Source organism: Planctomycetota bacterium (genome assembly GCA_039182125.1).
Lineage (GTDB): Bacteria > Planctomycetota > Phycisphaerae > Tepidisphaerales > Tepidisphaeraceae > JBCDCH01.
Map to the genome: position 1 here is coordinate 1 of JBCDCH010000016.1, position 57,671 is coordinate 57,671.

Below are 57,671 nucleotides of genomic sequence, written 5' to 3' on the forward strand. Positions count from 1 at the left end.
CGCTTGCGTGTGTCGGCTGTTGGCCGTTCCGAGTGGAGGACATCGACGAAGCCATCGCGGGCCGAAAGGTCGTCTCCGTCGGCGACGGGCGGGTGATGCTCAACTGCTGGGTCGGCGGGACGGGGTTTCTGATGAAGCAGGAAGCCGTCGAGGCGGCCGGGCTGCTCGATGAGGGCGAATCGTTCCCCGCGTACTGCGTGCGATTGTGCAAGCTCGGCTTCCGTCACGGTTGGCGTTGGCCGGTGATCGCGATGGGGAACTTCGACGACCCGCGCGACGAGAACGCCGGCATCCGCACCGACGCCGACTTCGCGGCACGCCCGTCCCTCTCGATGAAGTCGCACGGCGTTCACGGCGTCGCCGACCTGATCGCCTACACCAGGAAACTCGCGCTGGACGTGCAGAAAGCCGACCCGGACTGGCGTCGGCACGTCGGTTGGCGCGGGAAGTTACACAACGTCGGTCGCCGGGTTCGCCGGGCCCGAGCGAGGTTACTCAGCCATGCCTGACACGCCGCTGGTTTCCATTCTGATGTGCGCGTACAACGCCGGCGACTACCTGAGCCCGGCGCTGCAGAGCGTGCTGTCGCAGTCGTGGCCGAACTTCGAGGTGGTCGTGATCGACGACGGCAGCACCGACGGCTCGATCGGTACCGCCCCGGAACTGTCCGATAAACGCGTCCGGCTCGTCCGCCAGGAAAACACCGGCCGACCGATCGCGCTCAACCGGGGGCTCGCACTCTGTCGGGGTGAGTTGATCGCATTCCAGGACGCCGATGATCTGGCCGAGCCGACGCGGATCGCCAATCAGGCCGCGGTGATGCGTGACGAGCCGGACTTGGTCGCGGCCTTCTGCGGGCACTATCTGCTCATCGGTGACCGGCGGGTCGCGCCGCGCTATCCGGCCAAGGACCGGGTGGCCTGCGCCACCGATATCGAGGCATTCCACATGCCCGCCCACGACCCGACCGGCATGTGGCGGAAATCGCTCATTGCCGGCGAGACTTATGACCCGGACCTGCGCATCGCTCACGCGGTGGACTACATCACCCGGCTCGGCGAACGTTATCCGATGCGGGTCGTCGGCGAACCGCTCTACGGGTATCGCGTGCATGTGAGCAGCTTGACGCAGACCGATCCCAAGCGGCGGATGCACGAACTCGACACGATCTTTCGTCGTGCTTGTGCCAGACGCGGTGTCGATCCCGAAGCGCTCGGGGGTGAGGCCCGCAACGTCGGCAAGACTGGCAAACGTCGGAACAAGGACAACAACCTCGCCGGCCACTTCATCGAATCAGTCCACGAGCAACGGGATCGCGGGCTGCGCGGGTCGGCGATCTGGTCGGCTTTGCGGTGCAGCCTGCTCGCACCGGTGGATGCCCATTACCAGAAAGCCCTCGCCTACGCGTTGATGCCGGAGTTCCTCCGCCAGCGTCTGCGTGGCCGTGCCGCCCGCAACAGCCTTGTAGCCCACTAAATGGACGACGTCTTTTACCAATCGTGGTCGAACACCAACAACCTCCACCCGGTCGGGGCGGCGGTGACGTTGGTGTTGGCGACGTTGCTGGTGTTGGTGCCGAGGCGATGGATGTTCGCGCCGTTGTTCGCGGCGTGTCTGATCCCGGCGGGCCAGCGGATCGTGGTCGGCGGGTTCGACTTCGACGTGCTGCGGATCATGTTGGCCGTGGGCTGGGCGCGGGCGATGTGGACGCCGGGGATCGTGTTGCGGCTGGGCCGGCTCGATTTGGCGTTCATCGCGTGGTGCCTGGTATCGCTCATCGCCGCGGCGTACAGCGACCGGCCCGGCGGCGTGGTTCGGCAACTCGGCAGCGCCTACGACGCACTCGGCAGCTACTTCCTGTTGCGCATGATCCTGCCCGACCGCAAGGCGCTGCTCACGGCCGGGATCGCGTTGGCCGTGCTCGCGCTACCGACGGTGGTGGCCATGCTCATCGAGAACCGAAACGGCATGAACCCGTTCGCGTTTCTGGGCGGTGTCCCGCAGTACACGCCATGGCGCGACGGCCGACTGCGGGCGCAGGGACCGTTCAGTCATCCGATCCTCGCCGGCTGTTTCTGGGCGGCGGCGTTGGGCGTGATCGTGCCGGTGATCTTCCATCGGGCGCACTTGCGGAACTGGATGATCCTCGGTGCGGTTGCGTCGGTGATGATCGTCGTGTTCTGCGCGAGCAGCACGCCGGTGATGGCGGTGTTCGTCGGGTTCGTGTTCGCATGCACGTTCTACTGGCGGCACTTCGCACCGATGGCGAAGGTCGTGCTACCGGTAGGCCTGATCAGCCTGCACTTCCTGATGGACAAGCCGGTCTGGCATCTGATGGGCCGGATGAACATCGTCGGCGGTTCGACCGGTTGGCACCGCTACGTGCTGTTCGATCAGTTCGTCAAGCACGCCGACGAGTGGTTCTGGGCCGGCTCGGACTTGGGCACGCTCCACTGGGACGGCTACCTCATCGACGTGACCAACCTCTACGTCGTCCAAGGCCTGCACGGCGGGATCGTGGTGATCCTCACGTTCTGTGCGATCATTCTGTTCGCGTTCTTCGATGTCGGCGAGGGCTTGCGGCAGGAAAACCGTTCGGACCCGGCCTCTCGGCGCGAGTCGATCATCGTTTGGGGCGTCGCGGCGATGCTCGCGATGCACACGCTCAACTACATGGCCATCACGTACTTCGGCCAGACGCAGCTTATGTGGCATTTCGCCCTTGCGGCGGCGGCGGCGTGCCGAGTCGGCGACATCACACAAACGGTTGCCGAGCCGAGGCCGGCGTTGCCCGTCGGTCTGATCCGGCCGGTTTGGGAAGGGGTTCGTGCCCAGTGAAGCAGCACGTCCTGTTCAGCTTCCCGCGTCGGCTCGGCGTTCCGGGGATCGGCCACACCGCATGGTGTCAAGTATCGCAGCTCGTGCGGCAGGGCTTTGCGGTGCATCTGGTTTGCGGTTCGCTGGAGCGGCCGGTCAAGGGGCTCGCGTCCTTGCGGCAGACGATGAAGTTGCGACTGGCGGGCGGGCTCATCGGGCATGTGAAGCTGTCGTACCGATTGCTCGGGCCGCGTGCTTTGCAGCGTCATGATCAGATCGCGGCGGGAGTGTTGCGGCAGATCAGTCGTCGACATGCCGTGGTCGTTCACGCCTGGCCCGGCGGTGCGTTGCACACGATGCAGGTCGCCCGTGACCTCGGCGCGGCTTCGTTGCTCGAACGGCCCAACGCCCACACGGCGTATGCGTTCGAGGCCGTCGCGTCGGAGTACGACCGACTGGGCATGTCGTCGCCGGCCGGGCACAGCCACACCGCCGACCCGGTCCGGCTCGAACAGGAAGAGGCCGAGTTCGCCGCCGCCGATCGGATTGCCTGCCCGTCGCCGTTTGTTCGCAAGACGTTTCTCGATCGCGGGTTCACCCCCGAACGCCTCGCACTCACCAGCTACGGCTACGACCCCGAGCGTTTGCCCAAACACCGCGAACCACGGGGCGAATCGATGCGTTTCGCGTTCATCGGCAGCGCCGAGCCGCGTAAGGGTTTGCACTTCGCCCTCCGTGCTTGGCGGGCGATCGAAGACAAGCGCGGTGCGACGTTCACCATCGTCGGCGGGATGCTGCCGGGGTACGAGCAAGCCCTGGGTGACCTGCTCACCCAACCGGGCGTGAAGTACCTCGGCCATCAGAACGACGTCGCGGTGGTGCTGGGCCGCACGGACTTTCTGGTGTTGCCGAGCATCGAGGAGGGCAGCGCGATCGTGACCTACGAAGCGCGGGCGGCGGGTTGCGGGCTGGTGGTTTCCGAGGCGGCGGGGGCGCGGTGTGACCACGAAGTTCACGGCTTGGTGCATCCGGTCGGTGACGTCGACGCACTCACGGCGCACCTGCGGATGTTGATCAATCAGCCCGACACTGCTGACGCGCTCATTGCCGAGAGCACACGAACGGGGCATCGGTGGAACTGGTTCAACGCCGGCACGGAACTCGCCGCGGTCCTGCGGTCGATGTCCACCGAACTGACGGAGGTGTTCGCATGAGACAACGCAACGGCGCAAAACGTCATGACATCGTCGTCGTGAGCTGCATCGAGTCCGGCTCACTCGAGGCCAAGACCGTGCGGCTGTTCGCGGCACTGCGCAAGTGGGGCGGCGAACTCGGCGGTGCCCGTTTGCTCGCCGCGAAGTGTCGCAAGGGCAGCCCGCTCCGGCGTGAGACGATCGCCGCGCTCGGCGAGGTCGACGCGACATTCGTCGACCTGCCACGCTCGCCGGCCGACGGCGGAAACGCCTGGTACCAGTTCACCAACAAGATGGTCGCGCTCGAACATGCCGAGCAGCTTCCCGGTGTGGAGCAGATCGTGTTCCTCGACGCCGACGTGCTGCCGATGTCGTCCCCGGCGGGCATCCCGCTGCCCGACGACATCGACTTCACCGCGGCCGCCCCGGACGAGGGGATCATCGGCAGCCACGGCCCGGACCATCCCGCCGACGCACGTTGGGCAACCGCTTGTCATCTCGCAGGGATCGACTTGGCCGACCTCCCGATGATTCGACACTGGGCCGGCGACACGCCGATTCGTTTTTACATCAACACCGGCGTGTTCGCGTACAGGGCCCGGTTCGAGTTGGGCCGCAAGTGGGGCACGTTGGTCCGTGCGATGCTCGACGCGAAGCTCAGCTTCGGCCGCAGTGGTGAGCAATGGCTCGAGCAATCGTCGTTGGGTCTGCTGGTGATCCGCGACGGACTGCGTTGGCGGTTGCTGGGCGAGGGCGACAACTGCTGTGCGTTCGGCCATGCCCCCGACAGTTTCCTGCCCGAACGTCTGCGGACGGCGCGGTTGTTGCATTACCACGACCTGCTCAACGAGCCGGCGTCGTCGCCGTTGCTGCCGGTGATGCGAGAGATCGGACGCGGCGACGTGGCCGACTGGCTTTCGACTCAGACGCCCACGCCTTCCGCTGGGATGTCGAGCAGGACACGCAAAGCGGCCCGCGCGTTGCAGCGTCGTCGTTATCGCAAGTCGGCACGGCGGCAAGAGCGCCGGCACGGTGCGACGACCGGGGCGCTTGGCCGGACGGACGCGCCGACGACGGTGGTGTCGTGCGTCGAAGCGGGGCCGTTGGAACAGCAGGCGGTCCGTCTAGCGCGAAGCCTGCGTCGGCACGGCGGCGCGTTGGCCGACCTGCCGTTGGTGATGGTTCGGCCCCGGGCGGGCGCGCCGTTGTTGAAGTCGACGACCGAGCAGTTGGCTGCGGAATCGGTCACATTGATCGATCGACCGCGAATCGGCCGGTGGGATTGGTACGACACTTACAACAAACTCGTCGCACTTCAGACGGTGGAGCGTTACGCGGCGACGCCGACGGTGACACTGGTCGACACGGACATCCTGTTCTGCCGAGAGCCGAGGGAAATTCTGCTCGGCGATGGCGAGGACATCCGCATGTGCGCCCCGGACGACGGCATGATCGGCTCGGCCGGGTCGGGCCATCCGCACGATCACACTTGGCGTCGGCTCTGCGAGGTGCTTGGCGTCGAGTTCGATTCGCTCGGTTTCGTCGAACCCGAGGACGGTACCCAGGCGATCCGCACCTACTACAACTCCGGCGTCATCACCTGCCGCACGGCGTTGCGGTTCTCACAGGCGTGGCGTGAGGCGGTTGATGCGGTGCTTGCGGCTCGGGTCGGCTTTGCCGGGTGGGGCGAGTGGTTCACCGACCAGGCGGTGCTCGCGCCGCTGGCGACGAAGCTCGGTCTGCGCGTCGGCGCGTTGCCAATGTCGGCGAACTTTTGTTTCGGCACCGACTGGCCGGCCGACCGCCACGCCGCGCAGGCCGATGCGGCGTTGTTGCACTACCACAAGTGGCAGCATCGTTCGAAGTGGGATCGTTTCGCGGCGGTCATCAGCGAGCAGCACCCGGAGATCGCCGAGTGGCTGGTGCCGATGGGGCCGGTCGATGCGGGCCGGCGTATGGGCTTGATCGGGACGGCCCTGCGGTACAGCCGCGCGGTGCGGCGCCGCCGGTATCGACGGGTGTTTGCCGAACCCGTCGATCCACCCACGCCCACGCAGCCGGTCCTGCCGACCACCGCGTAACCACGAGTCAGACCAGGGAAAGCGAATGCAACACGACACCACCCTCATCGCCTGCATCGAAGCCGGCCCGCTCGAAGCGAACACGCTGCGATTGTTTCAAAGTGTGCGCCGACACGGCGGGACGCTCGCCAACGCGCCGGCCGTCGCCGTGATCCCGCGACTGGGGTTGCCATTGTCCGGGCGTACCCGTCGGATGCTCGACGAGTTGGACGTCGACGTCGTCCAGTGCGGTACGTACCGCCGGTACGGCTGGTATCACCTGCTCAACAAAGTCGTCGGCCTCGCCACGCTGGAGCGGACGCTCAAGACCGATCAACTCACGTTCCTCGACAGCGACACGCTGATGTGTCGCGAGGGCGGCGGGCTGCTCCTGCGGGAAGGGGCGGACGTGGCGGCGTGTTGTCCGGATGATGGGGTGGTCGGTTCGAGCCGGGAGGGCGACCCGTATCACCCGGCCTGGCGGCAAGCGTGTGAGGTGCTCGGCGTCGACGTCAACGAATTGCCGATGATCCCTCGGTGTGACGGCGGGCCTGACATCTGCCTCTATCTCAACACCGGCGTGTTCAGCTACCGCCGCGAGACCCAACTCGCCAACGCCTGGCTAGGGGATTGCATCAAACTTCTCGACGCCCACGTCGGCTTCGGTCGGTTCGGAGAGCATTGGCTGGAGCAGGCGTGCTTCGGACTGACCTTGCACCGCCTCGGGCTCAAGCTCACGCTCCTCGACGAGTCGGCCAACTACGCCTTGCGCGATGCCGACGGTTGCTACACGGCGTCCGGCCGTGTGCCGGCCGACGCGGTGACGATGCTTCACTATCACAAGGCGATGCACGCCGCGCATTGGCCGCGGCTGCTCGATCTGCTCGAAGCCGATTGGCCGCAACTCGCGTCGTGGCTCGCGCCGTTGGGGCCCGTGGTGGCCGACCACCGTTCGCTGCCGACGCGGATGCTCGGCGAGGGTTTGCGAGCGGTTCGTGGCGTGCCCCGCAAACGTTGGCGGACCCGCGCGGCCAAGATCGCCACGCGATCGGTCGGCTTCGATTCGGGCCTCTACCCGAGGTGGGCCACATGACTCGGTTCAGCGTCATCATCCCCGCCCACAACGAGGCGGCCGTCATCGGTCGGTGCCTGCGCGTGCTATGCCTCGACGCCGACGGCAATCGCATCGATCGGGCCGACGACATGGAGGTCATCGTCGCGTGCAACGGCTGCTCCGACGACACGGCCGCCATCGTGCGACGCTTTGCACGGGACACCGGTGCGAACGTCCGCGTGGTCGAAACGACCTCGGCCGGCAAGGTGTTGGCCTTGAACCTCGGCGATGCGGCGGCGAGCCACCTGCCACGCCTTTACGTTGACGCCGACGTCCGGTTGCCGTGGGCCGACGCGCGGGCGTTGGCCGAGGCGCTGCACGACGAAGTCGCACCGGTGATGGCCCCGTCGGTGCGTTTCGATTGCACGGGTCGGCCCTGGGCGGTGCGTGCGTTCTACCGGGTCTGGTCGGGTTTGCCGTACTGCCGAAATCTGATCGGTTCGGGCGTGTATGGGCTCAGTGCCGAGGGGCGGCGTCGGTTCGACACATTCCCGCGGATTACGGCCGACGACGCGTTCGTTCGGCTCACGTTTCCGCCGGCCGAGCGTGAGACGTTGCGGTCGGCGACGTTCGTGGTCGAGGTGCCGCGCACGTTCTGGGCGCTGATCCAGATCAAGGCACGGGCACACTTCGGCAACCGCGAAGTGGCGGCACGCTACGCGGAGACGCATGCCGGTGCGGGTCGGGAGCCGGGGCAACGGCAGGCGTTGATGCGGCTCGCGCGTTCGGCCCGTCGTTGGCCCGACATCGCCGCTTACCTGACCGTGCGCATCGCCGCGCGGTTGCTGGCGGCGCGGCGCTGGCACTTCGGCGATCACCAAGCCTGGGAGCGTGACGAGAGCACCCGCATGGAGGCCGTCACATGAACACACCCGACGTGTCCATCCTGATCGTTTCGTTCAACACGAAACAGCTCACGCTCGAGTGTCTCGACTCGGTCTACGAGCAGACGCGCGGCGTGAGTTTCGAGGTCATCGTTGTCGACAACGCGTCGGCCGACGGCTCCGCCGACGCGATCGAAGCGACATACCCGCAAGCCCGGCTGATCCGTTCGGAGACGAACGTCGGCTTCGCCGTCGCGAACAACATCGCCGCCGAGGTGGCGACCGGACGCCGGCTGTTGTTGCTCAATTCCGACACACGCCTGCTCAACGACGCGGTGTCGGCGGTCGTCGCGTTAGCGGATAAGGATCCCAACCCCGCGATCGTTGGCGGCCGAACGTTCTTCGATGACGGCCGGCTGAATCCCAACTCGTGCCACGGCGCCCCCACGCCATGGAGCATGTTCTGCCTCGGCACCGGGCTGGCCTCGCTCATGCGTCGGTCGGCGTTGTTCCACCCGGAAGGACTCGGCAAATGGGAACGTGACAGCCGCCGCGTCGTCGATGCGATCACCGGCTGCTTCCTGCTCATCGACGCCGATGTGTGGCGGACGCTCGGCGGGTTCGACGCGGACTTTTTCATGTACGGCGAGGACACCGATCTGTGCCTGCGGGCCGGAAAGCTCGACGTGGCGTCGGTGATCTGTCCCGACGCAAGGCTGGTCCACCACGGCGGGGCGAGCGACACGGTCCGTGCCGACAAACTCGTTCGGCTCTTTCGTGCCAAGGCGCAGCTCGTGCGTCGGCACTGGTCGCCGCCGACGCGGCTGTTCGGTATCGCCGCACTTGTGGCATGGGCCGGTACTCGTGCCGGGGCGCACGGGTTGCTGCGGGCAATGCGGCCGGGCAAGTCGCGGCGGTCGTTCGACGTGTGGTGGGAAGTCTGGAATCGCCGCGGGGAGTTCACGCGGGTCGCCTGAGAATTTGCGATGTCGGAAGCAATCAAGAACAACCCGCGCCCGATCCGCGTCCTGGTCGCCGCCAGCGGCGGGGGGCATTGGCAACAGCTCTGCCGGATCGTGCGGCCGATCGTCGATGATCCGTCGGCGTTCGCCCGATTTGCCGGCAATGACCAGCACCGCCCGATCGAACTCCATGCCGCCACGACGCTGGCGTCCTTGCGGGATCAGCTGCCGGCCCACCGGTTCCACCTCGTTCCCGAGGCCAACCGCACCTGCTTGTTCAAGTGCGCTTGGGCGATGGTGCGGATCGGCTGGCTCATCCTCAGGATTCGCCCGGACGTGGTCATCACCACCGGCGCCGCGCCAGGGTTGATCGCGCTGCGGATCGGTCGTTGGTTCGGCTCGCGCACGGTGTGGATCGACTCGATGGCCAACGTCGACAAGCTCTCGCTCTCGGGCAGACGCGCCGGGCCGTACGCCGATCTTTGGATCACGCAATGGGAACACTTGGCCCGTTCGGAGGGGCCGCACTACATGGGAATGCTCTTATGACACGAATGGCACCAAGACCGGTCGCCGCTGATCCGCTGAAAGTGGGCTTGCCGTTCAGCGACGCCGAGCGCGGCGCGCTGATCGAACAACTCACGCACCACGACGTCTCGCCCAGTCCGCTGATCCTCGCGACGGTCGGCACGCAGTTTCCGTTCGACCGCATGCTCCGCGCCGTTGACCGGTGGGCACTCGATCATCGGGCGGCGCGGATCGTTGCGCAGACCCACGACACCGATGCCGAGTTCGGCGCGTTGCGCTGCCGGCCTTTCCTCGACGCGCGAGCCGTCGATCGGCTCGCCCGGCGGGCCGACCTCATCGTCGCCCACGCGGGGATGGGGTCGCTGATAACCGCCCTCGAGTCGCGCACGCCGATCATCGTCATGCCGCGCTCGGCGATGTTGGGCGAACACCGCAACGAACACCAACGCGGCAGCGCCCGCGTCATTGATCAGCAGGGACTCGCCCACGTTGCCGCCGACGAAGACGCCCTATACGAAAAGCTGTCCGATCCGGCGACGTGGACGCCGCGATTCGTCGGTACCACCGAAGGACTGTCGATCGAACACCCGTTGGTGAGCGGCATTGCGTCGTTCATCGCCGACGTGCCGCCGGGCCGTCGCAAGAAGCGTCTGCCGAAGTTCTGGCGTTCACGTCCGCCCGAATCCGTTTTGCCCGTTTGCTCCCGTCCCGTTCAGAAAGTGCGTTGATTCATGACCAATTTGCCTTCCGTCCAACGTTCGCCGTCTTCGGCACCGATCCAGCGCCGGTCGATGCAGACGGCTTCCGCACACACGCCGACCACACCGGCGATGGCGCAACCGTTGCCGCCGTCGCCGATGGCACGGCTGCACGGTCTGCTTCGCGGCCGGTACCCGTTCGCGATCACGCTGGGCCTCGTGCTGGGTGTGGCCGGTGCCGCGGCGGCGTTCTTCGGCACGCCGATCGAGTACGAGTCCGTCGGTTCACTACGCATCCGTCCGGCACTCGAGCGGGTGGTGTACGAATCGGACGGCACGCAGATCATGCCGAACTTCAACTCGTACATGGACCTGCAGGTCACGCTCATCGGCGGGTCGCGCGTGTTGCGTGAAGCGGCCAAGGCCGAAGGCATCGCCCAACTGTTTCCGCAGGCGGGCGATGATCCCGACGCCGTCGCGATGGCGTTGGCCGGCGGGCTTCATGTCGATCACCCGCGTCGTTCGGAACTGCTCAACGTGCGCTACACCCACGCCGAGGCCAAGGTGCCCGCCGCGGCGGTCAACGCGATCACCGAGGCTTACGTTCGTGTGTACCACGATGAACGCGAGACCGAGCAACAGGAAACGCTCCAAAGACTCGACGAGCGCGCTGTCGAACTCAACGACGCGCTTGCCGAGGCCGAGGCCAAACTCGCGCACGCCATCACCAAGGCCGGCAGCGGCGATCTCAACTACGCCCAGCACAGCACTTCGATTCGCATCGACGAACTCGACGAGCAGATCGAAGCGATCGACCGGCTCATCGCCAACACCCGACCGGGTGATGCCGAGCCCGATTCGGAAGTGTCGCGGGATCAACTTGCGCTGCAGGACGGTCAGCTTTCACAGATGCTCTGGCGGCTCGACGAACTCAAGCAGGCGCAGGTCGACGCCGAGAGCCGGTTCGGCGTGCGGCACCCGACTTACCTCAAGGCCGAGCAGGCCGTGGTGCAACTCGAACGTTCGATCGAGAAGCGCATCGCCGCGTGGAACCAGATCAATCGCGCCACCACGGCAACCGCACTCATGGGCGGAGACCTTGAAACGCTCCAGCGACAACGCGAGGCGATGCTCAACACCCGCGCCGATCAGCAGGCCAAGCTCACCGAGTTGACCGAAGCGCTGCGGGTTGTCGAGTCCACGCGTGGTCGGGTGAAAATTCTCAAGGAACAACTCGCCCAGGTGGAAGTTCGCAAGGACCAGCTGATTACCGAGCGGCCGGACACCGAGCGGATCGAGATTCTGGAAGTGGCCGACGAGCCGTTCAGTCCGAAGGTCGACAAGCGGCGTTCGATGGCGGCCGTTGCGGGCGTCGGCGGGATGGGGCTGGGCGTCGGCGTGGTTGCGTTGCTCGGTCTTGTCCGGCCGCGGCTGCTCAGTTCGTCAACGGCGGCGGCGGGCGTGCCGGTGCTCGGGTCGGTGCCGTTGGTAAACAAGCAGGCGAACGCCGACGAGTTGGCAGCGCTGGACCGCGCACTGCATCGCGTACGGACCAAGCTCGATCTTGGCGCGAGCCAAATCGAAGGCGGTCGCGTGATCGTCGTCGTGAGCCCGCTCCCGGGTGACGGCAAGACGAGCATCGCGTCGGGGTTGGCGGGGCGGTTTGCCGCGACGGGGCGCCGGACGCTGCTCGTCGACGGCGACATCGAGTGCGGCACGCTCAGCCGTCGCTTGCACATGAACCGTCAGCCGCTGGGACAAATTCTCAAGGGCAACAATCGTCTGGATGATCTCGACATGCACGCGGCAGTCCGTGATGCGGGCCGCGCCGGCAAGCGGATCGGTGAGCACCTGATCGACACCGGACTGGTCAGCCACAGTGACGTGGACCGTGCGTTACGAATCCAGTCCACGCCCGGCGGTCTGGAGGCCGTGCTCGACGGCGGTCCGCTCGCGGCCCATGTCCGGCGGAGCCGTCAGCGTGAGTTGGAACTGTTGCCGCGAACGGACATCGAAGCCGACGGCACGTCGCGTGGCGCTTTGCCGCGCTTCACGCCATCAGCGGCGGCTCGTATTCTGGCCGAGGCGCGAGCGCAGTTCGACGTGACCATCATCGACACGGGTCCGCTGCTCGGTGCGCCCGATGCGTTACTTCTTGCGGCACAAGCGGACCAGACCGTGCTGGTCGTGATGCACGGTGGCCAGGTCACGCCGGCGAAGCTTGCCATCGAAGAGCTGTCCGACATCGGTGCGCCTTTGGCGGGCATTGTCTACAACCGCGTTGCGTCTGCTTCGGCCAACGCCAGCTACGCCGTGTCCGTGTCCCGCCGTGACGGGGTGGGCGAGAGCAACGGCGTCCGCCGGGGCCTGGGAATCAACGAATCCCTCGAGCCGGCCGACACGCACTGAACCTTTTTGGAACAACCACTCGTCGTTACGGGGTCGTCATCAACCCGAAAGAAGTACGTCATGACGGATCGAACTCGCACCCATCGTCGGCCCGGCGCCCAATCGCCCGCCGCAACACTCGCCGAACCCCTCATCAGCGCCGGTCGCTCGGTCGTTGAACAGCTCGAAGCCCGCCGGTTGCTCGCGGCGACCTATCGCGTCAACGCTGGCGGCGATGGTTTCACCGACGCGCTCGGCCAAGTCTGGCAGGCCGACACGGCCGCCGCCCCCGCGCCCGAATCCAACGCCTTTGTCGCACAAAGTCAGGCATTCACCACCGGTGCGGCGATCGATCTCTCCGACCCGAGCATCCCTGCCGGCACCGATCCGCGTATCTTCCAATCCGAACGGTGGGACCCGGGCAATGCCGCGGAGATGGAGTGGGACATCCCCGTCGATCCGGGCGACTACGTCGTGCGGCTCTACTTCGCCGAGATCAGCAACAACCAAATGTCGGTCGGCGGTCGGCTCTTCGACGTGGCGATCGAAGGACAGACCGTCGTCGACGACGTCGACGTCTTCGCTGAGGTCGGTGCCAACGCGGGGCTGGTGCGCACTTTCACCGTGCAGTCCGACGCGAACCTCGACATCGACTTCGACCACGTCTTCCAGAACCCGGCGATCAAGGGCATCGAGGTCATCCCGCTCAGCACCGCCGGACAACTCTCGGCCGACCCTGGGCAGCTCGACTTCGGCTCGGTCGAAGCAGGGCAAACCCTCACGCAGAACATCACCGTCGAAAACCTCGGCGGCCCTGGCGATCAGGACATCGAGGTCACGGCGGCCACGCTGTCGGGCGGCGGGGCGGCGGCGTACTCGGTTGATCTCACGACGCCCTTGGTGCTTGCGGCGGGTGAGTCGGCGGTGGTGCCGGTGACGTTCGCGCCGACCGATGCCGGCAGCTTCGATGCGGAGGTGACGTTCACGCACGACGGCAGCAACGTCGCGGCCGTGGCGCTGTCAGGGTTGGCGACCGATCCGCCACCGCCGGCCGAGGTGCTTTACCGCGTCAACGCCGGCTACTTCGAAGACGTGGCCGACCCGACCGGCGGCCCCGACTGGGAGGCCGACCCGCAGGAAGGCGGCTCGCCCTACACCAACGACGACGAAGCGTTCAGCAACTCGTTCATCACGTCCGCCAGCGTCGACCTGACGCACCCGTCGGTGCCGGACAACCTTGCGTCGACGTTCCAGGGTTTGAGCCAGTCGCAGCGCTGGGACAAGTTCGGCGGCGAGCCGATGCGCTGGTCATTCCCGACCGGGCCCGGCACCTACGAAGTCGTGCTGTACTTCGCGGAGATCGGCCAGCAGGAAAACGCGCCGGGCGCGCGTGTCTTCGACGTCTCGGCCGAGGGCGTGGTTCGGCTCGACGACTACGACACGTTCGTCGAGGCCGGCGGTGGGTTCAAGCTCGTCGCCGAGCGGTTCGAAGTCGTCGTCACTGACGCGTCATTGGACCTGCAATGGGACCTGGTCGCGGGCACGCCGATGGTGATGGCGTTGGAAGTGCTCGGCACGCCGGACGTGTCCGATCCGTTCGTGCTGGGTGCGAGCAATCTCGACTTCGGCGATGTGGAGGTCGGACAGTCGGCGTCGCTGCCGGTGACGCTAACCAACAATGGCGCGTCGGCGTTGCAGATCACCGGGCTGCCGACCACGGGGCCGGGTGCCGCGCTGTTCGGGCTGGACACGGCCGCACCGTTCTCGCTGCTCTCGGGCGAGACGCGCACGATCAACGTCACCTACACACCGACCACCGTCGCGGCGGCCAACGCCACGCTCACCGTCGAGCGCGGCGGCCTGTCCGACACGGTCTCGCTCAGCGGCACCGGCGTCGCCGCGCCGACGGGCACATCGACCTACCGCATCAACGCCGGCGGCTCGTTGATCGCAGCCGCGGGAGGCGACTGGCAGCCCGACACCGATGCCGACCCGTCGCCGTTCTCCAACTTCTCCACCGCGTTCAGCAGCGACTACGTCCAGGGCAACCCGATCGACCTGTCCGACCCGAGCATCCCCGCCGGGACGCCCGAGGCGCTGTTCCGCAGCGAACGCTGGGACCCGGGCAGCGGCGAGGAGATGCAGTGGAGCTTCCCGGTCGAGCCTGGCGAGTACGACGTGTTGCTCTACTTCGCGGAGATCAGCACGAACCAGTCGTCGGTCGGCGGCCGCATCTTCGACGTGTCGATCGAAGGCCAACTTGTGCTCGACAACTACGACATCTTCGCCGAGGTCGGTGCGAACGCCGGCGTGGTTAAGACGTTCAACGTCGACAGCGACGGCATCCTGAACATCGACTTCGACCACGTCTTCCAGAATCCCGCGATCAAGGCGATCGAGATCATCCGCGCCGACACGGCCGGCCAGCTTTCGGTCAGTCCGACGGCGCTCGATTTCGGCACGGTCGATGTCGGTGAGTCCGGCGTGGCATCGTTCACCGTGACCAACCTCGGCGAGGCCGGCGATCCGGACATCACCGTCAACGGGCTCTCGTTCAGCAGCACCGCGTTCGCGTCCGGCTCGATCCTGCCGGTGACGCTGCCGGCCGGGGCGTCGACGACGATCAACGTTTCGTTCAATCCGCTGGCCGACGGGCCGGTCGCGGGGACGGTCACGGTCCTGCACGACGGCGACTCGACCAACACCATCGCACTCAGCGGCGTGGGCTTCGACGCGTCGGCACCGAACGAAGCGCCGACGGTCAACCCCGGGACCGCGCCGGCCGCACTGGTCACGGTTCCGGTCGCGCTCGGCGGAAGTGTCAGCGACGACGGCCGACCCGTCGACGGTGCGCTCACGTCCACCTGGACCAAGGTCAGCGGCCCCGGCGATGTCATCTTCTCCGACCCGGCCGACCCGGGCACCGATGTCACCTTCGACCAGGTCGGCCTGTACACGCTGCGCCTCACCGCCACCGACGGCGAGCTCACCAGCTTTGCCGACCTCACCGTCAATGTCGTCGAGAACATCGTGCCCGTCGGCTTCGGCAAGAGCACCGTCGCCGGGGTCGACCTCGACGCGCCGACCTCGCTGCAGTTCGGCCCGGACGGCAACGTCTACGTCGCCCAGCAGAGCGGCAACATCAAGGCGTACTCCATCACCCGCAACGGGCCCAACGACTACTCCAGCACGCTCGTTCACGACATCAACCTCGTGAAGGACATGCCCAACCGAAACGACGACGGCGAGCTCAACCCGAGCATCAAGAACCGTCTCGTCACCGGCATCGTCGTCACCGGCACCGAGGCCAACCCGGTGATCTACGTCGTGAGCTCCGATCCGCGCATCGGCGGTGGGCCCGGCGCGTCGCTGACCGACATCGACACCAACTCCGGCGTGCTCTCACGCCTGACCTGGACCGGCACGGAGTGGGTCAAGCTCGACCTCGTCAACGGCTTGCCGCGGTCGAAGGAGAATCACACCGGCAACGGTCTCGTCTTCAGCCAGGCCGAGAACGCGCTCTACATCGGCTACGGCGGCAACACCAACGCCGGCGCGCCGTCGGCCAACTTCGAACTGCTGCCGGAGTTCGCGCTTTCGGCCGCAGTGCTGCGGATCGACCTCACCGCCATCGGTGAGACGACGTACAACCTGCCGACGCTCGACGACGAAGACCGCCCCGGCGTCAACGACGAGCACGACCCGTTCGGCGGCAACGAAGGCAAGAACCAAGCCGTCATCGTCCCCGGCGGCCCGGTGCAGGTCTACGCCCCCGGCTTCCGCAACCCGTACGACTTGGTGCTGACCCGCAACGGCAACCTGTACGTCGTCGACAACGGTGCGAACGCCGACTGGGGTGCGGCGCCGCTGGACTCCAACGGCAACATCACCACCGCCGCCACCGCCGGCGACGCGACCAACGCTCAGTCCGAACCCGGCCAGACCTGGCAGGACGGTTTGCACCTGATCACCGGCGAGGGCTACTACGGCGGCCACGCCAACCCGACCCGCGCCAACCGCGCCAACACCTTCAACGACAGCAACCCGCAGTCGCCGGTGCCGGCCGGTTTCGAGAATCCGGTCGAGGGACACTTCCTCCCGTCCGGCCAGAACGGCTCGCTCTGGGAGAACCCCGCGAGCACCAACGGCCTGACCGAGTACACCGGCAACAACTTCGGTGGCGCGCTCGACGGCGACCTGTTGGCCGTCGCGTTCGACAACACGGTCTGGCACATCCCGCTGAGTCCCGACGGCCAGCTCGATGGCACGCCAGCGCCGCTGTTCCAGAACGTCGGCATCGTGCCGTTGGACGTCACCACGCAAGGCGTGTCCGGCGAGTTCCCCGGCACCATCTGGGTCGCCGAATATCTCAACGATCAGATCGTCGTCTTCGAGCCCAACGACTTCGACGGCTCGGGTACCGGCGGCACCGGTGCGTACGACCCGAACCTCGACGAAGACAACGACGGCTACAACAACGCCGACGAAATCGACAACGGCACCAACCCGCTCAGCGCCGGCGACATCCCGCCCGACTTCGACGGCGACTTCACGTCCGACCTCAACGACATCGACGACGATAACGACACGACTCCCGATGAGGATGATCCGTTCGCGATCGACCCGGACGACGGTGCGTCAACGCCGTTGCCGGTCCGGTACGGCTGGGAGAACGAAGGCCTGGACAACCCCGGCGGTCTGCTCGAGCTCGGCTGGACCGGGCTGATGACCAACGGCCTCGACAACTACCGCGATTTGTTCTTCCCGGATCAGATGACCGCCGGCGGGGCGGCGGGGGTGATGACCTTCGACAACGTCACCGCCGGCACCGCGTGGGGGAGCAACAACGATCAGGAGCAGGCGCTGCAGTTCGGCACCGCCGTCACCAGCGCGACCGGATCTTTCTACGCCCACACGAAGATCCAGAATCCGTTCAGCGGGATCACGCCGCAAGCCGGTCAGGAAGCCGGCATGCAGATCGGCACCGGCGATCAGGACAACTACCTCTCGATCGTCACCGCCGGCAACAACGGCGGGGAGCTGCGGGCTTACCTCGAAATTGCCGGCTCGCCGCAGTTGCTCGGCAGCGTGTCGTTGCCGATGGGCGCGGGGACGAACGTGCAGGCGATCGACCTGTACATCCGCATGGACGCCGCGACCGGTGCGGCGATCCTGTCCTTCGCCGCAACGATCAGCGGCATCACCGGCGCGGTGCAAACGGTTGCGACGACCAACGTCCCGACGAGCTGGTTCGCCGGCCCGGCGGGTCTGGCGGTCGGCGTGATCTCGACGACCCGCGGCGCGGGGCAAGCCACCGCAGCGCCGGCATTCCCGGTGACATATGACTTCATCGACGTGTTGCCGGTTCAGCCGTCGGTGCTGGCGTTGGAGTCGGAGCCGGACTTCACCAACGTCGCGCCCGGCAGCTCGTCGACGCAGAACGTGATCCTGGCCAACCTCGGCGGGCCGGGCGATCCGGCGATCACCGTGTCGGCGCTTGACCTCCTTGGTGTCGGCGCTTCGGCGTACAGCCTCGGCATCGCTGCGCCGTTCGTGCTCGAAGCCGGGCAGAGTGTGGCGATTCCGGTGACGTTCACGCCTACCACCGACGAGACGCCGGCCGCCACGCTGCGTGTCACCCACGACGGCAACGGCGGTCTGCTCGACGTCGAACTGCCCGCGATCAGCACCAACTACGCTCCCGGCCTGGTCGGCTCGTATTACAACACGCGCTTCCTCACCGAACTGGTCGAGACACGCATCGATCCGACGATCGACTTCATCGGCTGGAACCTCCACCCGCCCGACACCAGCGTCTTGCCGGATAAGCAGTACTCGGTCCGCTGGGAAGGCGCGGTGCTCATCGACCAGCCCGGCGCGTGGGAGTTCGAGACGTTCTCCGACGACGGCGTGCGGCTCTGGATCGATGGCCAGCTGATCATCGATAACTGGACCAACCATCCCGGCACCTACGACGTCGCGACGATCAACCTTGACGCCGGCTGGCACGAGCTGCGGCTCGAGTACTACCAGAACTTCGGCGGCTCGGTGATGATGCTCTCGTTCGAAGGCCCGGGCCAACCGAAGACGATCATCCCCGCAACGCACCTCGGCCATGCAACCCAAGGCTCGGGCAGCGGAGAGTTGGCGGCCGACGTGTCGCTGTTGAACTTCGGCCCGACCGACATCGGCAGCTCGTCGACGCAGCAACTCACGCTGACCCACACCGGCGGTCCCGGCGCGGACCCGATCACGATCACGGACCTCTTCACCGACGCCAACGGCTACAGCACCAACTTCGACGTGCTGGCCATCGGTGGTTCGTTGACGCTCAGCGCCGGGGAGTCGGTGACTGTCGACGTGACCTTCGCGCCCGACGACATCGGTGACGCCAGCGGTTCGCTGACGGTGACGACGTCGGCGGGTTCGTTGTCGGTGTCGATCTCTGGCGTCGGTGTCGCGTTCTGGACGGTCGAGAACGACCTGCCGGCCGCGCTGGGCGAAGTCGGCAACGCGGTCATCGGCGACACCATCTACGTCGTCGGCGACGGTGATGCGACGACCTTCGCGCTCGACACCAACACCGGTGCGTGGACCTCACTGCCGGCCCGGCCACACCCGGCCAAGGACCAGATCGCCCACGCCATCGACGGCAAGCTCTACGTCATCGGCGGCGTCGTCGGGCCTTCGTCGAACAAGGAAGCGCTCGACTACGTGCAAGTCTTCGACCCGGCGACCAATACGTGGAGCCTCGACACCGCGATGCCCTACGGCAGCTTCGCGGCCAACACCGCGGTCATCGGCGGCAAGCTCTACGTCGCCGGCGGTCTGACCAACGTCGGCTTCGGCAGCGGGGTGCAGACGCACGGTCTGGTCAGCGTGTTCGATCCGGTCACGCATGTCTGGACGACGGGGCTGGCCGAGATGCCGTTGGCCGCGGACTCCGCCGCCACCGGGACCAACGGCAGCAGCCTTTTCGTCTTCGGCGGGCGCTCCGGCGGCGATGCGGTTTCCAACGGCTTCGACACCGTGCAGATCTACGACCCGGCGACCGACACCTGGATCACCAGCAGCAATCCCGGCGGCCCGGCGGCGTTGCCCCAGGCGCGCGGTGGCATCGTCTCGGCACCGTTCATCGGCGGGAAGTTCTACGTCATCGGCGGCGAGACCCAGACCGGCGGCGGGGCGACGTCCGACAACGTCTACGACCGTGTCGACATCTACGACACGCTCACCGACACGTGGACCACCGGCCCGTCGATGATCACCCCACGCCACGGCATGTCGCCGATCGTGGCCGGCGGTCGGATCTACGTCATCGGTGGCGGCGAGCAAAGCGGCCGGAGCTTCTCCGACGCCGTCGAGTACCTCACGATCACCGTTTCGGGCAACAGCCTGCGGAACATCGACGACCCCGAAAGTCTGTTCGCGGGCAGGTCCGGCGGCAGAAGTTCGATCGCGTCCCGCATCTTCGCCGGGTAGCTTTAACCCGCTGGTTTCACGAACGGCACCGCCGAGTCCGACCGGACTCGGTGGTGCTTTTTTGATGCGCTCTTTGAGTCGAAATGTGCAAATCGCTCTGAAATGTCGAAGTCCGATATACGCGACTTTGCCAAGTTTCGTCGGCCTGTTTGGGTCAGTTGTCGGCGGATTCCTCGCGGACAACCCGCCCAAATGGCCCAGAACGCAAGATTTACCAACACCAGCCAAAGCGCTCAATCTGGCTTTCACGAAAGCCGAATCAGAGGTTGGGGAGGCGGCAGTGGATCGGGCCTAGCGTGGCCCCACTCCGCCGGGTGCCACCAGAGGCACCCGCAGCCAGCAGGCACGGTCAGGCAGTTCCCGACCGCGTCCGCCCGGCACCGCCGGTGTCCGCCAGTCGATCCCAGGTCGCGTCGGGCATCACCAATCTCCGTGGGCAACACGTCGGTGTGTGAGCACGACGTGCACAACTGGACCGAGGCCGCGCGGCGTATGTCCGCGTCGACATCGACGCAATGTCGGTCGTCGCCAACCCGATCTTCGTGAGTTTGACCATGCAGCAGTTCCGTCTCCACCCCATGACGTCGGCATCTTCAAAGCCGGCGCTTCTCGATCGCACCGATCCCCGTCTCGCTTTCGCCGCTCAGCCGGTGTTGGAAAACCTCGAGCGTCGGCAGATGCTCTCGGCCAACACCGCTGATGTCGTGACGCTGACCCTCGTCAATGCCGACACCGACCAAGACGTGGTCACCGTCGCGGCGGGGCAGGACATCGACCTCGCGGCGTTCGACACCGACAACTTCAACATCCGCGCCGACGTCCCCGATGGCGTCGAGGGTGTGCTCTTCGACATCGACGGTGAGCCGACGCGATTCGAAAAAGTCGAGCCGTTCGCCCTGGCCGGTGATCGCAACGGCGACTACTACAACTGGACGCCGTCGCTCGGCACCCTCCGCATCGGCGTCACCATGTACGGCGGCGATGTCAACGGCCAACGCGTCGAGATCCCCGTCACGTTCGTCGAAACCACCACCGTCGCGCCGGTCCAAAACCTCACGGCCCAACCCAACGCCGATGGTGTCGTCTTGAACTGGAGCCTTCCGGAAGGTGATGCGTTCGAGGATCTCGAACGGATAAATGTCTTGCGTTCGACCGACAACGGCGTCACCTTCACACAGGTGGCAGCGCTGGACGCCAACACGACCCAATGGCTCGATGCGGCGGTGCAGCCGGCGTCGGCCTACGTCTATGTCGTCACCGCATCCGATGGCCAGGGCAACACCAGCACGCCGGCCACGGTGTCGGTCGTTACCGGCATGTCCGACGATGGCACCGGCCTCGATGTCGAACTGTACCTCGTCGATGCGAGAACCAACCAGGACATCTACCAGCTCGCCGACGGCTCGGTCATCGACCTGAGCACGCTCAACACCGACTCGCTCAACATCTACACGAACGTCGCCAACGCGACCGGCGTTGAACTCGTACTCGATCATCTCGATGGCGACAACGACTATCGGCGGTTCGAGCAAGTGGCGCCGTATGCGCTCTTCGGGGATCGCAACGGCGACTTTTACGGGGCGACTCTCGAGCCGGGCGACTATCAGTTGACGTTGAACGTTTATGACGGCAGTGCCGTCGTGGCGACACACAAGATGGCGTTCGCGGTTGTCGCCCAAGCCGTTCAGCCGCCGGCACCGTTGCCGCCGACCCCGCCGCCCGCAGGTCCTCCGGCTCCCGCGCCCGCTCCAGCCCCGGCGGTCGCCGGCATCTCGGCCGAAGTCATCGAACTCGACGACGGTGTCACCGTGGTCGCGACGCCGGAGAACGCCGACGACATCGAAGGCGTGGTCTTCAGCGTCAACGGCGTCGATGTTCGGATCGAACGCGCCGCGCCGTATGCATTGGGCGGAGACACCGGTGGCGACCTGCGGCCTTGGGACATGCCGGCCGGCAGTTACGAGGTCACCGCATCGCTGCTTTACGCTGATGGTTCTCGCGGTGCATCGGTGACCGTAACGGTGATGATCGAGATCGACGAGCAGGACACGCCGACCGCGATGCCGGACACCGTGCCGCCGGCCGATCCGACCACGGGTCCCGGCACCAACGACGGTGACCCGACCGACGGCGAAATCACCGCCGCCCCCGCGGTCAACGATCCGTCCCGTCCCGGTCCGAACAACACCGGCCCGACCGACGTCGATGCGCTCGTCGTTCACAACGGTCAACTCATCATCGACCGGCCCGGCGTCTACGAGAACATTCACGTCATCGGTGGCGATGCGTCGTTCGCGATCATCATCTCCGCAGACAACGACAACTTCGGTCCCGGCGACACGGTCGTGCTCCGCAACTTCAAGGTCGAGGGCGGGAAATACGGCAACATCCGCATCTACGCCGACACCAACAACGTCACCCTCGAGGACGGCGAACTCGTCGGCCGCGGCGAAGGGTCCACCGGTGTCACCGGCTCGGCCTACACCGCACGCCGGCTCAACATCTTCGCTGGCAACGACGGCTTCCGCGTCTTCGGCGAAGGCCCGTACCTCATCGAAAACAACTGGGTCCACAACCTTTCGGGCAGCCACACCGACGCCATCCAGGCGTACCCGTCAGCCTTTAATGTCCACGTCCGTGGCAACCACTTCCAGGGTGGTCAGAACACCGCGGTCATCAACGGCATCAACACCGGCTGGGTCGTCGAGGGCAACTGGATCTACGGCTCGATGTTTGCCCTGCACGTCGCCCCGGCCGAGTTCTACGGTGACGAGGCCCAGCCGATCATCCGCTTCAACCGCATCGACGACTTCGTCGGCGGGGCGCAGCGGTGGGGTGATATCGGTCAGTTCGTTTGGGAGGGTAATGTCGATGACGACGGCAACGAGGTGCTGCCCGAGTGACAACCGGCGGTGACCGGACAAGTCGATAAGCACGGCCGGCAACGCGAGTTGCCGGCCGTTTTCCGTTCATGCGTGACACATTTCCCCCAAATAACTGTTTGGCCGATCGGCGGGATGTCGTTACGATTGTGACGGACAGCACGGCGGGTCTGCCGGCTCTTTGGTCCACACCAACTGAACGTCATCTTGGGAAGCGGAGATTCCATGCGCACACATTTCAACTACCTCACCGCGTTCGCGGTCACGGCCAGCGTCACTGCGGCCGCCGTGGCCGTGCCTGCTTACGAACCTTTCGACTACGCCGTCGGCGACACAGTCGTCGGCAACGATGGCGGCTTTGGCTTCGACGGCCCCTGGTTCAACGTCCTCGGCTCACAGGGCGAGATTATCGAGGGCTCGCTCGTCGATCCGACGGGCTTGCTCCTGACCGAGGGTAACACCGGCTCCGAGATCGACGAGGGCCGGGTGTACCGACTCGTTGACGAGCCCCAGCCGAGCGCCGGTGGCGACGGTCCTTTTGAGCAAACGATCTTCCTCAGCTTCTTGATGCAGACCACCAACGACGAAGCCTACTACGGCTTCGAGTTGTTCGACGGTGGCAACAACGATTCGAACCGAACCGTGCAGATCGCCAACGAGGGCGGGGTCTTCCAGGTCCGACTCAACAACGACGACGCGCTCTCGGCACCGCTTCCGTCGCCCGGTACCGACACGCATCTGTACGTCTTGCGGCTCGACTTCTCCGACGCGCTTGACAACATCACCGTCTACGTTGATCCCGATCCGAGCCAGCCGGAGCCGGCCGTGGCCGACGCTTCGGTGCTCGGTGATATCAGCTACGACCGCGTCGCCTTCGCGATGTTCCAAGGCCCACGTGAGGAGTCGCTGCTCGTCGATGAGCTTCGCATCGGTGATTCGTTCGATGACGTGACGCCGTTCCCCGAGCCGGCCTCGCTCGGCCTCCTCGCCATGGCCGGCCTCGGGCTCATGCGTCGCCGCCGCTAAGCCCACCAATCGCCATCTTCGGCCTGGCCATCGGCCGTGCTCTCGCACGCCGGTCCAGGCCGAAGGTGGCGAACGCTTCTGTTCCGAGACCCACTTTGTTTCATCTGTCCGTGAAGATATTCGCCGTGAGTAAGACAACCTTCGTGACCGCATGGTTGGCGACTTTCGCCGCCGGCACGGCCGCCGTCGCCGATGTACTTCCGTCATTCGCCTATGAAGGGTTTGATTACACGCCCGGTACCGCCGTCGACGAAAGCAACGGCGGGGCGGGTTTTGTAGGTCCGTGGTTCAACGCCGTCGGCTCGGAGGGCGTGGTCGTCGAAGGGTCGCTCGCCGAACCGACCGGGACGCTTTTGACCAACGGCAATGCCGGAGCCGAGATCGATGAAGGTCGCCTCAACCGCCAACTCCAGTTCGCTCTGCCCGACCTCGTCGCACCCGAAGGGCCTGCACCCGCCGGCGATCTCTACATCAGCTTCCTGATGCAGACGACCAACGACCAGGCCTACTACGGCTTCGAGCTGTTCGACGGCGGCAACAACGATTCCAACCGCGTGCTCCAGGTCGCCAACGAAGGCGGGGAGTTTCAGCTCCGCCTCAAGAACGATCCACTGTCCTCGGTCGCGCTGCCCACGTCCGGCACCGAGACGCATCTCTATGTGCTGCGGTTCGAGCTCATCAACAACGACGCGGTCGTGAGCGCCTACGTCGACCCTGATCCGGCGGCACCGGAGAATGTGAGCGATGCGTTCATCGCATCGACCGACTTCCTGTCGTTCGATCGCGTGGAGTTCGCGATCTTCCAAGGCGGCACCGGCGACAGCCAACTGCTCGTCGACGAGATTCGCATCGGCAGCACTTACGCTTCGGTCTTGCCGTTGATCCCTGAACCGGGCACACTCGGTCTGCTCGGCGCTGCAGGTCTTGGCCTGTTTCGTCGCCGACATGCATGACTGACCCCCGTGACATCGTCGTTGTCTTTTGCGTCGATGCCGCGTTCGCACTGCCGCTCGCGGTCGCACTCAGCTCCGCCGCCGATCATCTTGCCGATGGTCGGCGGCTTTGCGTTCACATCCTCCACAACGACATCCCGCCCGACACGCAAGCACGCATCGAGCGTGCCGCGCCCGATGCCGTTGTGCAATGGCACACCTTGCGCCTCGCCGATCATCTGGCCGACCTGCGCGGCGGCGGGGGTGCTGACCTGCCGACCACGTCGCACCTGAACGAAACGGTGTATTGGCGCTTGCTGTTGCCGCGCCTTTTGCCCGCCGCCGACCGCGCGATCTACCTCGACTGCGACATCCTCGTCGCCGGCGATCTCGCGGAGCTGTGGGACACGGATCTGGGCGGCAAGTCCCTCGCGGCGGTGCCGGACTTCGTGTTCTCGACCGTCCGCCTCGCGTTCAACGACCTGACCAGCTGGGCCGACTACGGCGTCGACGGCGACGGCCCGTACTTCAACGGCGGCGTGCAACTGCTCGACCTTGCGGCTTGGCGCGAACGCAAGATCGCCGAGCAGACCGTCGCATTCCTCGACGAATATCCCGTGCGCTTGCTCGAGCAGGACGCGATGAACTGCGTTTGCGCCGGCGACTGGCACCGGCTCGATCTGGCGTGGAACGTGCAGCTGTTTCCGATCATGCGGCCCGAGAAGTTCAAGGACACCGACGTCGCCGCCGAAGTGCGACAGCGCCCGATGCTGGTTGACGATGCGAAGATCCTGCACTTCACCGGCCCCAAGCCGTGGTGGCCGATCCTGCGTCACCCTCTGCGCGGCCGGTACCTGCGCGAGCTGAGTGCGAGCAGTTTTCAAAGCAAGACGGAGCATGTCGCCTGGCGCGCGAAGCTCGAAGCACGCCGCGCGGGTGCGGCCGTGGGCAAGCTGGTAGGCTTCGGCCATGCCAACCGATGATCCGCTTTTCGGCCCCGCCGACTTCGACGTGCCGACCACCGCGCCCGGCCCGACCGGCAGCCTGCCGCTGACCGACGAGATGCTCCGCCAGCGCCCGAGCGGTGACCTGTTCGGCCTCTCGCAGAACGCCGGCATGGGCTGGAGCCCCGACGCGATGCTCGGGCCCGAGGTGCTTTTGCTCAGCACCCAAGGCGGCATCCGCGCGCCCGACGGCAAGCCGATCGCGCTCGGCTATCACACCGGCCACTGGGAGGTCGGCCTGCTCATGCACGAAGCCGCCGACGTCGTCCGCAGCGCCGGCGGGACGCCGTTCGCCGGCTTCGTCTCCGACCCTTGCGACGGGCGAACCCAAGGCACCGTCGGCATGTTCGACAGCCTGCCGTATCGCAACGACGCGGCGATGGTCCTGCGTCGGTTGATTCGATCACTGCCGACGCGCAAGGGCGTCGTCGGTGTCGCGACCTGCGACAAGGGTCTGCCGGCGATGATGATCGCGCTGGCTGGCTGCGGCGACCTGCCCGGCGTGATCGTCCCCGGCGGCGTGACGCTACCGCCGGCGGTCGGCGAAGACGCGGGCAAGGTACAGACCATCGGCGCACGCTACAGCGTCGGCGAGCTGTCGCTCGAAGAGGCTGCCGAGCTCGGCTGCCGAGCGTGTGCGACGCCCGGCGGTGGCTGCCAGTTTCTCGGCACTGCGGCCACCGCGCAGGTCGTCGCCGAAGCGCTGGGCATGGCCGTCCCGCACAGTGCGCTCGCCCCGAGCGGCCAACCGATCTGGCGTGACGTCGCCCGCCGCTCCGCCTCGGCCGTGCTGCGGATGACTCGCAAGGGCGTGGCGATGCGCGACGTGCTGAGCGACGCCGCCGTGCGAAACGCGATGACCGTCCACGCCGCGTTCGGCGGATCGACGAACTTGTTGCTGCACATCCCGGCCGTCGCCCACGCGGCGAAGCTGGCCCGACCGAGCGTCGACGACTGGACCAACGTGAATCGCCGCACGCCGCGCTTGGTCGATGCGTTGCCGAACGGGCCGATCGGCCATCCGACCGTCCGTGTCTTCCTCGCCGGCGGCGTGCCGGAGGTGCTTGTGTATCTGCGCGAACTGGGCTTGCTGGAACTCGACGTGCCGACCGCGACGGGTCGGACGTTGGACGAAGTCATTGACGGCTGGCAACGCAGCGAACGCCGCAAGAGGCTTCGCGATCAACTGCATCAACGTGACCGCGTCGATCCCGACGACGTGATCCTGCTGCCGGCCCGGGCGAAGCAACGCGGCCTCACGCCCACAGTCTGCTTCCCGCGCGGCAATCTCTGCCCCGACGGCGCCGTCGTGAAGTCCACTGCGATCGACCCGAGCGTCATCGACGACGACGGCGTCTACCGCCACGAGGGACCGGCGAAGGTCTTCACCACCGAGCCCGCCGCGATCGCCGCGATCAAGAACGGCGGCGTCGTCGCGGGCGATGTCATCGCGCTCATCGGCCGCGGGCCCATCGGCTGCGGCATGGAAGAGTGCTATCAAGTCACGGGCGCGCTAAAGCACGTCTCCTTCGGCAAGCACGTCGCGCTGATTACTGACGCGCGGTTCAGCGGCGTGAGCACTGGCGCGTGCATCGGCCACGTCGGCCCCGAAGCACTCGCTGGCGGGCCGGTCGGACGACTGCGCGACGGCGACCGCGTCCGCATCGAAATCGACACGAAGAACCTCACCGGCAGCGTGGACGCCGTTGACGCGTCGGTCGTGCACCGCGAGCCGCACCCGGACTTGCGCGCCGACGTGAACATCCCCGATGACACGCGGCTGTGGGCCGCACTGCAACAAGTCGGCGGCGGTACGTGGGGCGGTTGCGTCTACGACGTCGACTCGATTGTCGATAAGCTCCGGTCATGAACGCACTGCCCGAGGACGGAACGCTGGTCGGCCGCGTGTGGAACGGCGAGGGGCCGCTGATTGTCGTCCGCCGCGGTGACGATCTGATCGACGTCACCGACACGTTTCCAACGATGTCGCGTTTGATCAACGACGCCGACCCGCTGCGCGTCTACGAAGTCGATGGACCGGTCGCTGGAGAGGTGCGGGAGATTCTCAGGAACTCCGAAGCCGGGGCGCAGCCCCGGGTACCCGGGGCTGCGCCCCGGCTTCATCACCCGCACCTGCTCGCTCCCAACGACTTGCTCGCGACCAAGGCTTGCGGCGTCACGTTCATCCGCTCGCTGCTCGAACGCGTTGTCGAAGAGAAAGCCAAGGGCGACCCCGCCGTCGCCCAGCAGGTCCGCGGCATGATCACCGAAGCGCTTGGCGACGACCTATCCAAAGTCGCCCCCGGCTCGCCGGAGACGCAAGCGCTCAAGAAGAAGTTCATCGCCGCCGGCGTTTGGAGCCAGTACCTCGAAGTCGGCATCGGCCCGGACCCAGAGGTGTTCACCAAGGCCCAGCCGATGGCGTCGGTCGGCTACGGTGCGGAGGTCGGCGTGCTGCCAGACTCGTCGTGGAACAACCCGGAGCCGGAGGTCGTGCTCACGGTGAGCCGACGCGGCGAGATACGTGGGGCGACGCTTGGCAACGACGTGAACCTACGCGACTACGAAGGGCGCAGCGCACTGCTGCTGGGCGAGGCGAAGGACCAGAACGGCTCGTGTGCGATTGGGCCGATGATCCGATTGTTCGATGAGTCGTTCACGCTCGCCGATGTCGAAGCTTGTGAGGTTGAACTTCACATCACCGGCGTTGATGGCTTCGAGACGCGCGGCCGCAACCGTATGGCCGAGATCAGCCGCAAGCCCGCCGACCTCGTCGCCGCGGCGCTCGGGCCGCACCACCAGTACCCCGACGGCATGATGCTTTTCCTCGGCACGATGTTCGCCCCGACCGACGATCGCGATGGCACGGGCGGCGGCTTCACGCACAAGCTCGGCGACCGCGTCGAGATCAGCACACCAAGCCTCGGCACGCTCGTCAACACCGTCAACCACACCGACAAGATCCCGCCGTGGACGTTTGGCGCCGGCGAGCTCTTCGACTTTCTCCAACAACGTCGCAAAGGTTAACCATGCACGGACACTCGATTATCGAAGGCCAGCCGACCAGCGCCGGCGGCGACACGTTCACCGCGACGAACCCCGCGACCGGTGACGCGCTGCCGACCACGTTCGTGTATGCGACGGCGGACGATGTGGATCGCGCCTGCATGTCGGCGGCCGACGTGTTTGCGGCGTTCCAGCGGGCCGAGCGTGCGCCGTTCCTGCGTGCGATCGCGGACAAGATCGAAGCATTGGGCGACGAACTGCTCGAACGATTCACCGCCGAGACGGCATTGCCGCGCGGACGGGCCGAGGGCGAGTGCGCACGCACCTGCGGACAGCTGCGGAACTTCGCCGACCAGATCGAACGCGATGATTGGAACTCGCCGATCAAGCAGGGCAATCTTTCCCGGCGTTACGTTGGCATCGGGCCGGTGGCGGTGTTCGGGCCGGCGAACTTTCCGCTGGCCTACGGCGTCGCGGGCGGGGACACCGCCAGCGCACTCGCCGCCGGTTGCCCGGTCATCGTCAAAACGCACCCGAGTCACCCCGGCGTGTGCGAGCTTGTCGCCGGCGCAATCGTCGATGCTGCCGCCGAGACCGGCATGCCTGCGGGCGTCTTCGCGTTGCTCGTCGGTGGCGTCGAGGTGGGCGAGCGGATCGTGAAGCACGCGGACGTGCGTGGCGTCGGGTTCACTGGCAGCGAGAATGGCGGCCGCGCGATCTTCGACGCCGCGGCCGCGCGACCCACGCCGATCCCCGCGTTCGCGGAGATGAGCAGCTTGAACCCGATCGTCGTCTTGCCAGGGCATTACACGGATGAGTTTGTCGATGGCTTGGTCGGTTCGGTGACGCTGGGCGTGGGGCAGTTCTGCACGAAACCGGGGCTGATTTTCGTGCCGAGCGGGACGGATCTGAGCGGGTTAAAGGACAAGCTCGCGGCGGTCGGGTCGCAGACAATGCTCAACGCGTCGATGCGGAAGTCGTACGTCGAAGGCACCGCGAAGCTTGCCAGTGTGCCCGGCACCGAAGCACTACTCATGCCGGAGGACGACGCCGGGTCGGGCGGGGCGAACGCGACGCCGGCGTTGCTGCGCGTCGCCGCCACTCACTTCGGGCAGAGCAAAGTGCTGCACCGCGAAGTATTCGGCCCCGGCACGCTCGTGGTCGAGTACGACGATCTCGCCGATGTCCGCATCGCCTCGGCCCACCTCGGTGGCCAACTCACCGCGAGCGTCCATGGCGAACCCGACGACGACCTGTTGCACCTGCTGACCACGCTTGCGGGCCGGGTGATCTTTGGCGGCTATCCGACGGGCGTGGAAGTCACCGCCGCGATGGTCCACGGCGGCCCGTACCCAGCGACGACCGACGCCCGGTTCACCGCCGTTGGCGACCGCGCGATCGACCGCTGGCTGCGGCCGGTGTGCTTGCAGGGGGCGTGAGTCGTCAGTCGTTGAAGCGTGCGGTGGTCTGCCGCTCACGGTTGACGTGCAACTGCGTCACATCCGGTCGGCTGTAGTGGCCGACGGGGTCGAAGTTCTGGCGTTCCTCGCGCACCTTCGCGTGGTCGATGTTGACGACGAACAGGCTCTCGTTGCCGACCTGCGGCTCCAAGACGAACTCGCCGTTCGGGCCCGCGACGCATGAGCCGCCGTCGTGGAGGAGGTCAGGCATGCCGTCGACGATTGCGGCGCGGTTGGGCGTGTCGTCGGGGAAGTCGTCGGGGCGAAGCAGCGCGCTGACGGAGACGACATAGCTGCGCGACTCGCGGGCGATGAAGCGGGTGATGTCCTGGGTGTTGCGTTGCGAGCCGGGCCAGACGGCGATGTGCAGGTCTTCGCCGAGCGCGTAGAGCGCGGCGCGGGGCAGGGGCATCCAGTTCTCCCAGCAGTTCAAGCCGCCGACGGTGAACGCGCCGAGCGGATGGACGCGCAGCCCGTGCCCGTCGCCGGGGGACCAGGTGAGGCGTTCCTCGTAGGTGGGCATGAGCTTTCGGTGCACCGAGCCGATCTCGCCGGCCTTGTTGATGTAGACGAGCGAGGCGTAGAGGCTGTGGCCGCCGCGGTCGGCGGGGCGTTCGATGAGGCCGAGGTAGACGGCGGTGGCGTTGCGTTTCGCCGCGGCCCGGACGTCGTCGAGATCGCCGGCGTCGATGTCGATCGCGTTGGCCATGTAGTGCGCGTGCAGTTGTTTTTGCGGCGGTGAGTCGAAGACCGCGCCGCCGGTGCGGTCGAGCCAGACGGGATAGCCGGGCACGAGGGCTTCGCCGAAGGCGACGAGGTCGCACTTGCTGCGGCCCGCCTCGTCGAGCGACCGCACGACCTTCGCCAGCGTCGCGGTGCGGTCGAGCCAGACGGGGGCGATCTGGGCAAGGCCAATCGTGAGCGTGTCGGCGTGGGACATGGCGATAGGTTACGCTCGGACGGCGTGTCGTTTCCGGTTTACATCCCGTTGCCGATCGTCGGCGAGGTGCATCCGCACCTGTTGTCCGAAGTGCTAGCGTACTCGCTCGGGTTTCAGTTGTATCTGTTGCTCAAGCGACGCGGTGGCGGGCCGGCGTTGTCGGTGGAGCAGTCGTTGTGGCTGCTGGCGGGCGCGATCCTCGGGGCGGCGGTCGGGGCGAAGATGCTCAACTTCGCGGAGTGGCGCACGCTCGAAGGTCTGCTCGGCAAGACCGTGGTCGGCGGCATCCTCGGCGGGTGGGCCGGCGTGGAGATCATCAAAAAGTTCCAGCACATCCCCGGCAGCACCGGCGGGCTGGTGACGCTGCCGTTGTGTGTCGGTATCGCACTCGGCCGCGTCGGCTGTTTCCTCACCGGCCTCGACGATCGCACGTTTGGCGTCGCGACGACCTTGCCGTGGGGCATCGACTTTGGCGACGGCATTACACGCCATCCAACCCAGCTCTACGACATCGCCGTGGTGACAGTGATTGCGATTGTCTTGTCAGCCCTGTTGCCACGCAACCGGAGGCCGACCGACGGCGCGCTTGACTTCCGCCTCTTCATCATCGGCTACCTCGGCTGGCGCTTCGTCGCCGAGTTCATCAAACCGACCGAGCGCGTGTACGTCGGCCTGAGCGCGATCCAATGGGCGTGCGCGCTCGGCGTGGCCATTGCTTTGTGGAACATTTTGCGGCCGCGCCGCAGCCGCCTGTGAGCCGCCCCACGGGCGGCTGCGCCGCACCGCTACACTTGATGCCGGTTCACCGCCATGCCCGATCGTCCGTATCTCTTCCACGACCTCACCATCGCGCTCTGCTCGACGTGCCTCACTCGGGTCGAGGCGAAGGTGGTGGAGCAGGACGGGCGGATCTACATGCACAAGCGTTGTCCGACACACGGGTTTGAGAAGGTGTTGATCTCGTCGGATGCCGAGTACTGGAAGCGGTCGCGGCAGACGATCAAGGCGGGGCAGATGCCGTTGAAGTTCAACACGCCGATCAAGTACGGCTGTCCGTACGACTGCGGCCTGTGCCCGGATCACGAACAACACTCGTGCCTGACGCTGATCGAGGTGACCGACGGGTGCAACCTGCGTTGTCCGATTTGCTACGCCGACAGCGGGCCGGAGCGGGTCGAGTCGCATCGGAGCCTTGAGGTGATCGAGGGGATGCTGGATGCGGTGGTGCGGAACGAGGGTGAGCCGGACGTGGTGCAAATCAGCGGCGGCGAGCCGACGATCCACCCGCGGTTCTGGGACATCCTCGATGCGGCGAAGGCCAGGCCCATCAAGCACCTGATGGTCAATTCCAACGGCGTGCTCATCGCGAGCAAACCCGACTTCGCCAAGCGCCTCGCCGAATACATGCCGGGCTTCGAGATCTACCTGCAGTGGGACTCGTTCAAGCCCGACGCGTTGCGGGAGCTACGCGGGCAGGATCTGGCCGATGTACGCATGCGCGCCTTGGAAAATCTCAACGACGCCGGTGTGTCGACAACGCTTGTCTCGACACTCAAGCGTGGGCTCAACGACGACGAGATCGGCAAGACGATCGACTTCGCGCTACAACAGCCATGCGTGCGCGGCGTGAGTTTCCAACCCGTGCAGGACGCCGGGCGGACCGAGCAGTTCGACCATGCGAAAGACCGCCTCACCCTCGCGGATGTCCGCACCGGCATCCTTGAACAGACCGACGTGTTCGAGCCGAATGACGTGATCCCGGTGCCGTGCCACCCGGACTGTTTGGCGATGGCGTATGCGCTCAAAGTCGGCGGTTGCGTCACACCCCTGACCGGCCTCATCGACCCGCAAACGCTTCTGCAGGACGAAGGCTCGACCATTATCTACGAGAAGAACCCGCGTTTGCGTGACGAACTGCTCAAACTCTTCTCCACCGCCGCGAGCCCGACCGGCAGCGCGACGTCGCTCAAGCAATTGCTCTGCTGCCTGCCCCTCGCGGCCGTTCCCGGCGACATCGGCTACGAAAACGTCTTCCGCGTCATCATCATGAAGTTCATGGACGCCCACGACATGGACATCCGCAGCGTCAAGAAAACCTGCGTCCACATCGCCCAGCCCGACGGCAAGATCATCCCGTTCGATACCTTCAACCTCCTGTACCGCGACCGGGCGGCCCAGCGGTTGGCCGAGCTGCGCGGGGAGCGACGGGGTGAAAATCCACGCTCGCTGGCGGTGCTGCGATGACGGAAAAGGACAACGAGCCGACGCGGGTGGAGCCGATTGATGTCGAGCCGGACCCGAATGATATCGGGCCGATTTTGCCATTGACGCCGGACTATTCGTCGCCGCGACGGGGGTATTTAGGGATCAATCCTTGGATGGCGAACGTCATCTTTTTCGGTGGCTTGGTCGCGAGCGTGATCGGGTTTGTGGTGCTGGGCCGATGGATGGTCGGTGCGGCCAACATGGGTAGTGAGTTTGCCTTGATACTGATCGTGAGTGTCCCGGTGGCGCTCGCCGTGGTTGGGGTTTTGTGGGCGCGTTCGCGGACGGAAGGACGAACGGTTGGCGGTTCGCTGGCGGCGGGGTTGGTCTCGGGCGGGTGTGCGTTGGTGTGTTTGGCGATCGGTTTGGCGTTGCTGATCGCGGGCTTTTGCTTCGTGGCGCTAGCGCGAAACTGATGGCTGAAAATTTCTCGCCGGCAGATCGGTCGGCGTTCTTGACTCATTGCCAAGCAGGTATAACGTCACGACCCCGTCAAAGGGGCCGTAGCTCAATTGGTTAGAGCACCGGACTGTCGATCCGGAGGTTGCGGGTTCGATCCCCGTCGGCCTCGCTGCGAAAGCGACGATGAAGACCCCCGCGACAACGCGGGGGTTTTTGCGTTTAGGTCGTGGGTCGTTCGATCAACCCGCAGCGTCCGGGCGGTTGTCTATCCGGTGGCAGGGCAGCGAGCTTCTCGGCGTACTCGGTCAGGCGGTCGTCGACGAGGCCGCGTCTGACGAGCTCGCGCTCGGGGACTCGGCCCAGGTCGCCGGTATCGTCGCGCCAGCCTTCGACCGCCGCTGACAGCTCGGCGAGCTTGGCCGTGTGGGCCGGGTCGTCGGCGAGATTGCGGACCGCGTGCGGGTCGGCGTCGAGGTCGTACAACTCCTCGGCCGTCCGCAGCCTGAACCACACATCCGCCGGCGACTCGAGTGCCCCCTCGGCGAGCATGCGGCGCATGACCTGCGTCGTGGCCATGTACTCCATGTATTGGTTGCGCTGTCCACGAGCGATGTCGGGGAAGTCGTTGCGGAGGTAGAACCAACGGCCGTCGGTGCAGCCGCGCACGCAGTCGTACGCCTCGTCCATCCGGTCACGTCCGAAGAAGGCCAACGTCCGTGGCTCTCCGGCGAACACCGAGCGCCCGTCGCCCATCGGTCCGGCACCCGCGAGGTCGAGAATCGTCGCGGGGATGTCGACCATGGACACCGGCTTGTGTCGAATCGTGCCGGCTTCGATGCCGGGCCCGGCGGTGATCATCGGGACACGCAGGCCCGCCGGGTAGCACCATCGCTTTTCCCGCGCAAGACCTCGGCCGTGATCGGCGATGACCATCACGCACGTCGAGTCAGCCCGCCCGCTGGCTTCCAAAGCTTCGAGCACGCCGCCGACCTGTGCGTCGACGTACTCGAGATTGCGGTAGTGGCGAGCGATGTCGGTACGAACCTCCGGCGTGTCGGGCAGGTACGGCGGCACCGGTACGTCGCGCGGGTCGGGCACGAGCGGCCGGCCGTCTCCCGTCCAACCCGCCGGTCCCGGCCGATCGTCCGGCCCCGGCATCGACCACATCCCGCTCTCGTGCGTGCCGTTGAAGTTGATATACAGAAACGTCGGCCGGTCGTTGAGCGTGCCCGTGGCAAGACGCTGTTCCCAGCGTTGGTCGTCGTCACGCCAAGCCACACCGTCAGCGGTGGCAGGGTCGAGATTGAAGTCGGTCTTGGTCGGCCATGAGACGAAGTACCCGGCCTCACGCAAGCGCTGCGTGAACAACGGCGGGGATTTCCGCAGCGTCGAGCGCATGTGGTGCGTTCCGACGCGCTGCGGATATCGCCCGGTGATCAGCGACGACCGCGCCGGTGCGCAGACGGGGGCGGTGGAGAACAGGTTCATCCAACGACAGCCTCGTGCCGCGAGTGCGTCGAGGTTGGGCGTCCGCGCGACCGGATCGCCGCTGCATCCGAGCAGCAGGCCCGAGTCCTCGAGAACGATCAAAACGATGTGCGGCCGGTCGTGCGTCTCCATGAGCAGCCGCCGATGGTAACGCCGGGTTCTTACCGGTGCGTCGCTTGTTCGGCCAAGACGTTGTGGACGTCCTGGATGCAAACCGATCCTTCACCAACGGCGGACGCAACCCGCTTAACGGAGGCGTCGCGGATGTCTCCGACGGCGAACACGCCGGGCAGGCTTGTTTCGAGTGCGTGTGGCGGCCGGTTACCGGTGGGTGATGTGATGGCCGAGCCGGTCTTGATGAAGCCGCGGTCGTCCCGCTCGATGACGCCGTCGAGCCAGTCGCTGTTGGGCATGGCCCCGATCATCGGAAAGAGGTGTTGGATGTCGTGGGTGGTTGGTGTGTCGTCGCCGGTTTGCCAGGTGATGCGTTCGAGCCGGTCGTCGCCCTCGAGCCCGGTGACCCGCGTGTTGCAAAGCAGGTTGATTTTGTCGGATGCTTCGATGCGCTGGACGAGGTAGTCACTCATGGACGCGGCGAGTCCCTCGCGGCGGACGAGCATGTGAACGCAGCTCGCCCGTCCCGACAGGAACACGGCGGCTTGGCCGGCGGAGTTGCCGCCGCCGATCACGACGACCTTCTTGTCACGACACGCGTCGGCCTCGATGGCGGTCGCCGCGTAGTGAATGCCGTTGTTCTCGAACTTCTCGTAGTCTTGCAGATCCAGTGTCCGCCAGCGTGCCCCGCAAGCGATGACGATGGTGCGTGCCCGGACCGGTGCCCCTCGGTCGAGGTGCAACAGGTAGCCGCCGGCGTCGGATCGTTCCAAGCGCTCGGCCCGCCGCGGGACGAGCAGCGTCGCGCCGAACTTCTGGGCTTGGTGTTCCGCACGCGCGGCCAGTTCCCACCCGCTCACGCCGGTGGGAAAGCCGAGGTAGTTCTCGATCCGGCTGCTCGTTCCCGCCTGCCCGCCGGGTGCTTCACCCTCAATCACGAGCGTTCGCAAACCTTCGCTCGCGGCGTACACCGACGCGGCCAGTCCGGCCGGACCCGCGCCGACAACCGCGACGTCGTACGTCAACCCCGGCTCGGGCGATTCGGTCAGGCCGAGGCATTCGCCGACCTGCGCGATGCTCGGACGCGAGAGGGTGTGCGTCTCGGAGCAGACGAGGACCGGCAACGCCGCGTCGGTCATGTCGCGCTCGGCCAGCACCTCGTTGGCCTCGGCCTTGGTGTCCGCGTCATCGATGTGGAGGACGCGTAGCGGATAGCCGTTACGGCGAAGAAAACGCTCGAGCCGCAGCGTTTCGCCGGCACCGCGTAATCCGATGAGCAACACGCCGCCCTGTGCGTTGTCGATCAGGCCTAGCCGACGCAGGATGAACGCCCGCAGCACCACGTCGCCCACGTCGGGCTCGGCGGACATGAGCCGGGCGAACACCTGCCGTGGCACGCGTAGCACTTGGCCCGGTTGGCCGTCGTCGGTCGCGAGCCGGCCGCTCACGAGAATCTTGCGACCGCTGAACAGGTCGAGTTCGCCGGTGAAACCGTGCTCGCGATGCACGTGGATCACCGTCGGCGTGCCGTCTTCATCGCAGACGCCATCGTCGTAGATCTCGACCCGGCCGCGTAGCACGATGAAGAAGTCGACCTTCGTTTCGCCACGCTGGAAGATGACGGTGCCGCTCGGGAGCGTTTCGACCTCGCCGAACCTGGCGGCGCGGGCGACCTGATCGTCGGTCAGTCGCGGAAACGCTTTGCCATCGTCGCGGGTTGCGTGAATCGCGGGCTCGGATGCGTTGGTGTTCACGGTGCGGAGCGTATGGCCCGATCAGTCCGGCGCGAACCCGCGACGCATGGCGTTTTCGGTCGTGACGCGCGGCACGACGAACTGCTTGAGATAATCGCGGCCACCGGCCTTGGTGCCGAGCCCGCTGCTGCCGAAGCCGCCGAAAGGTTGGCGGGCGACGAGTGCGCCGGTGATGCCGCGATTGAGATAGAGATTGCCGACGGCGAAGCGCTCGGCGGCGACGGTGAGATGCTCGGGCGTTCGGCTGAACACGCCGCCGGTGAGGCGATAGGGCACGTCCAACGCGAGTCGCAAGGCGTGGTCGAAGTCGTCGACACGGATCACCGCGAGCACCGGACCGAATATCTCGTCGGTGAGGATCGGATGATCGGCGGGAAGGTCGGTGAAGATGTGTGGGCCGACGACGTTGTCACCATCGGTGTCGATGGCAAGCGCGCAGTGATCACGGCCGAGGTTGATGTAGCGCCGTGCCTTGGCGGCGGCGTCGGTGTCGATCATCGGGCCTACGTCGGTGCCGGGATCACGTGGGTCGCCGACGATGAGTGACCGGGTTGATTCGATGAGCCGTTCGAGGAATGGCTCGTACGCATCCCCCACGACGATCGCCCGGCTGCACGCGCTGCACTTTTGCCCCTGAAAGCCGAACGCCGAATCGCGGACGCCGACAACGGCTTCGTCGAGATCGGCCGAGGCGTCGACGATCAGCGCGTTCTTCCCGCCGGTCTCGCAGACGACGTGACGGGCCAGCGCACCGGCCGGCGGGTGCTCGACGGCGGCGCGGAGGATGTCGCGGCCGACCTCGGCACTGCCGGTGAACGCGACCATGTCCACCCGTGGGTGTCGGGCGAGGGCGGCACCCACGGTTTCGCCAGCGCCGGGGGCAAGGTGCAACACGTCACGCGGCACACCCGCCTCCCAAAGCAGCTCGCACATCACCGCCGCGATGCATGGTGTTTGCTCGGCGGGTTTGACGATGACCGTGTTGCCGGTGACCAGCGCGGCCACCGTCATGCCGCAGGTGATCGCGAGCGGAAAGTTCCACGGGCTGATGACGGCGACGAAGCCGCGCGGCTCGTGGGTCAGCTCGTTGATCTCCCCGGTGAAGCTCGGTAGGCGCTCTCGCTTGAACAGGGCGGTGGCTTCCGCCGCGTAGAATTCGCAGAAGTCGATCGCCTCGCAGACTTCCGCGTCGGCGTCGTGCCAACCCTTGTGATTCTCGGCGATGATCGCGGCGGCGAGTTGGTCGCGGCGCTGACGCATCGTCGCAGCTGCTTCGTGGAGGCACTTTGCCCGCTCCGCCACGGGACACTCGCGCCAATCGGCGGAGGATCGGGCGGCGGTGCCGACGATCTCGTCGACCTCGCGAACGTTCGTCGGCGGACTTGGGGAGTCTGTCCGGTTGGCGGCTTGAGCGAAAGCCTCGCGTTGTCGCTCGTCGGCGAAGTCACGGGGCGGCTCGTTGGTGAAACCGACTTGCTCGGGCGTCTTGCCGGACCGCGAGGCTTCCGGTGCGGCGAGCAGGGCGTCGATATCGGCGCCTTTCGCGTTGCTCGCGAGAAGCCAACTCTCGTTGCTCGTGTTCTCCAACAGCCGTCGAACCAGATATGCCATGCCGGGGATCAGTTCGCCGACCGGGACATACTCTCTCACCCGCAAGCCGCGCTCGACGGCGGCGGCTTTCAGGCTGTCGGCCATGCCGTGGAGCATCTGCAACTCGATCGCCTCGCTCGGCAGGTCGACTGTTTCGAGTTTGGCTAGCGCCGCCGCGATGGAGCGGACGTTGTGGCTGCCGAGCGCGAGCCTGATTCCGCCCTCACTGCCGCGCGGTGTTGCGTCGAGCAAGGCGACACTCATCCGCTCAAAGCACGCGTCGGTGTCCGGCTTCTCCGACCACACCGGGATCGGCCAACCCATCTGTTGGGCGTGGATCGTTTCGTAGTCCCAGTATGCGCCCTTGACCAGACGCACGGTGATTTGTCGGCCGATCCTCTTGGTCCAGTCGATGAGCTTCGCCGCGTCATCGTCACCGCTGCGCAGATAGGCCTGCAGCGCGATGCCGGCCTCGAAGTCGACCGCCTCGCAGCATCGTTGAAACAGGGCGATCGTCAGGTCCTTGGTCGCGTGGCTCTCCATGTCGAAGTTGACGAACACCCCACGCCGGCTCGCCGATTCGAGCACGGGAACCAGCCGCTCCATGCACCGGTCGATGCAGCCGTCGAAGTCGATCGGGTCGAGCTTTGCGACGAGGCTCGACGCCTTGACGCTGACATTGACCCGCGGGATCGTGCCGAGGTGATCGCGTTCGAGCAGCGGCTGATCGGGCCAATCGCCGACCGCGCTGGGCAAGCCTTCGATCAGGTCGAGGTAACGTTGCTGATACACGTCGGCTTCGGCATCGGAGATGCACGCCTCGCCGAGCAGGTCGACGCTGAACGCGAGCTTGCGATCCCAGAGCTTGCGGAGTTTCGGTAGCGCGTCGGCCGCGTCGGTGCCGGCGATGAACGTCGACGCCATCTGCTCGATCCGACCGGTGACCGTCTTGACGAACGTGCCCTGCGCGAGTCCGCCGGCCGCCATGCCAAGCCCGAGCCCCGGCGGCAGCTTTACGCCCGGCTGGCTCAGATAATCGGTCAGGTGCCGATGCACCGCGTCCTTGTTACGTAGGTTGGGGAAGACGTCGACGAAACGGAAGAGCTGGGTCTTGAACGCCGGGTCCTTCATCGACCAGGCCATCAGCTTGTCGTTCCAGAACTTGCCCGAAAGAAAGGATGATTCGTGAGCGCGGGCTCGTTCGAGCAACTCGCGGCCGATGGCGTGGATGCGGTCGGACGGTGCGGAGGTGTCACGACCGAACCAGTTGAGCAACGCCATGTCATGAAGTGTAACTGGGCCTCGACGTTTTGCCGACGTACGTTTACTGGAACAGACGCCGCAGGACATCGGCGGCGAACGTTGCTTCGGCCGAGCGGGGACGCGTCTTGGGCCAAGCGAGCGCGATCTCACGGCGGGGCTTGTCGCGGGCGATCTCAACGAAGCGAACACCGTCGCCCTCGGCACACATGTCCGGCACCAACGCATGACCGAAGCCGAGCCGAACCAAGCCGATAACCGTGGAGATCTGCGTGCTGCGGCAGATGACATGCGAGCCGATGTCGCGGTTGGTGCAGTAGTCGGAGATTTGCTGGCCGAGGCAATGCACGTCGTCGAGCACGACGGCCGGCTCGTTCTTGAGTTGGTGCAGCGTCACGTGCTTTCGCTTAGCCAGGCGGTGTCCGGCGGGCAGCGCGACCAGAAGCGGCTCGTTGCCGATGACCTCGATCTCCAGCCGGTCGTGCCGGACGGGTGTGCTGAGGATGGCGAAGTCGAGCGTGCCACCGGCGACGTCGGCCACGAGGTGCTGCGTGAGATTTTCGTGGAGGCGGATGGGCAGTTGCCGGAACCGACCGCGGGTGCCGCGCACGAGCTTGGGCAGCAACGGGGCCATGGTCGGGATCGCGCCGGCGGCCAGTGAGAGCGGTCGCTGGCCGACCTCGCAACGCACCGAGTCCGCGACCGTATCGACGTCGGCCAGGATGGCCCGGGCCCTGGGCAGCAGCGCTTCGCCGGCGGGCGTGAGCACGGCCCCGAGGCTTGATCGCTCGAAGAGCCGTTGGCCCAACTCATTCTCGAGCTTTTTGATCTGCTTGCTCAGGCTGGGTTGCGTGACGTGGGCCGACCGGGCGGCTTCGCGCATGCCGCCACGCTCGGCGACGGCGAGAAAGTAGCGCAGTTGGTGAATTTCCATAATGAATGGCGATGCGGTGTAAGCATCGGCTGTGTCCAAACGATATCACCAACGCATCGCGAAGGCAGGTGGGTAACGGTATGATATCTGGAGATTCGCACCAAGGAACCCCGATCATGTCTGACACCAAAGTCGCCGAGATGTCCGATGCCGTTCAGCGTTGTCCCGTGATGCACGGCGCGGCCAAGCCAATGTCCGCCGGCAGCTTCTCCAACCGTCAATGGTGGCCGAATCAGCTCAACCTGAAGATGCTGAATCAGAACTCACCCGCGGTCGATCCGATGGGCCCGGAGTTCGACTACGCGACCGAGTTCGAGAAGATCGACCTCGATGTGCTGTACGACGAGATGGTCGCGCTGATGACGACGAGTCAGGATTGGTGGCCGGCCGACTACGGACACTATGGGCCGTTCTTCATTCGCATGGCATGGCATAGCGCGGGGACCTACCGCGTGGCCGACGGCCGCGGCGGGGCGACGTCGGGCACGCAGCGGTTCGCGCCGCTCAACAGCTGGCCCGACAACGGTAACCTCGACAAGGCCCGTCGGCTGCTCTGGCCGCTCAAGCAGAAGTATGGCAAGTCGCTTTCATGGGCCGACCTGATGATCTTTGCCGGCGATGCGGCGCTTCGGTCGATGGGGCTCGAGTCGTTCGGCTTTGCCGGCGGACGCGAGGACATTTGGGAACCCGAGGAAGACATCTACTGGGGCCCGGAAACCACCTGGCTCGGCGACGAGCGCTACAAGGGCGACCGTGAACTCGACAACCCGCTCGCAGCGGTGCAAATGGGCCTGATCTACGTCAACCCCGAAGGCCCCAACGGCAACCCCGACCCGCTCGGCTCGGCCCGTGACATCCGTGAGACCTTTGCTCGCATGGCGATGAACGACGAGGAGACCGTCGCGCTCGTTGCCGGCGGCCACACGTTCGGCAAAGCTCACGGTGCCGGCGATGTCGAGAAACATGTGGGCCGTGAGCCCGAGGGCGCGCCGATCGAAGAGATGGGCCTGGGCTGGAAGAACACGCTCGGTGCCGGCCACGGTGTTCACACGATCACCTCAGGCATCGAAGGCGCCTGGACCCCGACGCCGACCACTTGGGACAACAGCTACTTCGACACGCTCTTCGGCTACGAGTGGGAGCTGACCAAAAGCCCGGCAGGGGCACACCAGTGGCAGCCCAAAGACCCCGCGTCGCAGACCGTGCCGGACGCGCACGACCCGTCCGTGACGCACCGGCCCATGATGACCACCGCCGACATGGCCCTCCGCGTCGATCCGGCGTACGAGACGATCTCGCGGCGGTTCCACGCCAACCCCGACGAGTTCGGCAAGGTGTTCGCGCGGGCGTGGTACAAGCTCACGCACCGGGACATGGGTCCCTACGAGTGCGGGCTTGGTTCGATGCGGCCGGCCGAGCCGGAGCTTTGGCAGGATCCGATCCCCGCGACCGATCATCCGCTGATCAACGACGCGCAGGTCGCCGAGTTGAAAAGGAAGCTACTCGACTCCGGCCTTTCGATCGGCACACTGGTCAAGACCGCGTGGGCGTCGGCGGCGACCTTCCGCGGCTCCGACAAGCGAGGCGGGGCCAATGGCGCACGCCTCCGGCTCGCGCCCATGAAGTTCTGGGCGGTGAACAACCCGACCGAACTGGATCAGACGCTCGACGTGCTCGAGAAAGTTCGTGCCGATTTTGATGCACCGGTGTCGTTGGCGGACGTGATTTTGCTCGGCGGCTGCGCGGCGATCGAGGAGGCGGCACGCAAGGCCGGCCACGACATCACCGTCCCATTCACCCCCGGTCGAGGCGACGCGACGGCCGATCAGACCGACGTGGAATCGGTGGCCGTGCTCGAGCCGAAGGCCGACGGCTTCCGCAACTACTACGCCCCGCACCACAACAACGGCTCGACCCGGCCGGCCGAGGAACTTCTCATCGACCGTGCCCAACTCCTCACGCTCACCGCGCCGGAGATGACCGTGCTCGTCGGCGGTATGCGTGTTCTCGGTGCCAACACCGACGGCAGCAACCACGGCGTCCTCACCGACAAGCCGGGCACGCTCACCAACGACTTCTTCCGCAATCTCGTCGACATCGACACCGTCTGGGCGTCGTCCGACAATGGCCAGACGTTCGAAGGCCGCGATCGGGCAGATGGCGGGGCCAAGTGGATAGCCACCCGCGTCGATCTGGTTTTCGGGTCCAACTCCCAGTTGCGTGCGTTGTCCGAGGTGTACGCCTGCGACGATGCGGGTGAGAAGTTCGTGCGTGACTTTGTCGCCGCGTGGAACAAGGTGATGATGCTCGACCGTTTCGACGTGGCATAGCGGGGCGTTGCGGTATGCTGGCGATCATGCCGGACATGCTCGTGAAACTGCTCGAACTCCCGCCGGTCCCGGTGATTGATGGCGTGACCATCCGTCGGCCACGAGCGTATGAGCGGTCAGCGGTGGCCCGGTTCGTCAACGCGTTCGGCGGCGGGTGGGCCGACGAATTTGATACCGGCTTCGGACACTTCCCGCCGAGCGTTTTCATCGCCACGATCGGCGGCACGCCCGGTGCGAAGACGGCCGAGATCGTCGGCTTCGCCGCATACGACTGCACCGCCCGAGGTTTCTTCGGTCCCACCGGCGTGAGCGAGTCACAACGCGGTCGGGGCGTCGGTAAAGCGCTGCTCATCGCCGCCCTGCACGCGATGCGCGAAGTGGGATACGTCTACGCGATCATCGGCGGTGTCGGGCCGGCGGACTTCTACGCCAAGACGGTCGGCGCGGTGATTATCGACGACGGCCCGGGGCTGTACTCCGATTTGCTCAAACCGTGATACCTTGCGGGGATGTCTCGTCCCTTCGCGCCCGCGACGCCGTTGATCGCACACAATCCGTACTTCTCGGTGTGGAGCTTCGCCGAGCTGCCACACGCGGAGCCGACGGTACATTGGACCGGTCGTCCACACCCGGTGTCGGTGTGCGTCCGCGTCGATGGCCAGACGTACCGCATCGTGGGTTCGATGCCCTTCAACGGTGTGCCCGTCGAGATTGGCCAGACCAGGGTCAGCGCAACGGCGACGACCTTCGTTTGCGACGCCGGTCCGTTGGCGGTGGAGCTGACGTTCTGCAGCCCGTTGATTCCGAACGACATCGATTCGCTCGGCCGGGCGGCGTCGGTGATCGAGTGCAAGGTGCGTTGCCGGGACGGCCAGCCGCGCCGAGTGGAAGTGCTGGTCGTCATCTCGCCGTTGCTGGCGGTCAACAGTGGCGAGGAGCACGTGGCCCTCGACGAAAGCCACGCGACCGATGCGCTGCCGTTCGTCACCGCCCGGCATGTCGAACAGCCGATCCTGGCCAAGGACGGCGACGACCTGCGGATCGACTGGGGTTCGCTGATCTTCGCGATGCGCGAGGCGACCGCCGTCGTCGCGGCCAACGAATGGCCCACGATCAACCACTGGCCCAAGGACGCCAAGCTGACCGGCGGCGTCGCCGGACGCGACGCGTTGGGCAGCAGCCTCGCTGCCGAGCGGCATCTCGATGTCGGTGGCGAATCGGTCTCGGTCGAGGCGATCGTGGCGTACGACGAGGAGTTCGCCGCCGAGTACATGGGCCGGCACCTGCGACCGGTGGGGCGGTCTGACGACGACACGCCGGCGACGATCCTTTCGCGTGTCACGCGTGACGGTGCGGCCGAGGTGGACGAGCGTGTCGACTCCGAGGCCCGCGCGATCGGCGGTGATGAGTTCGCGCTGTTGTGCAACCTCGCATACCGCCAGTGCCTCGCCGCCCACGGCACCGTGCGCGACACCAACGGCAATCTGCTCATGTTCAGCAAGGAGAACTACTCCAACGGGAGCATGGGTACGGTCGATGTGACCTATCCGGGCTCGCCGTTCTTCCTGCACTTCAACCCCGAGCTGCTCGAAGCCCAGATCCGTCCGGTGCTCGACTACGCCGCCAGCGATGCCTGGCCCCACGACTTCGCGCCCCACGACGTCGGGCGCTACCCGAAGGCCAACGGTCAGTTCTACGCCGGCGGACCATCGGGCATCGAAGATCAGATGCCCGTCGAGGAGTGCGCGAACCTGTTGATCCTCGCTGCGGCACTGCGGAAGAAGGGCGCCGCCGCCGAGCTTCTTGCCGGGCACGACGCGCTACTGAATCAATGGGCCGATTACCTCGAAGCCAACGGGCTCGACCCGGAACTGCAGCTTTGTACCGACGACTTCGCCGGCCATATGCCGCGCAACGTCAATCTCGCGTTCAAGGCGATCGTCGCGCTGGGTGCGTGGGGACGCAACGACGTTGCAAAGTCGATGGCCGACCGCGCCTTGGCGATGGCCGACGACGGCAATTGGCTACGCCTCGCTTACGACGCGGTGGGCAGCTGGTCGCTTAAGTACAATCTCGCGTGGCAGAAGTACTTCGGCCTCGAACTCGTTCCCGACGCGATCGTCCGACGGGAGCTGGAGCACTACGTGGACATGGCGTTGCCGTTCGGCACGCCGCTCGACAGTCGCCGACCCTACACGAAGCTCGACTGGGAGGTTTGGGTCGCCGCGATGGCGCTGCCGGACCGTGATCTCTTCGATCGGCTCATGCGGCCGATCTACCACTGGCTTCGTCATGCCCCGACGCACAACCCGATGACGGATTTCTACTGGTGCCACACCGGTCAGCAGGCCGGCTTCCAGGCTCGTAGCGTCGTGGGCGGGGTGTTCATGCCGCAGTTGCTCGGCGGGACTTAACGTTGCGTTGGCTCAATGTGTGGCGTAATATCGCATCCGAATGTCTGTTATTTACTCCTCCACCTGTGGCTACGCCATCCATGCCGTTTGCCGAATCGCCGAGTTGCAGCCCGAGGGGAAGGGCAACGTGGGCGTCAACGAGATTTGTGAGGGTTCGGAACTGTCACCCCCGTTCGTCAGCAAAATCCTCCACGGCGTCGCCAAGGCCGGCCTTGTGAAAAGCACCAAGGGCCGCGGCGGCGGATTTCGGCTCAACAGGGCACCGGAGAAGATCACGCTGCTCGACATCGTCGACGTCATCGACGGCACCGACACCTACCGCCGCTGTGCGGTCGGGAGCTTCGAGCGGTGCAACGACAAGCAACCGTGTCCGCAGCACGACTCGTTCAAGCCGCTGCGCGAGAACATCATCCGCTACCTCAAGGACACGACCATCGCCGATCTCGCCGAAGCGCTCGAGTCCAAGAAGGACAGCAAGAAGGTTACCAAGTAGCCGGTGCGGTGGGGGCGTTTAGCCGGCGAGGTTGAGGTCGACCGACCGGCTGCCCACGCCGATGCGGACCACGCCGTTCTTGAGGGCCGACACTTCCTCGGCAAGCGTGTAAAACACTTGCTTACCGTCGCGGCGGTTGTCGATCAGCCGGTTGATCCGCATCAGCCCGAGGTGGTGGCTGACGGTCGGCTGTGGCAGCGAAAGCTCTTCGCAAAGGGCCCCGACGTTGCGTTCACCTTTGGCGAGGATCAGGAGAATACCCAGCCGGGTTCGGTCGCCCAGGACTTTGAACAGGCGGACGATGGTTTCGACGTCCGCGTCAGGGATCGGGTTGTTGTCAGGGGTCGAAGATCGGTCGGAAGCGCGTTGGACCGCAGACACTGAACTGCTCGTATCGTGCATGAAGCAAGCTTATGCGTGGGGGCATGCCTTTGTGGGGCTCGCGTACAACATGACGCACGGAAACCCCTCGCCAATGTGTCTGGTACCACATAATGCGGCCTCTAGCAGGTGCGAATGACACATCTTGGTCATGCCCACGATTGCCGCCGAACGGATGAAGCGTCGTCTTGACCCGATGCTGATCCCACCTAGCATGCCTCTCCCCGCCGGGGCCATGGTCTAATGGGATGACGGTTGAATCGCATTCAACAAATCGGGGTTCGACTCCCCGTGGCTCCACTACTTTTGCCTAACCTGCACCGAAGCGCATAGCACTGCATAAAGCTGCATAAGCCCCCGCAACCGCGGGGGTTTATGTGTTTCCGGGCCGAGCCGCCAAAATGCATCGGGCTGCACGGGGCTGCATAGTTTCGCACGGGGTTGATGTCCGTTTTGATGTCCGTTTTGATGTCCAGTAGGGTCTTCGCTACTTGGGGTCGCGTTCAACGGGGACACATCGACATGCCGACAGAGCAAGCAACGATTCAGACGTACCGAATTCACCGATGCGGTTTCTACCGACGCGGGGCCAAGTCGCCAGAGTTCGGCGAACTAGACGAAGTCCTGACAGAAGCCCGATCGTGGGCGATTGATGGCAAGTTGCAACTGGGCGACACCTGCACCTTCACGGAAGACGCGAAGAAGTCGTGGCTCGGCGTCTACGCATGGGAGATGAGACGAGACGCTTCGACGGGAACCTGGGCGATTACATTGTGGAACCGGACGCCGAAAAGTGCGGGCGGGGTGATGTTTGCGGACGCGGCGGGCACGCCGTCCGCTCGCAAGGCTCGAACTTCGGCCCCTAAGAAGAACGACCTACCCGGCTATCCCACACACTTTTGGTTGGACCCTGCGTCGTCGTCGCTCGTCACCGTTCAACTCGATGAGTTCCCGAACGGGCATCAGAACCTTATTCGATGGCTAACCGGTTTCCTGCGGAATGTCTCGCCTTACCGCGTCAAACAAACGCATGTAGACGAAGACGGGCAAGAGTCGGTAGAAAGCGTCACCTGGAGGGAGTTGGGAGCAAGTGACGAAGACGAAACCCCGGCGGTTCAGCCATCGTTCGTATCGAAGCCCGTCGTGCTTCCTGGCAAGATCAAGACGGTCCAGGACAATCGAGCGAAGATCAAGCGTGTGTTGATCCGAGAGCAGTTGGTGTCTTCGGTAGTGGATGACCGAGGATTGATTGAGCGGCTGCTGAGTCGTGTGGACCTCGACTTCCAAGACTACACGCCGAGCAGTGTCAGGGTTGAGGCCAAAATTCCCGTCGTCCCGTCGCAGGAGGACTTGGACGAGATGCTTTCAGGCTCTGAGTCGGCCGGGCCATCCGGATTTGGTTTTGAGATCGAAGGCGTCGACAAGCCCGTGTGGATTGACCACGCATCGACACGTGAATCACGGAAGTTGGACATTGTCAGAGACAAAAACAATGTCCCCGCAGCGGAGTCGATTTTGCGTACCATGAAGACGCTCCGTAAAACGATCACCAACCGCGTCAAGCAAGATCTGAGTGTGCATCATGCCATCGACTGAGCGAAAAATCCCGTTTGGCGGAACGGTCTTTGTCGTTGTGGCCGCGGGGGTCATCTTTGGAGCGCTTGGGTTTTGGCGAGGCGATAAAGTCCCGGGCGATACGATCCGCTCACTCTTCGGCGGGCTAGTAACGATCGCTGGATTCGTTCTAGCGGTGGCGGGAATTTGGTTCGCCGTCCTTTATCCGGCTGCACTCGCGTCGTTGGCGAATCGGTCGGGTGATGATGACCGGCAGGTTCGACGCGTGGGGCTGCTGATACTTCCTGTGCTTGTTTCGGTGGCCACTGTCATCGTGGCGATGGTCGGCGAGCCGTTGCACGCGTTGCTGGAAACGTTCACCGCAGTAGCCGCACACGACGAGCTCGTGCGTCGGATTGCTTTTTCGGTGCTCGTGTTTCTTACCACGGTCGAAGCTGCGGCGTTGGTAGTAGCGGTGTCTGCGATTCTGTCGATCCACGGCAAAGCCAAAACCCTGCAGCGGAAAAATCGACACGTCGAGGCTGTTACAGGGCAACCTGCTAAGCCCGTCTCGGGCCACGGACCCGAATCCACATTGCTCGCGGACGTTGCAATCTAGGGTTCCAGTCGATGGTTGCTTTCAACCACGGGGTGCGGCACTTTTCGACGGGTTAATCGTCTCAAGCCCCGCGACCGAGCTCGATCTACGACTGGACCACGCAGGGGTGTCGGTTGTCGTCGAAGCCGATCGGCCGTCCGTCGCGCCTGCGTCTTCGGTAGGCTTGCGGCCATGGGACAGTTCAACGTCTACGGGGCCGACCGCAACACCGGCGAAGACAAAGCGTGGATCGTCGAAGCGAGTTCGGCCGAGTCGGCCGGCGCGAAGGCGGCCAAGCGGGGGCTCATGGTGTCGAGTGTGGAGCCGGTCGAGTCTGACCCGTTGGCGGACTTGGCGACGTCGTCGGTCACGCCGGCGGCGGTGGGGTATTCGTCACGCACGACGCCACGACGATCGGCTGCGGGCTACCCGGTGCTCATGGGCGCGTCCTACGGCCTGCTCGGCTGCGCTGGCCTGCTGCTGCTCGGCTTCGCGTGGGCGGTGTTCCGGCTGCTCCAGGCGATGGCCAGTGCATCGCCAGCACCAACGGTCAACGCCGGCCCGATGGACCCGTTCGCTCAGGCCGCGGCCGAGGCGGCGTTGTGGACGTTCGGCATGATGTCGGTGTCACTGCTGGCCGGAGCGTTGTTCTTCGCGACCGTCGGCGGGATCGGTTTGGCCGTGCGCGACATCGCACGGCGGGGATGACCATTTGGTCATGTTCTTCAGCCGGCAGTAAAAATAGGACCCCGGGGTCCCCCTCGCGGACCCATGGGTCCGGTCGAGAGGGGACCATTTGGTCCCCCGGTCCACAACGACGGTGACGTCCACCATGGTGGAGAGATTTCGGCAGCAACTGAAAAGTGTCTCCAATGGGAGACAGATTTCACCGACAACCGAAAAGTGTTGCCCATGGGCAACCGATTTCACCACCGGCCGAAATACCGGACACATGTGTCCGGCCGCGGAAGGGCAACGCCGCCGGCCCGGTGAAGGTGCCGACGGCGTTTCGGTCGGGCCGGTAGGCTGGTCGGTTCCCGGCCCGTTCCGCCACCGCCCCCAACGCCTGAGGGTCGGCCGTGGTTCAGGCGTCCTTCCACTCGTCGCCGTCGAGCGGCGTGACGAGCTCGTCAATCGTGACGCCAAGGGCCGCGGCGATACGCTGTATCGTCGAAACGGACGGGTCTGACCGCTTGCCTGACTCCACGGCGTACCACTGTTGATGGCCGTGGAACCCGGCACGCTTTGCGGCTTCGGCTTGTGTGAGACCAAGGTCTTCGCGGAGCTGCCGGATTTTGTCGCGGTCGACTGGCACCGCTGGCATCGTCGTCATCGCAGCCATCATTGCACGCACCGCCAGCATTTTCAATACGATCGTGTTGACAATCAACACAATCGTGTTAGCGTCCGCCGCGACGCTGGCGGTGCCGTCGGCTCACCCCTCAACCCGTCCCGTGGCGGCGCATGAAAAATGCCCCGCCGGTGCGACAACACCATGCGGGGCAAAACCAGAAAGGTTCAGTTCAGTGGCCACAATACAGACTTCCGCCAGCGATGGCAACACCATCGCCCCCGACGTAGGTGCGTCCGCACCGTTCGCGCTCGACTTCCTCGATCTTTCACATCCGATGCCTCGGCCAGTCGGTGGCAACTTTGCCACCGTCGACGTGGCCGACGTGCTGCCCGGCCAGTTCGTCCGCGTCAGCTTCAACGACCACGGGGCCGACCGGTCCATCGTCGGCATCTTCCAGTACCTCGCCGACCGCGTGGTGCGCGTCGTGGTGTCCATGCCCGACGCGGTGTTCCGCCGGGTCCGCTTGGCCAACATCACGCGTGTCGAGCTGCTCGTTTCCCTTCAGCCGGTGCGAGGTGAAGCATGAGCGACGCCACCACGAAGCCCACGCCGGCCGCTGACGCGAAGCTGGCCACCGACATGCGTACCGCCCGCGAATCTGTCGAGCGTGGCGACCACCTACGACCCCGCCGCGGTGCGTTGGTCGTCGACGAGATCGGCCGGATCATGCGGGTGAAACACGCCGACGGCGACGCGTTCATTTGCCGGGTTATCTACGACGCCAACGGTCCGACCGATGGCGAGGCCGACGGGGCCATCCCCGCCGAAACCGGCGAGCTGACCTTACTCGCCCAGGCCGACGGCATGCTGCAGCGTCGACACAACCGACTGCTCGCCATCGAGCATCGCGGCGACCGCATCACGGTCTACCACGTTCACGACTTCGACATCGACCACGGCGGGCTTGTGCTCACGCTCGCACCGCGCTGGGACACTTTCGACGGCGAGGATGCCCGCCGCGGCAAGTTCAGTACCGCCCGGCCCGATGACGTGGTGCTGCTCAACACCATTGGCGTGGTCCGCATCCCCGAACGGATGATGCCGCCGGCACCGACGCTGCCCGCCGACCTGAGCGATGAACCCGCCGATGAATGGGTCGACGAGGATCCGCACGACCTGAGCACGCCGGTGGGGCGGGCCGATGAAGCGTCGGCCATCCTCGAAATGTTCCAGCAGCTACAGCGTCGGCTCGAACGCATCGACCACGACGACGCGAGGGCTGCCATGGAGTGCCACGACATCGCCAACCACGTCGAAACCCTCGCGCTCAACACGCGAACCGCGGCGATGGATGCCGAGCTTGCCGAGCGGTTCCCCGATCGGCAGACGGACACGACCACGCCGACCGCCGGTGACGTGGTGGCCGACGATCGCGAGGTGGCGTGATGTTCGTCATGGCACCGCCGGCGATTGCGGGCATGCGGGACCTGGCCGCCGTCGTCGCCGCCGATGATGAGCTGGCGCGGCCGCCGCGCTGGCGACGTGGCGACACCGTGTTCGTGCACATGCCGTCGATGTTGCCGGTGGCCGTGCTCGAGTCTGGCGAGTTGCCCGCGCTCGATTTGCCGCCGCGAACCCACCGGATGGAACACGACGGCATCGGCCGCGTCCGCGTGCACCGCCTAATCTTCGACGTCGTCGACGGGAACGTGGTCGGCCCGCTGCCGGCTCGCATCGACTGGACGGGGCGGACGCTCACGCTCGCCGAATCGCTCGGCCCCGGGCAACGCGGTGAGATCCTCGCGGCCGTGGTGGAGCAGGTCCACGACCGGCTTTGCGTTCCGTTGCTCGGCACGGTGGCCGGGCTCGCGCTGGCCCGCGCGTCACCTGCGCGTCGTGATGGGTTGCGGGTGCTGCCGGACCTGGCAGCATGAGTTACGATTCGTCCGGGTAGTCCGCCGGCCAGCGGACGTACGCCAGCGGCGGTGTGATGGTGTCCACCTCTCACCGTCCCCGCCGCGGCGGCCCGGCTTTCTTTCAGAGGTGACAGCATGAGCGATTTTCTCACCGCGGCCGAGGCGGCTGCGCTAGCCAAACGCATTGAGAAGGTTTACCCGGTCCTTTGCGAGGAGCTTTTGTTCGCGGTCGAAGTTGGCCGGGAAGCCGAAGTGCTGCGCTCTTGTGAGAAGTGGCTTGCCGAGGTGCATCGACTCGGCGAGTGGGCCGTCGTTGAGATCGAAGATTGGGGTGACGAGGCGGATTTCGTTATCCCCGCCGGCCAACCGTGGCACGGTGACCCCGAGAAGCCCGAGGACGGGCCAAGCCGGCAATGGATCAACGAGTTTCCCCTGCTCGAGCTCAGCATCGTTCGGCGACATGCCGAGCGTTTGGCGGGGCCGTCTGTCACGCCCGCTGCGACGTCGACCGAACTGCCGAAGCCGACACCTGCAGTACCCGAAGGAGAATGGTCACGATGGGTTTCGAAGGGCGACGTGTGCGCAGCATGGGGCGTGGAACGGTTCCGCGATCTTCCATCCGATCTTCGCTTGCGCGGCATCGACGACGGCGGCAACAGTCGGTCGAAGAAAGTTCGCGTGCGACTCGACACATTGGACGCGCACGCACGCCGAAAAATCGAGCAGATTCCCTGAGTATCTGCCACGCAAATGCCACAAATGGCGAGGAAACGGGAGCAAATGCCACAAGTGCCACAAGTCCCGCGGCGGCCTGCTGAAACCGTCTAGGTTCGCGGCATGCAGCCGGAAGAAAGATTCTGTCCACTTCAACGTGCCGCTCGGCTCCTTGGCGTTCCGGTCGGTTGGCTCGCCGCTGAGGCTGAGGCCGGGCGGGTTCCGTTTGTTCAGGCGGGACGACGCAAGCTCGTCGAACTGCCCAAAATCCGCGACGCACTCCGTGAGCGTGCGGAAGCCGAGGCGGCTGAGCGCCGGGGGGAGGCCGTCCATGCCTGACGCGCCGACCAAGCCCGTGCGTGATTGGCCGGCCGCGATGTCGGCCGACACGCTGGCGGAATATCTCGATGTCAGCCCGCGGACCGTCGCGTCGCTTGCCGCCAGCGGAAAGCTGCCGGCGTCGATCGCAGTACCAGGCACGCGCTGCCGGCGATGGCGTCGGGTCGACGTCGACGAAGCCGTCGCGTCGTGGACCGGGGGTGTGCGATGAAAGTCACCACCGCAGCCAACCCCGCCGACCGCACGACGTTCATCGGCGCTTCCGACACCGCGGCCGTGCTCGGCATGTCCCCGTGGCGATCGCCCGGCGACGTGTACCTCGAAAAATCCGGCCGGCTTGAGCCGCGCGACACCGGCAACGTTGCCACCACGCGCGGCAACTTGCTCGAGCCCGCCGTGCTGGCGTGGGCCGAGGCCGAGCTCGGAACGCCGATCACCAACCGCCAGCGGTTCGTCACCTGCCCCGATCACCCGCACATCGCGGCGACGCTCGATGGCATCACCGGTGACGCGCTGGTCGAGGTGAAGACGTCGGCCAAGCCGAGCGAGTGGGGCGACGCCGGCACCGACGAGATTCCCGACCACTACAAGCTGCAGGTGCAACATCAGCTCCGCGTCGCCGGCGCTCAACTGGCCTACGTGCCGGTGCTGCTCGCCGCCAGCGGCATCGGCTTCGACTTCCGCATGTATCGCGTGGAGCGTGACGATGAGCTGGCCGAGTACGTCGTCGCCGAAGCCGCTCGGTTCTGGCGTGAGCATGTCCAGGCCGACGTCGCACCCGACAACTTCGAACCGTCGCTCGATGTGGCCAAGCGGATGCGCCGGGAGCCCGGCAAAACCGTTGAGATGCCCGACCTGGCCGTCGCCGCATACCTGCAGGCCCAGCGCCGCGTGAAGTCGGCCAACGCCGACCTCGACCGGATCAAGGCTGAGCTGCTCGTCGCGCTCGACGACGGCGAGGCTGCCGACACCCCGGCCGGCCACCGCGTCACGTACATGGAACAGACCCGCAAGTCGCTCGATGCGAAAGCGATCGAGCGCGATCACCCCGAACCCGCCGCGCGGTACCGCCGGCAATCGGCCTACCGCGTGCTGCGCGTGAAGGCTGGGAAGGACATTGGAGATGAGTGAACAAACCACCGCCATCACGAAGATCGACTGGAACCAGTCGGCCAACCAGAACCGCGGCTCCGCGCTGCGATCGCTGGCCGACAACGAAAGCGCCTTGGCCCGGCTCACGAACGTGCTGCCGGACGGGCTCGATGCGCGACGGGTGATGAACACCGCGGCCAACGTCGTGCTCCGCAACGACTACCTCGCGCAGTCGACGATGGTGAGCGTGTTCAACGCCGTCGTCGAAGCCGCCGAACTGGGGCTCATGGTCGGGTCGGGCGTCGCCGCTGAGGCGTACTTGGTGCCGTTCCGCAACCGCAACAACGGCAACCGCCAAGAGGCCCAGCTCATTCCCGGCTACCGCGGGCTCATCAAGCTCGCCGAGCAGTCCGGCGTTGTCCGCGACGTCCAGGCGTTCGTCGTCTACGCCGGTGAAGACTTCGACTGGCAGCCGGGCGAGCTGCCCAACCACCGCCCCGACCTCACGCTCGACATCGAGAAAGCCGAGCTCGTCGCCGCCTACGCCATCGTCACCTTCCGCGACGGCGGCCATCGCCGCGCCGACGTGATGCGTGCGTCGGAGATCCTCAAGATCAAACGGGACGCGCTGCGCAAGACCAAGGGCAAAGGCCCGTGGGTCGACCACGAAGCGGAGATGTGGAAGAAGACCACGATCCGCCGGGCCTGCAAAACGCTGCCATTGTCCGCCGACGACAAGCTGCTCCGCGCACTGGAGCTCGAGGATCGGCTGCACGACATCGAAGTTGCCACCCGCGACGTCGGCGGTGTGGCCGACCTCAAACGCCGGCTGCTGCCCGACCGACCCGGCGACGTCATCGACGTCGACGATGCGGATGTCAACGCGGACCCGGATGGTGTCGTCGAAGGCGAAGAGGTTGACGAGCCCGGCGGCGAGGGCCTGGCCGGCACAGGTGGCGGCATCGGCAAGCCCGGCATTCCCGTCTGAACCACCTTGACCTTCCCCGCCCGCGCAGCCAGAGGCCCCGCGGGACGCCAATCACCGCGGGGCCTGAACCACGAACACCATGATCGTACCAACCAAAACGCCGAACGACGACACCGAAGCCGAAGCGCTGCGCCTGCTCGAGTTGCTGACCGGAGTCGAGTCGATCACGTTTCGCCGAATGCAGCCGGCCCGGTGCATCGCCGCGGCTGAGCTGCTCATGCGGCAGGGCCACGCGCGGCTGATCCGCGACGACCTCGCCGGCACGCTCACCGTTCAACGTCTGCGGGGTGCCCGATGAACCCCGCCGACCTTCTCGACCGGCTTGAACACGTTCGGCGTGCTGCCGGCGGCGGATGGTCCGCGCGATGCCCGGCTCACAACGGCCGATCGAAGACATCGTTGTCCGTGAGCGTCGGCGCCGACGGCCGTCTGCTGATGCACTGCCACGGCGGGTGCTCGACCGACGCCGTACTCGCCGCGCTGGAGCTGCGGCCCGCAGACCTGTTTCCCGATCGCGGATCCACCGGTGGCAACTTTGCCGGGTTCGTCGATGCCGCCAAGCGGATGAAACGCGACCAACCCCGCCGACCGCAGCCGCCGGCCGTGAACTTCCTGCCCCTGGCGAAACAGTGGCACGCTGCCGCGGACCTGTCGGCGATTGCCGACACGCTCGGTGTGTCGATCGACGCCATGACACGGATGCGGGCGGGACGGGTGACGCGTGAGCAGCTCGAGCAGCTCCGCACCGCCTGCCCCAACGGTTCGGGGGCGTGGGCCTTCCCGATGAGATGCCACGACGGCCGCATCATCGGCATCCGCACCCGCTTCGACGACGGCACCAAACGTGCGGTCACCGGCAGCCGGCAAGGCCTGTTCTTCGACCCGACACTCGCCGCGGCCGAGCTGCTCCACGTCGTGGAGGGCTGCAGCGACACCGCGGCCATGCTCACGCTCGGCTTCGACAACGTCGTCGGCATGCCGTCGGCGGGGCAGGGGGCCGACCTGCTCGCGTTGCTCATCCAACGCATCGCGCCGCCGACCCCGCGGTGCATCCTGATCGCCGACCGCGACGGCCCCGGGCTCGAGGGCATGCGTCGCGTGGCTCGCCAGCTCGCCCGGTGGGGCATCCGCTGCCGTGTGACCGAGCCGCCGGGGGTTTCCAACGACGTTCGCGCTTACCTCAACGCTGGCGGCGATGCCGCGGGCGTGCACATGCTCGCCCAGGGCGAGGCCGAGGAGGAGATTGCCGCATGAGACTGCCGGCCGATTACATTCCCGACGACCGCCCCCATGGACTCAACGGCCACGCTCACCACGAGTGGGACCACGATCGCGTCGATGAGGAAATTGCGTCCCGCAGCTTCGACGAGATCGACGCCGAGCCGATCAAATGGCTTTGGAAGGGCAAGATCGCGCTCGGCAAGCTCACCGCGTTGGTATCCGTGCCGGGCATGGGCAAGTCGATGCTCACGTGCGACCTCGCCGCCCGCGTGTCGACGGGTTCGATCATGCCCGACGGCAGCGAGGGCATTCAAGGTGACGTGATTCTGGCCAATGCCGAAGATGACCCCGCTGACACGCTGCGCCCGCGGCTCGATGCCGCCGTGGCCGACGTCCGACGGGTCTACACGCTTGATGGGGTTCGCCCCACCAACGGCAAGCCCGAACGCGTGTTCACACTGGCCGACGTGCCGGTGCTGGCCCGAATGCTCGAGCAGAAGCCGTCGGTGCGATTGGTGATTCTCGACCCGATCGGTTCATTCCTCACCGGTGCCGACAGTCACCGCGACAACGAAGTCCGGTCGCTGCTCGCCCCGTTGGTGAAGATGGCCGCCGACCACGAAGTCGCCGTGCTGCTCGTCATGCACCGTCGGAAGTCGATGAGCCGCAACGCCGACGACATGGTGCTCGGCTCCCGCGCGTTTACCGGCGTGGTCCGCCAGGTGTGGCACCTCAACCGCGACCCGAACAATCCGCGGCAGCGGCTCATGTTGCCGGGCAAGTCGAACATCGCCGGGCTCGCCACGGGGATGAGCTTCACGATCGGCGGCGACGAGAACACCGCCCGGATCTTCTGGAACCGCGAGAGCATCACCATGACCGCCGACGAAGCGGCCAGCGCAGAGATCGACCACGTCGGTGAGTCGAAAGAAGACGCCAGCGCGCTCGAGATAGCGATGGACTTCTTGCGGTCCGAGCTTACCGGCGGACCTCGCAAAGCGAAGGACATTCAACGCGAAGCCCGTGAGGCTGACATCACCGCGGGCACCCTTCGACGTGCACGTGAGGAGGTGTGTGAGAAGCCGTACAAGGACGGCTTCGACGGCGGCACCGCGTGGTTCTGGAAGCTCACCCCGATCGAGCAGAACCACGCCGAAATGTCGGGGCGTCACGAAGGTGCGCACGAAGGTGCGCAAACCCCCCCAACTGATTCA

At 65.9% G+C, this 57,671-nt stretch carries 47 protein-coding genes and 2 tRNA genes (1 of these 49 running past the window's edge); 42 read left to right on the plus strand and 7 right to left on the minus strand.

Going from position 1 to position 57,671, the window contains the following annotated elements:
- From AAGD32_05955 to AAGD32_06045, 19 genes are all read left to right on the plus strand, one after another.
- The coding region (locus AAGD32_05955; protein ID MEM8873788.1) for a hypothetical protein at positions 1–509 on the plus strand (509 nt) is incomplete at its 5' end.
- Positions 502–1,476 (plus strand): glycosyltransferase family A protein, encoded by a 975-nt coding sequence (locus AAGD32_05960; protein ID MEM8873789.1) that lies wholly within the window; start codon positions 502–504, stop codon positions 1,474–1,476. The genes AAGD32_05955 and AAGD32_05960, both read left to right, overlap by 8 nt.
- Positions 1,477–2,838 carry a hypothetical protein gene (locus tag AAGD32_05965; protein MEM8873790.1) on the plus strand — a complete coding sequence of 454 codons (1,362 nt, stop codon included), beginning with the start codon at positions 1,477–1,479 and terminating at the stop codon, positions 2,836–2,838.
- Positions 2,835–4,031 (plus strand): glycosyltransferase family 4 protein, encoded by a 1,197-nt coding sequence (locus tag AAGD32_05970; protein ID MEM8873791.1) that lies wholly within the window; start codon positions 2,835–2,837, stop codon positions 4,029–4,031. Before AAGD32_05965 ends, AAGD32_05970 begins: the two co-directional genes overlap by 4 nt.
- A complete protein-coding gene (locus tag AAGD32_05975) occupies positions 4,028–6,091 on the plus strand; it encodes a hypothetical protein (protein ID MEM8873792.1) in 2,064 nt (687 codons plus the stop codon). The genes AAGD32_05970 and AAGD32_05975 overlap by 4 nt, the downstream gene beginning before the upstream one ends.
- Before the next feature lie 25 nt (positions 6,092–6,116).
- On the plus strand, positions 6,117–7,163 hold the full coding sequence (locus tag AAGD32_05980) for a hypothetical protein (GenBank protein ID MEM8873793.1): 1,047 nt from the start codon (positions 6,117–6,119) through the stop codon (positions 7,161–7,163).
- The gene (locus AAGD32_05985; GenBank protein ID MEM8873794.1) at positions 7,160–8,050 is read left to right on the plus strand and encodes a glycosyltransferase family 2 protein; all 891 of its coding nucleotides are present in this window, start codon (positions 7,160–7,162) and stop codon (positions 8,048–8,050) included. Before AAGD32_05980 ends, AAGD32_05985 begins: the two co-directional genes overlap by 4 nt.
- The gene (locus AAGD32_05990; protein ID MEM8873795.1) at positions 8,047–8,985 is read left to right on the plus strand and encodes a glycosyltransferase family 2 protein; all 939 of its coding nucleotides are present in this window, start codon (positions 8,047–8,049) and stop codon (positions 8,983–8,985) included. Before AAGD32_05985 ends, AAGD32_05990 begins: the two co-directional genes overlap by 4 nt.
- Before the next feature lie 9 nt (positions 8,986–8,994).
- Positions 8,995–9,519 carry a UDP-N-acetylglucosamine--LPS N-acetylglucosamine transferase gene (locus AAGD32_05995; GenBank protein ID MEM8873796.1) on the plus strand — a complete coding sequence of 175 codons (525 nt, stop codon included), beginning with the start codon at positions 8,995–8,997 and terminating at the stop codon, positions 9,517–9,519.
- A 5-nt stretch (positions 9,520–9,524) separates the two neighbouring features.
- Positions 9,525–10,226 (plus strand): glycosyltransferase, encoded by a 702-nt coding sequence (locus tag AAGD32_06000; protein ID MEM8873797.1) that lies wholly within the window; start codon positions 9,525–9,527, stop codon positions 10,224–10,226.
- A gap of 102 nt (positions 10,227–10,328) precedes the next feature.
- Entirely contained in the window at positions 10,329–12,605 is a 2,277-nt protein-coding gene (locus tag AAGD32_06005) for a hypothetical protein (GenBank protein MEM8873798.1), read from the plus strand.
- A 60-nt stretch (positions 12,606–12,665) separates the two neighbouring features.
- Positions 12,666–20,066 (plus strand): malectin domain-containing carbohydrate-binding protein, encoded by a 7,401-nt coding sequence (locus AAGD32_06010; GenBank protein MEM8873799.1) that lies wholly within the window; start codon positions 12,666–12,668, stop codon positions 20,064–20,066.
- A gap of 554 nt (positions 20,067–20,620) precedes the next feature.
- Entirely contained in the window at positions 20,621–22,969 is a 2,349-nt protein-coding gene (locus AAGD32_06015) for a hypothetical protein (protein MEM8873800.1), read from the plus strand.
- Between the two features lie 204 nt (positions 22,970–23,173).
- Positions 23,174–23,974, plus strand: coding sequence for a PEP-CTERM sorting domain-containing protein (locus AAGD32_06020; protein MEM8873801.1), 801 nt, complete (start codon positions 23,174–23,176; stop codon positions 23,972–23,974).
- A gap of 125 nt (positions 23,975–24,099) precedes the next feature.
- Positions 24,100–24,927 (plus strand): PEP-CTERM sorting domain-containing protein, encoded by an 828-nt coding sequence (locus tag AAGD32_06025; protein ID MEM8873802.1) that lies wholly within the window; start codon positions 24,100–24,102, stop codon positions 24,925–24,927.
- Positions 24,924–25,889 (plus strand): glycosyltransferase family 8 protein, encoded by a 966-nt coding sequence (locus AAGD32_06030; protein ID MEM8873803.1) that lies wholly within the window; start codon positions 24,924–24,926, stop codon positions 25,887–25,889. The genes AAGD32_06025 and AAGD32_06030 overlap by 4 nt, the downstream gene beginning before the upstream one ends.
- Positions 25,876–27,780, plus strand: coding sequence for a YjhG/YagF family D-xylonate dehydratase (locus AAGD32_06035; GenBank protein MEM8873804.1), 1,905 nt, complete (start codon positions 25,876–25,878; stop codon positions 27,778–27,780). The genes AAGD32_06030 and AAGD32_06035 overlap by 14 nt, the downstream gene beginning before the upstream one ends.
- On the plus strand, positions 27,777–28,937 hold the full coding sequence (locus AAGD32_06040) for a fumarylacetoacetate hydrolase family protein (GenBank protein ID MEM8873805.1): 1,161 nt from the start codon (positions 27,777–27,779) through the stop codon (positions 28,935–28,937). The genes AAGD32_06035 and AAGD32_06040 overlap by 4 nt, the downstream gene beginning before the upstream one ends.
- A gap of 2 nt (positions 28,938–28,939) precedes the next feature.
- Complete coding sequence (locus AAGD32_06045) at positions 28,940–30,355, plus strand: aldehyde dehydrogenase (NADP(+)) (GenBank protein ID MEM8873806.1); 1,416 nt, start codon at positions 28,940–28,942, stop codon at positions 30,353–30,355.
- Positions 30,356–30,359: 4 nt separating this feature from the next.
- Here AAGD32_06045 and AAGD32_06050 read toward each other — a convergent pair whose 3' ends face one another.
- On the minus strand, positions 30,360–31,316 hold the full coding sequence (locus tag AAGD32_06050) for a carbon-nitrogen hydrolase family protein (protein ID MEM8873807.1): 957 nt from the start codon (positions 31,314–31,316) through the stop codon (positions 30,360–30,362).
- Between the two features lie 24 nt (positions 31,317–31,340).
- On the opposite strand from AAGD32_06050, the gene AAGD32_06055 reads away from it, so the two are divergent.
- The 4 genes from AAGD32_06055 to AAGD32_06070 all read left to right on the plus strand — a co-directional run bounded on the left by AAGD32_06055 (position 31,341) and on the right by AAGD32_06070 (position 34,152).
- Positions 31,341–32,072: a prolipoprotein diacylglyceryl transferase family protein gene (locus AAGD32_06055; GenBank protein MEM8873808.1), complete on the plus strand. Its 732-nt coding sequence runs from the start codon at positions 31,341–31,343 to the stop codon at positions 32,070–32,072.
- Between the two features lie 54 nt (positions 32,073–32,126).
- A complete protein-coding gene (locus tag AAGD32_06060) occupies positions 32,127–33,560 on the plus strand; it encodes a radical SAM protein (protein ID MEM8873809.1) in 1,434 nt (477 codons plus the stop codon).
- Positions 33,557–33,997, plus strand: a complete 441-nt coding sequence (locus AAGD32_06065) for a hypothetical protein (GenBank protein ID MEM8873810.1) — start codon at positions 33,557–33,559, stop codon at positions 33,995–33,997. Before AAGD32_06060 ends, AAGD32_06065 begins: the two co-directional genes overlap by 4 nt.
- A gap of 81 nt (positions 33,998–34,078) precedes the next feature.
- Positions 34,079–34,152, plus strand: a tRNA-Asp gene (locus AAGD32_06070).
- 50 nt (positions 34,153–34,202) lie between these two features.
- On the opposite strand, the gene AAGD32_06075 is transcribed toward AAGD32_06070, so the two are convergent.
- The 4 genes from AAGD32_06075 to AAGD32_06090 are packed head-to-tail and all read right to left on the minus strand — an operon-like array spanning position 34,203 to position 41,123.
- Positions 34,203–35,603, minus strand: a complete 1,401-nt coding sequence (locus tag AAGD32_06075) for a sulfatase (GenBank protein ID MEM8873811.1) — start codon at positions 35,601–35,603, stop codon at positions 34,203–34,205.
- A gap of 29 nt (positions 35,604–35,632) precedes the next feature.
- Positions 35,633–37,339: an FAD-dependent oxidoreductase gene (locus tag AAGD32_06080; protein MEM8873812.1), complete on the minus strand. Its 1,707-nt coding sequence runs from the start codon at positions 37,337–37,339 to the stop codon at positions 35,633–35,635.
- Between the two features lie 21 nt (positions 37,340–37,360).
- Complete coding sequence (locus AAGD32_06085) at positions 37,361–40,210, minus strand: proline dehydrogenase family protein (protein ID MEM8873813.1); 2,850 nt, start codon at positions 40,208–40,210, stop codon at positions 37,361–37,363.
- 43 nt (positions 40,211–40,253) lie between these two features.
- Complete coding sequence (locus AAGD32_06090; protein ID MEM8873814.1) at positions 40,254–41,123, minus strand: LysR substrate-binding domain-containing protein; 870 nt, start codon at positions 41,121–41,123, stop codon at positions 40,254–40,256.
- Positions 41,124–41,263: 140 nt separating this feature from the next.
- Here AAGD32_06090 and katG point away from each other — a divergent pair, with 140 nt between their 5' ends.
- From katG to AAGD32_06110, 4 genes are read left to right on the plus strand one after another with little or no spacing between them, the layout of a single operon-like run.
- On the plus strand, positions 41,264–43,453 hold the full coding sequence (gene katG / locus AAGD32_06095) for a catalase/peroxidase HPI (protein MEM8873815.1): 2,190 nt from the start codon (positions 41,264–41,266) through the stop codon (positions 43,451–43,453).
- Positions 43,454–43,479: 26 nt separating this feature from the next.
- Complete coding sequence (locus AAGD32_06100; protein MEM8873816.1) at positions 43,480–43,950, plus strand: GNAT family N-acetyltransferase; 471 nt, start codon at positions 43,480–43,482, stop codon at positions 43,948–43,950.
- A 12-nt stretch (positions 43,951–43,962) separates the two neighbouring features.
- Entirely contained in the window at positions 43,963–45,867 is a 1,905-nt protein-coding gene (locus AAGD32_06105; protein ID MEM8873817.1) for a DUF4965 domain-containing protein, read from the plus strand.
- 40 nt (positions 45,868–45,907) lie between these two features.
- Positions 45,908–46,360, plus strand: coding sequence for an Rrf2 family transcriptional regulator (locus AAGD32_06110; GenBank protein ID MEM8873818.1), 453 nt, complete (start codon positions 45,908–45,910; stop codon positions 46,358–46,360).
- 18 nt (positions 46,361–46,378) lie between these two features.
- Here AAGD32_06110 and AAGD32_06115 read toward each other — a convergent pair whose 3' ends face one another.
- The gene (locus AAGD32_06115; GenBank protein ID MEM8873819.1) at positions 46,379–46,762 is read right to left on the minus strand and encodes a metalloregulator ArsR/SmtB family transcription factor; all 384 of its coding nucleotides are present in this window, start codon (positions 46,760–46,762) and stop codon (positions 46,379–46,381) included.
- A 208-nt stretch (positions 46,763–46,970) separates the two neighbouring features.
- Between AAGD32_06115 and AAGD32_06120 the strand changes: the two genes are divergently transcribed.
- The 4 genes from AAGD32_06120 to AAGD32_06135 all read left to right on the plus strand — a co-directional run bounded on the left by AAGD32_06120 (position 46,971) and on the right by AAGD32_06135 (position 49,601).
- Positions 46,971–47,041: transfer RNA gene (locus AAGD32_06120), tRNA-Ala, on the plus strand.
- Positions 47,042–47,263: 222 nt separating this feature from the next.
- On the plus strand, positions 47,264–48,337 hold the full coding sequence (locus tag AAGD32_06125) for a hypothetical protein (protein ID MEM8873820.1): 1,074 nt from the start codon (positions 47,264–47,266) through the stop codon (positions 48,335–48,337).
- Positions 48,324–48,914, plus strand: coding sequence for a hypothetical protein (locus AAGD32_06130; GenBank protein ID MEM8873821.1), 591 nt, complete (start codon positions 48,324–48,326; stop codon positions 48,912–48,914). Before AAGD32_06125 ends, AAGD32_06130 begins: the two co-directional genes overlap by 14 nt.
- A 171-nt stretch (positions 48,915–49,085) precedes the next feature.
- Positions 49,086–49,601, plus strand: a complete 516-nt coding sequence (locus tag AAGD32_06135; GenBank protein ID MEM8873822.1) for a hypothetical protein — start codon at positions 49,086–49,088, stop codon at positions 49,599–49,601.
- A 376-nt stretch (positions 49,602–49,977) separates the two neighbouring features.
- Here the strand turns inward: AAGD32_06135 and AAGD32_06140 are convergent, their stop codons facing one another.
- Positions 49,978–50,286, minus strand: coding sequence for a helix-turn-helix transcriptional regulator (locus AAGD32_06140; protein MEM8873823.1), 309 nt, complete (start codon positions 50,284–50,286; stop codon positions 49,978–49,980).
- A 133-nt stretch (positions 50,287–50,419) separates the two neighbouring features.
- Here AAGD32_06140 and AAGD32_06145 point away from each other — a divergent pair, with 133 nt between their 5' ends.
- The 11 genes from AAGD32_06145 to AAGD32_06195 all read left to right on the plus strand — a co-directional run.
- On the plus strand, positions 50,420–50,773 hold the full coding sequence (locus AAGD32_06145; protein MEM8873824.1) for a hypothetical protein: 354 nt from the start codon (positions 50,420–50,422) through the stop codon (positions 50,771–50,773).
- Positions 50,770–51,633 carry a hypothetical protein gene (locus tag AAGD32_06150; protein MEM8873825.1) on the plus strand — a complete coding sequence of 288 codons (864 nt, stop codon included), beginning with the start codon at positions 50,770–50,772 and terminating at the stop codon, positions 51,631–51,633. The genes AAGD32_06145 and AAGD32_06150 overlap by 4 nt, the downstream gene beginning before the upstream one ends.
- A 32-nt stretch (positions 51,634–51,665) precedes the next feature.
- Positions 51,666–52,121, plus strand: coding sequence for a hypothetical protein (locus AAGD32_06155; protein MEM8873826.1), 456 nt, complete (start codon positions 51,666–51,668; stop codon positions 52,119–52,121).
- Positions 52,122–52,238: 117 nt separating this feature from the next.
- The gene (locus AAGD32_06160; protein MEM8873827.1) at positions 52,239–52,838 is read left to right on the plus strand and encodes a hypothetical protein; all 600 of its coding nucleotides are present in this window, start codon (positions 52,239–52,241) and stop codon (positions 52,836–52,838) included.
- A gap of 102 nt (positions 52,839–52,940) precedes the next feature.
- Positions 52,941–53,156 (plus strand): hypothetical protein, encoded by a 216-nt coding sequence (locus tag AAGD32_06165; protein MEM8873828.1) that lies wholly within the window; start codon positions 52,941–52,943, stop codon positions 53,154–53,156.
- Positions 53,149–53,367, plus strand: a complete 219-nt coding sequence (locus AAGD32_06170; protein MEM8873829.1) for a helix-turn-helix domain-containing protein — start codon at positions 53,149–53,151, stop codon at positions 53,365–53,367. The genes AAGD32_06165 and AAGD32_06170 overlap by 8 nt, the downstream gene beginning before the upstream one ends.
- Entirely contained in the window at positions 53,364–54,287 is a 924-nt protein-coding gene (locus AAGD32_06175) for a YqaJ viral recombinase family protein (GenBank protein ID MEM8873830.1), read from the plus strand. Before AAGD32_06170 ends, AAGD32_06175 begins: the two co-directional genes overlap by 4 nt.
- Complete coding sequence (locus AAGD32_06180; GenBank protein ID MEM8873831.1) at positions 54,280–55,236, plus strand: recombinase RecT; 957 nt, start codon at positions 54,280–54,282, stop codon at positions 55,234–55,236. Before AAGD32_06175 ends, AAGD32_06180 begins: the two co-directional genes overlap by 8 nt.
- A gap of 79 nt (positions 55,237–55,315) precedes the next feature.
- The gene (locus tag AAGD32_06185) at positions 55,316–55,534 is read left to right on the plus strand and encodes a hypothetical protein (GenBank protein MEM8873832.1); all 219 of its coding nucleotides are present in this window, start codon (positions 55,316–55,318) and stop codon (positions 55,532–55,534) included.
- Positions 55,535–55,641: 107 nt separating this feature from the next.
- A complete protein-coding gene (locus AAGD32_06190) occupies positions 55,642–56,490 on the plus strand; it encodes a hypothetical protein (GenBank protein MEM8873833.1) in 849 nt (282 codons plus the stop codon).
- Positions 56,487–57,671, plus strand: partial view of an AAA family ATPase gene (locus tag AAGD32_06195; protein ID MEM8873834.1) — the 5' portion only. Its footprint extends 156 nt past the window's final position; 1,185 of the gene's 1,341 nt are visible here — the first part of the coding sequence; its start codon is at positions 56,487–56,489; its stop codon lies off the right edge, out of view. The genes AAGD32_06190 and AAGD32_06195 overlap by 4 nt, the downstream gene beginning before the upstream one ends.

Coding starts and splice junctions, on each gene's coding strand:
- AAGD32_06175 (MEM8873830.1), top strand. CDS start 53,364: ATGAAAGTCACCACCGCAGCCAACCCCGCCGACCGCACGACGTTCATC.
- AAGD32_06045 (MEM8873806.1), top strand. CDS start 28,940: ATGCACGGACACTCGATTATCGAAGGCCAGCCGACCAGCGCCGGCGGC.
- AAGD32_05980 (MEM8873793.1), top strand. CDS start 6,117: ATGCAACACGACACCACCCTCATCGCCTGCATCGAAGCCGGCCCGCTC.
- AAGD32_06160 (MEM8873827.1), top strand. CDS start 52,239: ATGAGCGATTTTCTCACCGCGGCCGAGGCGGCTGCGCTAGCCAAACGC.
- AAGD32_05990 (MEM8873795.1), top strand. CDS start 8,047: ATGAACACACCCGACGTGTCCATCCTGATCGTTTCGTTCAACACGAAA.
- AAGD32_06180 (MEM8873831.1), top strand. CDS start 54,280: ATGAGTGAACAAACCACCGCCATCACGAAGATCGACTGGAACCAGTCG.
- AAGD32_05975 (MEM8873792.1), top strand. CDS start 4,028: ATGAGACAACGCAACGGCGCAAAACGTCATGACATCGTCGTCGTGAGC.
- AAGD32_06000 (MEM8873797.1), top strand. CDS start 9,525: ATGGCACCAAGACCGGTCGCCGCTGATCCGCTGAAAGTGGGCTTGCCG.
- AAGD32_05985 (MEM8873794.1), top strand. CDS start 7,160: ATGACTCGGTTCAGCGTCATCATCCCCGCCCACAACGAGGCGGCCGTC.
- AAGD32_06130 (MEM8873821.1), top strand. CDS start 48,324: ATGCCATCGACTGAGCGAAAAATCCCGTTTGGCGGAACGGTCTTTGTC.
- AAGD32_06185 (MEM8873832.1), top strand. CDS start 55,316: ATGATCGTACCAACCAAAACGCCGAACGACGACACCGAAGCCGAAGCG.
- AAGD32_06015 (MEM8873800.1), top strand. CDS start 20,621: ATGCAGCAGTTCCGTCTCCACCCCATGACGTCGGCATCTTCAAAGCCG.
- AAGD32_06030 (MEM8873803.1), top strand. CDS start 24,924: ATGACTGACCCCCGTGACATCGTCGTTGTCTTTTGCGTCGATGCCGCG.
- AAGD32_06040 (MEM8873805.1), top strand. CDS start 27,777: ATGAACGCACTGCCCGAGGACGGAACGCTGGTCGGCCGCGTGTGGAAC.
- AAGD32_05995 (MEM8873796.1), top strand. CDS start 8,995: ATGTCGGAAGCAATCAAGAACAACCCGCGCCCGATCCGCGTCCTGGTC.
- AAGD32_06105 (MEM8873817.1), top strand. CDS start 43,963: ATGTCTCGTCCCTTCGCGCCCGCGACGCCGTTGATCGCACACAATCCG.
- AAGD32_06085 (MEM8873813.1), bottom strand. CDS start 40,210: ATGGCGTTGCTCAACTGGTTCGGTCGTGACACCTCCGCACCGTCCGAC.
- AAGD32_06010 (MEM8873799.1), top strand. CDS start 12,666: ATGACGGATCGAACTCGCACCCATCGTCGGCCCGGCGCCCAATCGCCC.
- AAGD32_06110 (MEM8873818.1), top strand. CDS start 45,908: ATGTCTGTTATTTACTCCTCCACCTGTGGCTACGCCATCCATGCCGTT.
- AAGD32_06155 (MEM8873826.1), top strand. CDS start 51,666: ATGCGGGACCTGGCCGCCGTCGTCGCCGCCGATGATGAGCTGGCGCGG.
- AAGD32_06020 (MEM8873801.1), top strand. CDS start 23,174: ATGCGCACACATTTCAACTACCTCACCGCGTTCGCGGTCACGGCCAGC.
- AAGD32_06115 (MEM8873819.1), bottom strand. CDS start 46,762: ATGCACGATACGAGCAGTTCAGTGTCTGCGGTCCAACGCGCTTCCGAC.
- AAGD32_06060 (MEM8873809.1), top strand. CDS start 32,127: ATGCCCGATCGTCCGTATCTCTTCCACGACCTCACCATCGCGCTCTGC.
- AAGD32_06165 (MEM8873828.1), top strand. CDS start 52,941: ATGCAGCCGGAAGAAAGATTCTGTCCACTTCAACGTGCCGCTCGGCTC.
- katG (MEM8873815.1), top strand. CDS start 41,264: ATGTCCGATGCCGTTCAGCGTTGTCCCGTGATGCACGGCGCGGCCAAG.
- AAGD32_06090 (MEM8873814.1), bottom strand. CDS start 41,123: ATGGAAATTCACCAACTGCGCTACTTTCTCGCCGTCGCCGAGCGTGGC.
- AAGD32_06035 (MEM8873804.1), top strand. CDS start 25,876: ATGCCAACCGATGATCCGCTTTTCGGCCCCGCCGACTTCGACGTGCCG.
- AAGD32_05960 (MEM8873789.1), top strand. CDS start 502: ATGCCTGACACGCCGCTGGTTTCCATTCTGATGTGCGCGTACAACGCC.
- AAGD32_06075 (MEM8873811.1), bottom strand. CDS start 35,603: ATGGAGACGCACGACCGGCCGCACATCGTTTTGATCGTTCTCGAGGAC.
- AAGD32_06150 (MEM8873825.1), top strand. CDS start 50,770: ATGAGCGACGCCACCACGAAGCCCACGCCGGCCGCTGACGCGAAGCTG.
- AAGD32_06065 (MEM8873810.1), top strand. CDS start 33,557: ATGACGGAAAAGGACAACGAGCCGACGCGGGTGGAGCCGATTGATGTC.
- AAGD32_06050 (MEM8873807.1), bottom strand. CDS start 31,316: ATGTCCCACGCCGACACGCTCACGATTGGCCTTGCCCAGATCGCCCCC.
- AAGD32_06100 (MEM8873816.1), top strand. CDS start 43,480: ATGCCGGACATGCTCGTGAAACTGCTCGAACTCCCGCCGGTCCCGGTG.
- AAGD32_05965 (MEM8873790.1), top strand. CDS start 1,477: ATGGACGACGTCTTTTACCAATCGTGGTCGAACACCAACAACCTCCAC.
- AAGD32_06170 (MEM8873829.1), top strand. CDS start 53,149: ATGCCTGACGCGCCGACCAAGCCCGTGCGTGATTGGCCGGCCGCGATG.
- AAGD32_06005 (MEM8873798.1), top strand. CDS start 10,329: ATGGCGCAACCGTTGCCGCCGTCGCCGATGGCACGGCTGCACGGTCTG.
- AAGD32_06135 (MEM8873822.1), top strand. CDS start 49,086: ATGGGACAGTTCAACGTCTACGGGGCCGACCGCAACACCGGCGAAGAC.
- AAGD32_06125 (MEM8873820.1), top strand. CDS start 47,264: ATGCCGACAGAGCAAGCAACGATTCAGACGTACCGAATTCACCGATGC.